49 protein-coding genes, 1 tRNA gene, 2 rRNA genes and 4 pseudogenes (2 of these 56 cut by a window edge) are annotated in these 56,475 nt (G+C 65.1%); 19 read left to right on the plus strand and 37 right to left on the minus strand.

The features are described 5' to 3' along the window. The 4 genes from LZ585_RS01395 to LZ585_RS01410 form a co-directional block, all read left to right on the plus strand. Positions 1–1,998, plus strand: a 23S ribosomal RNA gene (locus LZ585_RS01395); it begins 840 nt to the left of the window's first position. Between the two features lie 129 nt (positions 1,999–2,127). Further along, positions 2,128–2,242, plus strand: a 5S ribosomal RNA gene (gene rrf / locus LZ585_RS01400). Between the two features lie 61 nt (positions 2,243–2,303). Next, positions 2,304–2,380: transfer RNA gene (locus tag LZ585_RS01405), tRNA-Met, on the plus strand. A 73-nt stretch (positions 2,381–2,453) separates the two neighbouring features. Further along, positions 2,454–2,960 (plus strand): hypothetical protein, encoded by a 507-nt coding sequence (locus tag LZ585_RS01410; RefSeq protein ID WP_234854693.1) that lies wholly within the window; start codon positions 2,454–2,456, stop codon positions 2,958–2,960. 48 nt (positions 2,961–3,008) lie between these two features. Here LZ585_RS01410 and LZ585_RS14920 read toward each other — a convergent pair. Continuing rightward, positions 3,009–3,098: pseudogene (locus LZ585_RS14920) on the minus strand (hypothetical protein); the annotation flags it as partial. A gap of 141 nt (positions 3,099–3,239) precedes the next feature. Here LZ585_RS14920 and LZ585_RS01415 point away from each other — a divergent pair. After that, positions 3,240–4,591, plus strand: a protein-coding gene (locus LZ585_RS01415; protein WP_234854694.1) for an IS3 family transposase whose coding sequence is annotated in 2 segments (ribosomal slippage) — positions 3,240–3,576 and positions 3,576–4,591 — 1,353 coding nt in all. Because the reading frame shifts where the segments join, the coding sequence is not laid out codon by codon here. A gap of 70 nt (positions 4,592–4,661) precedes the next feature. On the opposite strand, the pseudogene LZ585_RS01420 reads toward LZ585_RS01415, so the two are convergent. From LZ585_RS01420 to LZ585_RS01430, 3 genes and pseudogenes are all read right to left on the minus strand, one after another. Beyond that, positions 4,662–5,459 (minus strand): annotated as a pseudogene (locus LZ585_RS01420) (IS5 family transposase); the annotation flags it as partial. A gap of 346 nt (positions 5,460–5,805) precedes the next feature. After that, positions 5,806–6,931, minus strand: a pseudogene (locus LZ585_RS01425) (IS3 family transposase). A 450-nt stretch (positions 6,932–7,381) separates the two neighbouring features. Further along, the gene (locus tag LZ585_RS01430) at positions 7,382–8,443 is read right to left on the minus strand and encodes an IS630 family transposase (RefSeq protein WP_234853247.1); all 1,062 of its coding nucleotides are present in this window, start codon (positions 8,441–8,443) and stop codon (positions 7,382–7,384) included. A gap of 524 nt (positions 8,444–8,967) precedes the next feature. Between LZ585_RS01430 and ggt the strand changes: the two genes are divergently transcribed. Beyond that, positions 8,968–10,770, plus strand: coding sequence for a gamma-glutamyltransferase (gene ggt / locus LZ585_RS01435; RefSeq protein WP_234854695.1), 1,803 nt, complete (start codon positions 8,968–8,970; stop codon positions 10,768–10,770). A 16-nt stretch (positions 10,771–10,786) separates the two neighbouring features. Here ggt and LZ585_RS01440 read toward each other — a convergent pair whose 3' ends face one another. Continuing rightward, complete coding sequence (locus tag LZ585_RS01440; RefSeq protein WP_234854696.1) at positions 10,787–11,641, minus strand: SDR family oxidoreductase; 855 nt, start codon at positions 11,639–11,641, stop codon at positions 10,787–10,789. A gap of 293 nt (positions 11,642–11,934) precedes the next feature. Then, positions 11,935–12,489 (minus strand): PRC-barrel domain-containing protein, encoded by a 555-nt coding sequence (locus LZ585_RS01445; protein WP_234854697.1) that lies wholly within the window; start codon positions 12,487–12,489, stop codon positions 11,935–11,937. Positions 12,490–12,729: 240 nt separating this feature from the next. On the opposite strand from LZ585_RS01445, the gene LZ585_RS01450 reads away from it, so the two are divergent. The 3 genes from LZ585_RS01450 to LZ585_RS01460 are packed head-to-tail and all read left to right on the plus strand — an operon-like array spanning position 12,730 to position 14,838. Continuing rightward, positions 12,730–14,055: a hypothetical protein gene (locus tag LZ585_RS01450; RefSeq protein WP_234854698.1), complete on the plus strand. Its 1,326-nt coding sequence runs from the start codon at positions 12,730–12,732 to the stop codon at positions 14,053–14,055. Then, positions 14,027–14,545 carry a DUF2249 domain-containing protein gene (locus LZ585_RS01455; protein WP_234854699.1) on the plus strand — a complete coding sequence of 173 codons (519 nt, stop codon included), beginning with the start codon at positions 14,027–14,029 and terminating at the stop codon, positions 14,543–14,545. Before LZ585_RS01450 ends, LZ585_RS01455 begins: the two co-directional genes overlap by 29 nt. Before the next feature lie 11 nt (positions 14,546–14,556). After that, on the plus strand, positions 14,557–14,838 hold the full coding sequence (locus tag LZ585_RS01460; RefSeq protein ID WP_234854700.1) for a metal-sulfur cluster assembly factor: 282 nt from the start codon (positions 14,557–14,559) through the stop codon (positions 14,836–14,838). A gap of 13 nt (positions 14,839–14,851) precedes the next feature. Here the strand turns inward: LZ585_RS01460 and LZ585_RS01465 are convergent, their stop codons facing one another. Further along, a complete protein-coding gene (locus tag LZ585_RS01465) occupies positions 14,852–16,066 on the minus strand; it encodes an NnrS family protein (RefSeq protein WP_234854701.1) in 1,215 nt (404 codons plus the stop codon). A gap of 199 nt (positions 16,067–16,265) precedes the next feature. On the opposite strand from LZ585_RS01465, the gene nirK reads away from it, so the two are divergent. The 5 genes from nirK to LZ585_RS01490 all read left to right on the plus strand — a co-directional run bounded on the left by nirK (position 16,266) and on the right by LZ585_RS01490 (position 20,383). Beyond that, entirely contained in the window at positions 16,266–17,399 is a 1,134-nt protein-coding gene (nirK, locus tag LZ585_RS01470; RefSeq protein ID WP_234854702.1) for a copper-containing nitrite reductase, read from the plus strand. A gap of 72 nt (positions 17,400–17,471) precedes the next feature. Continuing rightward, the gene (locus LZ585_RS01475; protein ID WP_234854703.1) at positions 17,472–18,284 is read left to right on the plus strand and encodes an SUMF1/EgtB/PvdO family nonheme iron enzyme; all 813 of its coding nucleotides are present in this window, start codon (positions 17,472–17,474) and stop codon (positions 18,282–18,284) included. Between the two features lie 85 nt (positions 18,285–18,369). After that, positions 18,370–19,062, plus strand: a complete 693-nt coding sequence (locus tag LZ585_RS01480; protein ID WP_234854704.1) for a Crp/Fnr family transcriptional regulator — start codon at positions 18,370–18,372, stop codon at positions 19,060–19,062. 99 nt (positions 19,063–19,161) lie between these two features. Beyond that, complete coding sequence (locus tag LZ585_RS01485; RefSeq protein ID WP_234854705.1) at positions 19,162–19,599, plus strand: pseudoazurin; 438 nt, start codon at positions 19,162–19,164, stop codon at positions 19,597–19,599. 67 nt (positions 19,600–19,666) lie between these two features. Continuing rightward, a complete protein-coding gene (locus tag LZ585_RS01490; protein ID WP_234854706.1) occupies positions 19,667–20,383 on the plus strand; it encodes a Crp/Fnr family transcriptional regulator in 717 nt (238 codons plus the stop codon). Here LZ585_RS01490 and LZ585_RS01495 read toward each other — a convergent pair. Genes LZ585_RS01495 through LZ585_RS01520 form a run of 6 tightly spaced genes read right to left on the minus strand, consistent with a single transcriptional unit; the run spans position 20,376 to position 25,755 of the window. Next, complete coding sequence (locus LZ585_RS01495) at positions 20,376–20,615, minus strand: cytochrome C oxidase subunit IV family protein (protein ID WP_234854707.1); 240 nt, start codon at positions 20,613–20,615, stop codon at positions 20,376–20,378. The genes LZ585_RS01490 and LZ585_RS01495 overlap by 8 nt on opposite strands. A 5-nt stretch (positions 20,616–20,620) precedes the next feature. Then, positions 20,621–21,157: a cytochrome c oxidase subunit 3 gene (locus LZ585_RS01500; RefSeq protein ID WP_234854708.1), complete on the minus strand. Its 537-nt coding sequence runs from the start codon at positions 21,155–21,157 to the stop codon at positions 20,621–20,623. Continuing rightward, positions 21,157–23,079, minus strand: coding sequence for a nitric oxide reductase activation protein NorD (locus tag LZ585_RS01505; protein ID WP_234854709.1), 1,923 nt, complete (start codon positions 23,077–23,079; stop codon positions 21,157–21,159). Before LZ585_RS01505 ends, LZ585_RS01500 begins: the two co-directional genes overlap by 1 nt. Before the next feature lie 4 nt (positions 23,080–23,083). Then, entirely contained in the window at positions 23,084–23,887 is an 804-nt protein-coding gene (locus LZ585_RS01510) for a CbbQ/NirQ/NorQ/GpvN family protein (protein ID WP_234855710.1), read from the minus strand. A 5-nt stretch (positions 23,888–23,892) separates the two neighbouring features. Further along, positions 23,893–25,290 (minus strand): cbb3-type cytochrome c oxidase subunit I, encoded by a 1,398-nt coding sequence (locus LZ585_RS01515; protein ID WP_234854710.1) that lies wholly within the window; start codon positions 25,288–25,290, stop codon positions 23,893–23,895. A gap of 12 nt (positions 25,291–25,302) precedes the next feature. Further along, on the minus strand, positions 25,303–25,755 hold the full coding sequence (locus LZ585_RS01520) for a c-type cytochrome (RefSeq protein ID WP_234854711.1): 453 nt from the start codon (positions 25,753–25,755) through the stop codon (positions 25,303–25,305). Between the two features lie 142 nt (positions 25,756–25,897). Between LZ585_RS01520 and LZ585_RS01525 the strand changes: the two genes are divergently transcribed. Then, a complete protein-coding gene (locus LZ585_RS01525) occupies positions 25,898–26,119 on the plus strand; it encodes a hypothetical protein (RefSeq protein WP_234854712.1) in 222 nt (73 codons plus the stop codon). Positions 26,120–26,125: 6 nt separating this feature from the next. Here the strand turns inward: LZ585_RS01525 and LZ585_RS01530 are convergent, their stop codons facing one another. The 20 genes from LZ585_RS01530 to LZ585_RS01625 form a co-directional block, all read right to left on the minus strand. Then, complete coding sequence (locus LZ585_RS01530) at positions 26,126–27,283, minus strand: MBL fold metallo-hydrolase (protein WP_234854713.1); 1,158 nt, start codon at positions 27,281–27,283, stop codon at positions 26,126–26,128. Next, positions 27,280–28,224: a patatin-like phospholipase family protein gene (locus LZ585_RS01535; RefSeq protein WP_234854714.1), complete on the minus strand. Its 945-nt coding sequence runs from the start codon at positions 28,222–28,224 to the stop codon at positions 27,280–27,282. Before LZ585_RS01535 ends, LZ585_RS01530 begins: the two co-directional genes overlap by 4 nt. Positions 28,225–28,228: 4 nt before the next feature. Continuing rightward, a complete protein-coding gene (locus LZ585_RS01540) occupies positions 28,229–28,714 on the minus strand; it encodes a DUF4142 domain-containing protein (protein ID WP_234854715.1) in 486 nt (161 codons plus the stop codon). 79 nt (positions 28,715–28,793) lie between these two features. After that, a complete protein-coding gene (locus tag LZ585_RS01545; protein ID WP_234854716.1) occupies positions 28,794–29,549 on the minus strand; it encodes an SDR family NAD(P)-dependent oxidoreductase in 756 nt (251 codons plus the stop codon). A gap of 23 nt (positions 29,550–29,572) precedes the next feature. Then, complete coding sequence (locus tag LZ585_RS01550) at positions 29,573–30,319, minus strand: DUF2243 domain-containing protein (RefSeq protein ID WP_234854717.1); 747 nt, start codon at positions 30,317–30,319, stop codon at positions 29,573–29,575. Between the two features lie 190 nt (positions 30,320–30,509). Next, positions 30,510–31,319: a 5-deoxy-glucuronate isomerase gene (iolB, locus tag LZ585_RS01555; RefSeq protein WP_234854718.1), complete on the minus strand. Its 810-nt coding sequence runs from the start codon at positions 31,317–31,319 to the stop codon at positions 30,510–30,512. Between the two features lie 73 nt (positions 31,320–31,392). Then, positions 31,393–32,301: a myo-inosose-2 dehydratase gene (iolE, locus tag LZ585_RS01560; protein ID WP_234854719.1), complete on the minus strand. Its 909-nt coding sequence runs from the start codon at positions 32,299–32,301 to the stop codon at positions 31,393–31,395. Positions 32,302–32,312: 11 nt separating this feature from the next. Further along, a complete protein-coding gene (gene iolD / locus LZ585_RS01565; protein WP_234854720.1) occupies positions 32,313–34,142 on the minus strand; it encodes a 3D-(3,5/4)-trihydroxycyclohexane-1,2-dione acylhydrolase (decyclizing) in 1,830 nt (609 codons plus the stop codon). A gap of 62 nt (positions 34,143–34,204) precedes the next feature. Continuing rightward, entirely contained in the window at positions 34,205–36,127 is a 1,923-nt protein-coding gene (locus LZ585_RS01570) for a bifunctional 5-dehydro-2-deoxygluconokinase/5-dehydro-2-deoxyphosphogluconate aldolase (RefSeq protein WP_234854721.1), read from the minus strand. A 22-nt stretch (positions 36,128–36,149) separates the two neighbouring features. Beyond that, positions 36,150–36,935 (minus strand): TIM barrel protein, encoded by a 786-nt coding sequence (locus LZ585_RS01575; RefSeq protein ID WP_234854722.1) that lies wholly within the window; start codon positions 36,933–36,935, stop codon positions 36,150–36,152. Between the two features lie 3 nt (positions 36,936–36,938). Beyond that, positions 36,939–37,955, minus strand: coding sequence for a Gfo/Idh/MocA family protein (locus LZ585_RS01580; RefSeq protein ID WP_234854723.1), 1,017 nt, complete (start codon positions 37,953–37,955; stop codon positions 36,939–36,941). Between the two features lie 8 nt (positions 37,956–37,963). Continuing rightward, the gene (locus LZ585_RS01585; protein ID WP_234854724.1) at positions 37,964–38,860 is read right to left on the minus strand and encodes a sugar phosphate isomerase/epimerase family protein; all 897 of its coding nucleotides are present in this window, start codon (positions 38,858–38,860) and stop codon (positions 37,964–37,966) included. Between the two features lie 72 nt (positions 38,861–38,932). Next, positions 38,933–39,874 carry a substrate-binding domain-containing protein gene (locus LZ585_RS01590; protein WP_234854725.1) on the minus strand — a complete coding sequence of 314 codons (942 nt, stop codon included), beginning with the start codon at positions 39,872–39,874 and terminating at the stop codon, positions 38,933–38,935. Between the two features lie 83 nt (positions 39,875–39,957). Then, entirely contained in the window at positions 39,958–40,977 is a 1,020-nt protein-coding gene (locus LZ585_RS01595; RefSeq protein ID WP_234854726.1) for an ABC transporter permease, read from the minus strand. A 13-nt stretch (positions 40,978–40,990) separates the two neighbouring features. Continuing rightward, complete coding sequence (locus LZ585_RS01600; protein ID WP_234854727.1) at positions 40,991–42,529, minus strand: sugar ABC transporter ATP-binding protein; 1,539 nt, start codon at positions 42,527–42,529, stop codon at positions 40,991–40,993. A 55-nt stretch (positions 42,530–42,584) separates the two neighbouring features. Beyond that, positions 42,585–43,526, minus strand: coding sequence for a sugar ABC transporter substrate-binding protein (locus LZ585_RS01605; protein WP_234854728.1), 942 nt, complete (start codon positions 43,524–43,526; stop codon positions 42,585–42,587). Between the two features lie 254 nt (positions 43,527–43,780). Further along, positions 43,781–44,809, minus strand: coding sequence for a LacI family DNA-binding transcriptional regulator (locus LZ585_RS01610; protein ID WP_234854729.1), 1,029 nt, complete (start codon positions 44,807–44,809; stop codon positions 43,781–43,783). 68 nt (positions 44,810–44,877) lie between these two features. Further along, positions 44,878–45,873 (minus strand): Gfo/Idh/MocA family protein, encoded by a 996-nt coding sequence (locus LZ585_RS01615; RefSeq protein WP_234854730.1) that lies wholly within the window; start codon positions 45,871–45,873, stop codon positions 44,878–44,880. Further along, positions 45,873–47,015 (minus strand): Gfo/Idh/MocA family protein, encoded by a 1,143-nt coding sequence (locus tag LZ585_RS01620; protein WP_234854731.1) that lies wholly within the window; start codon positions 47,013–47,015, stop codon positions 45,873–45,875. The genes LZ585_RS01615 and LZ585_RS01620 overlap by 1 nt, the downstream gene beginning before the upstream one ends. A gap of 71 nt (positions 47,016–47,086) precedes the next feature. Then, complete coding sequence (locus LZ585_RS01625) at positions 47,087–48,094, minus strand: LacI family DNA-binding transcriptional regulator (RefSeq protein WP_234854732.1); 1,008 nt, start codon at positions 48,092–48,094, stop codon at positions 47,087–47,089. Positions 48,095–48,202: 108 nt separating this feature from the next. On the opposite strand from LZ585_RS01625, the gene LZ585_RS01630 reads away from it, so the two are divergent. Further along, the gene (locus LZ585_RS01630; protein WP_234854733.1) at positions 48,203–49,150 is read left to right on the plus strand and encodes a TIM barrel protein; all 948 of its coding nucleotides are present in this window, start codon (positions 48,203–48,205) and stop codon (positions 49,148–49,150) included. Further along, positions 49,147–50,319 (plus strand): Gfo/Idh/MocA family protein, encoded by a 1,173-nt coding sequence (locus tag LZ585_RS01635; protein ID WP_234854734.1) that lies wholly within the window; start codon positions 49,147–49,149, stop codon positions 50,317–50,319. Before LZ585_RS01630 ends, LZ585_RS01635 begins: the two co-directional genes overlap by 4 nt. A 35-nt stretch (positions 50,320–50,354) precedes the next feature. On the opposite strand, the gene LZ585_RS01640 is transcribed toward LZ585_RS01635, so the two are convergent. The 3 genes and pseudogenes from LZ585_RS01640 to LZ585_RS14925 form a co-directional block, all read right to left on the minus strand. Beyond that, a complete protein-coding gene (locus LZ585_RS01640) occupies positions 50,355–51,401 on the minus strand; it encodes an NAD(P)-dependent alcohol dehydrogenase (protein WP_234854735.1) in 1,047 nt (348 codons plus the stop codon). 43 nt (positions 51,402–51,444) lie between these two features. Beyond that, a complete protein-coding gene (locus LZ585_RS01645) occupies positions 51,445–52,146 on the minus strand; it encodes an alpha-amylase family glycosyl hydrolase (protein ID WP_234854736.1) in 702 nt (233 codons plus the stop codon). Between the two features lie 61 nt (positions 52,147–52,207). Next, positions 52,208–52,456: pseudogene (locus LZ585_RS14925) on the minus strand (alpha-amylase family glycosyl hydrolase); the annotation flags it as partial. Positions 52,457–52,611: 155 nt separating this feature from the next. Between LZ585_RS14925 and LZ585_RS01655 the strand changes: the two are divergent. Continuing rightward, positions 52,612–53,562, plus strand: a complete 951-nt coding sequence (locus tag LZ585_RS01655; RefSeq protein ID WP_234854738.1) for a TIGR03885 family FMN-dependent LLM class oxidoreductase — start codon at positions 52,612–52,614, stop codon at positions 53,560–53,562. 21 nt (positions 53,563–53,583) lie between these two features. Here LZ585_RS01655 and LZ585_RS01660 read toward each other — a convergent pair whose 3' ends face one another. Next, positions 53,584–55,242: an NAD+ synthase gene (locus tag LZ585_RS01660; protein ID WP_234855711.1), complete on the minus strand. Its 1,659-nt coding sequence runs from the start codon at positions 55,240–55,242 to the stop codon at positions 53,584–53,586. A gap of 125 nt (positions 55,243–55,367) precedes the next feature. On the opposite strand from LZ585_RS01660, the gene LZ585_RS01665 reads away from it, so the two are divergent. After that, positions 55,368–56,475: the 5' portion of an MORN repeat-containing protein gene (locus LZ585_RS01665; protein WP_234854739.1), read on the plus strand. Its footprint extends 341 nt past the window's final position; 1,108 of the gene's 1,449 nt are visible here — the first part of the coding sequence; its start codon is at positions 55,368–55,370; the stop codon falls past the right edge of the window.

Genomic DNA, 56,475 nt, shown 5'->3' on the forward strand with positions numbered 1-56,475 from the left:
TCCGCGAAAGCTATTTAGGTAGCGCCTCGGACGTATCCCTCGGGGGGTAGAGCACTGCATGGATGATGGGGGCCCACAGCCTTACTGAGTCTAAGCAAACTCCGAATACCCGAGAGGACTATCCGGGAGACACACGGCGGGTGCTAACGTCCGTCGTGGAGAGGGAAACAACCCTGACCAACAGCTAAGGCCCCCAATTCGTGGCTAAGTGGGAAAGCATGTGAGACTTCCAAAACAACCAGGAGGTTGGCTTAGAAGCAGCCATCCTTTAAAGATAGCGTAACAGCTCACTGGTCTAATCAAGAGGTCTTGCGGCGAAGATGTAACGGGGCTCAAGCCACGAGCCGAAGCTTTGGATGTGCATTTATGCACGTGGTAGCGGAGCGTTCTGTGATATAGGACGCTGCCTCTTCTGACCCTTCGGGGGCAGCGGAGGCAATGTTCTGACTGTGAAGCTGGGCCGTGAGGCATCCGGTGGAGTGATCAGAAGTGAGAATGTTGACATGAGTAGCGACAAACAGGGTGAGAGACCCTGTCGCCGAAAGTCCAAGGGTTCCTGCTTAAAGCTAATCTGAGCAGGGTAAGCCGGCCCCTAAGGCGAGGCCGAAAGGCGTAGTCGATGGGAACCAGGTTAATATTCCTGGGCCAGGAGATGGTGACGGATCCCGAGGGTAGTTCGATCTTAACGGATTGATCGGGCTGCTTAGGGGTTCCTGGAAATAGCCCTCCACAAGACCGTACCCTAAACCGACACAGGTGGACTGGTAGAGAATACCAAGGCGCTTGAGAGAACCACATTTAAGGAACTCGGCAAAATACCTCCGTAAGTTCGCGAGAAGGAGGCCCGATTGGTGCGCAAGCATCGGTCGGGGGCACAAACCAGGGGGTGGCGACTGTTTACTAAAAACACAGGGCTCTGCGAAGCCGCAAGGCGACGTATAGGGTCTGACGCCTGCCCGGTGCCGGAAGGTTAAAAGGAGATGTGCAAGCATTGAATTGAAGCCCCGGTAAACGGCGGCCGTAACTATAACGGTCCTAAGGTAGCGAAATTCCTTGTCGGGTAAGTTCCGACCTGCACGAATGGCGTAACGACTTCCCCGCTGTCTCAAATGTGGACTCAGCGAAATTGAATTGTCTGTGAAGATGCAGACTTCCCGCGGTTAGACGGAAAGACCCCATGCACCTTTACTACAACTTCGCACTGGCATCAGGATTGCGATGTGCAGGATAGGCGGTAGACTTTGAAGCGGGGACGCTAGTCCTCGTGGAGTCATCCTTGAGATACCGCCCTTCGCACTCTTGATGTCTAACCGCGGCCCGTTATCCGGGTCCGGGACCCTGCGTGGTGGGTAGTTTGACTGGGGCGGTCGCCTCCCAAACAGTAACGGAGGCGCGCGAAGGTTGGCTCAGAGCGGTCGGAAATCGCTCGTTGAGTGCAATGGCAGAAGCCAGCCTGACTGCAAGACTGACAAGTCGAGCAGAGACGAAAGTCGGCCATAGTGATCCGGTGGTCCCGAGTGGAAGGGCCATCGCTCAACGGATAAAAGGTACGCTGGGGATAACAGGCTGATGATGCCCAAGAGTCCATATCGACGGCATCGTTTGGCACCTCGATGTCGGCTCATCTCATCCTGGGGCTGGAGCAGGTCCCAAGGGTATGGCTGTTCGCCATTTAAAGAGGTACGTGAGCTGGGTTTAGAACGTCGTGAGACAGTTCGGTCCCTATCTGCCGTGGGTGTTGGAGACTTGAGAGGAGTTGCCCCTAGTACGAGAGGACCGGGGTGAACGTTCCACTGGTGGACCTGTTGTCGTGCCAACGGCAGTGCAGGGTAGCTATGAACGGACAGGATAAACGCTGAAGGCATCTAAGCGTGAAGCCCCCCTCAAAACAAGGTCTCCCTTGAGAGCCGTGGAAGACCACCACGTCGATAGGCCGGAGATGTACGTGCAGCAATGCATTCAGTTGACCGGTACTAATGGCTCGATAGGCTTGATTTGATCCGGAAGAAGACAGACTTCCGTGTGCGCAGGCACACAGAACTGAAATCTTCCAACGCATCCTTGGACAACATCGTCCCGCAATCCCCCAAAAGGATCGCGGGACAACGCTGATCGCCTCTTTCCCGGTCTGGTGGCCCTAGCGCGAGCAAAACACCCGATCCCATCCTGAACTCGGCCGTTAAGTGCCGCTGCGCCGATGGTACTGCGTCTCAAGACGTGGGAGAGTAGGTCACCGCCAGACCTGGAAAGACGCGATAAAATCTCCCTGAAAACGATGAAAAAACCGACACCGACAACCCTGCCGCGGGGTAGAGCAGCCCGGTAGCTCGTCAGGCTCATAACCTGAAGGCCGCAGGTTCAAATCCTGCCCCCGCAACCAACACTAATTCAGAAACAAGAACAAAGCCTTCCAACCCCGCCTCGCGCGGGGATTTCTGCGTTCGGGTCATTGTATGCGCAGTCTGCCCAGTCGCCAGGCGCAACAAGCTCGCAAGGGATCCATACAGGTCGATCGCCAGACGCTTGCCGCCATCTTCGGTCTCGACGGGCATCAGAACGATCTTCTCCACCAAGGCCCGCAGCGCCTCCTTGACCTCTTCCTGCCCCTGGGCGTCGGAAAGACCTCGGATCAGCTGGCTGACCCGCTTGCGGTATGTCTTCGCCATTGTTGGGTGGAAACGCACCGGATCGGGAGCGGGGGCGGAAGACAGCACTCCTTCCAGCTCCCTCCGCCGGGCGTCCAGTTTGATCATCCGATCCTTCACCTGCCCTGCAGGCACGCCCGCAATGATCGCGTCAACCAGCTTCTTGTGATCGCCGGCGACCTGGTGGAGTTCCTTCTCCAGTCCCGCACGTCCGGCATAGGCACCCGCCTGCAGGCGGGTGCGCTCCGCGGTATATTCCTCGCAGAAGATCCGCACTGCCTCCTCGTCCATCAGGTGATGCTCGAGAGCCTCTAGCACTGACTGCTCCAGCACGTCGCGGCGGATCGTCGTCATGTTCGTGCAGACGGCTGCGCCCTTGTTTCGGGCAGCCGAGCAGCCGAAGGCGTCCTTTGTCACCTTGGAAAAGCCCGAGCCGCAGCAGCCACATTGCATCAGCCCCGAAAACAGGAACTTCGGCCGTCGCCGATCCCAGACCGGGATGCCGGTGTTGTCTGACGTCAGCGCCCATGGGACAGATTAGGCAGATTGCGTGACGGAGGGTTTTTGGCTCATCGTAGCCTTTATGGAGCGAAGATGAGCAAGAAGCCCATGACGACGAAAGCCGAGGCGGAGAAGGCGGTCAAAGATATCCGCCGGGCGACGCGTAAGATCCACAACGCCGAAGAGAAGATCAGGATTGTCTTGACCGGGCTTCGGGGCGAGGACAGCATTGCGGAGCTGTGCCGTCGCGAAGGGATCGCCCAGAGCCTGTATTACAGCTGGTCGAAGGAATTCCTCGAGGCCGGCAAGAAGCGCTTGGCCGGCGACACGGCGCGCCAGGCAACCAGTGGCGAGGTCAAGGACCTGCGCGCCGAGGCACTGGCGCTCAAGGAGGTTGTGGCCGACCTCACCCTTGAGAACCGGCTGCTCAAAAAAAACACGAGCGGGGCTGGGGGCGAGCACGCATGAGATATCCAGCGTCCGAGAAGCTCGAGATCATCCGCATCGTCGAGCAATCCCACCTGCCGGTCCGTCAGACTTTGGCGCAGATCGGGGTGCCGCCCACGACCTTTTACCGGTGGTATGATCGATACGTCGAGCACGGCCCGGAAGGGCTGGAAGACCGCCCCTCACGACCGTCCAGGGTCTGGAACCGCATTCCCGACGCTGTACGGGACCGGATTGTCGCTCTGGCGCTCGAAGAGCCGGACCTGTCGCCGCGGGAACTGGCCGTTCGCTTCACGGATACAGAAAAGTATTTCGTGTCAGAAGCGTCCGTGTATCGGCTGCTGAAGTCCTATGACCTGATCACCAGCCCGGCCTATGTGGTTGTCAAGGCCGGGAACGAGTTCAAGGACAAGACCACCCGGCCAAACCAGATGTGGCAAACCGACTTCACCTATCTCAAGGTGACAGGCTGGGGATGGTTCTACCTGTCTACCGTGCTGGATGACTTTTCTCGCTATATCGTTGGCTGGAAGCTGTGCACCAGCATGGCGGCGGACGATGTCAGCGCAACGCTTGATATCGCGCTCGCTGCATCCGGATGTGACAGCGCCGCCGTGCTGCACAAGCCGCGGCTGCTCAGCGACAATGGCCCGTGTTACATCGCCGGTGACCTGGCCGAATACCTCGAAGAAAATGGCATGAACCATGTCCGCGGCGCCCCCAATCACCCTCAGACGCAGGGCAAGATCGAGCGCTGGCACCAGACCCTCAAGAACCGCATTCTGCTGGAAAACTATTACCTGCAAGGCGAGCTTGAGGCAGCCATCGCCGCCTTTGTCGAGCATTACAACAACCACCGCTATCACGAGAGCCTCGGCAATCTCACACCCGCTGACGTCTACTTCGGGCGCGGGCCGGCCATTCTGGCAGAAAGGGAGAAGATCAAGAAACTGACCATCCAAAGCCGGCGCTTGAACCATCAGTGCCAGGCAGCATAACCTCAACCTACAGAGCCAGAGCCCTCCAGACCAAAATCAGGCTGCCTGTTCCAAATCATTCGACGACGGACACTCTCGCCTCGATCCGACTTCGCACGTGATACCCGGACCAGTGCTTCCAGGTGGCCCGACCGAAGCGTCTGGTTGCCTGGAGGATGTCGTTGCGGGCGCGAGCGGCCGGGCAGTCTTTCTTCCAGAGGCGTCCGTTCTTGCGGATCGGGATGACGGCCGTGCCGCCGCGATCCAGGATTGCGGTGTGGCATCGCCGGATGTCGAAGGCACCGTCGTCGGTCACGGTGCCGATCTGTTCGTCTGGTGGGATCTAATCCAGGAGGCCCGGCAGCACGGGGCTGTCACCCTCACGGCTCGAGGTGAACTCCACCGCCCGGATGTCACCGGTAGCTGTGTCCATCGCCAGATGGACCTTGCGGTATTGGCGCCTGCGGTGTGTGCCGTGCTTGCGCGCCAGCCACTCTCCGTCACCCCCGAACTTGACCCCCGTGCTGTCCACCAGCAGGTTCAGCGGTCCTTGCGCGCGGCGGCTGGATATCTGAACGGTAAGGGTCTTCTGCCTGCGGCTCAGCGTAGAGAAGTCCGGCACCGACCAGTCGAGCCCAGCCATCTTCAAGATGCTGGACACCATGCCCGTGCATTGCCGAAGTGGCTGACCAAAGAGCACCTTCACCATCAGGCAGAACTGGATCGCCGCATCGGAGAACACAGGCGGGCGGCCAGGCCGCCCCGCCTTGTTCGCCACCCACGCCATGTCCTTGTCCAACCAGATCAGCAGCGATCCCCGCCGCCTCAGAGCATCGTTGTAGGATTTCCAGTTCGTCGTGCGGTATCGGACAGTTTCAGGCTTCGTCATGCCAGAACGCTTAACCTACAGCAGCCCCAGCGTGAATCCTGGCTTGGACGAGTTCTGCAACAACGCCATCCTGACCTTCCCGGCGTCTCTTCGGTGGTAGATGCCCCTGCCGCGTGGCGCGGCTGCTACGAAGCGCTTGATCCTTGTCCCGTTGTTTGTGCCGGTGCCCTATTTTGTTCATAGGCGCGCGCCGCTTCAATCAGGTTCTGAAGGAAGCTTGTCCGGTCTTGGCTTCCCCTCTGCTGATCAATCCAACTCCAAGCATCACGCGGCAGGCCCATGCGCACCCAAGCTTGCCCACTGCCCTGGTAATCCTCCCCGTTTTAACGGGGCGCAGACGTAGAATTCACGCGGCCATTCTCAGCTTCATGGCAGGGGTGATCCCGCCGATGCCCATGTTGGGGCGTTCGTTGTTGTAGGTCCAGAGCCACTCGGTGGCGATGTTCTGCACCTCCTCGATGGTTTCAAAGATGTATAGGTCCAGCCATTCGTGCCGGACTGTCCGGTTGTAGCGCTCGACGTAAGCGTTCTGCTGCGGCTTTCCGGGCTGGATATAGGTCAGGGTAATGCCCTTGTCCTCGGCCCATTCCATCAGACGGCCACTGATATATTCCGGGCCGTTATCAACCCTGATCGCCTTTGGTGCTCCCCGCCATTCGATGATTTGGTTCAGGGTCCGGACGACGCGCTCGGCCGGCAGCGAGAAGTCCACCTCGATGCCCAGGCCCTCGCGGTTGAAGTCGTCCAGGACGTTCAGAAGACGGAAGGCTCGCCCGTCCCCAAGGCGATCTGCCATGAAGTCCATGGACCAGACCGCGTTGGGAGCTTCCGGCACAGCCAGTTCCTCGGACTTCTCCCGCTTCAGCCGCTTGCGAGGCGTTCGCCATGGTCACTCGGACCAGTGGCGTTCCATGGCTCACTCCTCAGGTTCAGTTCCAGCTCACGATAGATCCGGTAGACGCGTTTGTGGTTCCAACCATGGCCCTGGACGTTGCGCAGATACAGGAAACACAAGCCAAAGCCCCAAGTCTTCCTGGTCTTGGTTAGCCCAATGAGCAGGTCGGCGATCTGCTCGTTCTCGTTGTCGCGCTTCGGGCTGTAGCGGAAACAGGTCTCGCTGACGCCGAATGCCCGGCAAGCCAGCGCAATGCTGATCCCCTTCGTCGCCACAGCCTTTGCGGCCAGCTCGCGACGCTGAGCTGGCCGCGTCACTTTTTTCCAAGCGCCTCCCGGAGCAGATCGGCTTGCATGCTCAGATCGGCAAACATGCGCTTCAGCCGCCGGTTTTCGTCCTCCAGTAACTTCATCTGGCCCATCATGGATGCATCCATGCCGCCATACCTGGCACGCCATTTGTAAAACGTCGCGCTGCTGATCCCATGCTCGCGACACAGTTCAGGCACAGGCAAACCACCCTCGGCCTGACGCAGCACGCCCATGATCTGGGCCTCGGTGAAACGGGTTTTCTTCATCTGAATCTCCTCGTCCAACTTGCCGAGAAAATTCTACTTCCGCATCCCTTTAACCATAGGGAGGATTACCACAGGATCACCCTTGCCTTGCTTATTCAGAAAGGCTTCGCGCCAGCCAAACCGCGGCGGCGGCGCAATCCCAGACGGCGGGCCAGTGCGGAAACACTGACGTCCGGTTCCAAGCGGTGACTGCCTGTGCCTTGAAGGCATCTGACCAGCGGCGTCACTTGCCAACCGGCGCACCGTCGAGCCGCTCGACGACTGCCTTGACCAACTGAAAGCTACCAGTCGCAGGCATAGTCGTGGAACTAGGCGTAGGCATGGAACCTCAGCGATCAGACCAATGTCCAAACCCTCTTCGACCACGCACGCCATCAACCCACGGGTCTCCTTTCCGCTAAGGAGGTCTTTTCCATTCGCCTGCATCTCGCAAAAAATGCTATACCGCTTCTACTGCAAAACCCGAAAGTTCTCGTGGGTTATGACGCGGAAGTTGTCGGAGACCTTGTCGCGGAATTTTGTCCATTCCTGCGGGATGGTTTCACGCATGAATGCAAGGATGGCGTCGGCGAACTGCTTCTGACTTGGGTAGTAGCGGTTGTGGGTAACGTATTGATGCAAGACAGCCCAAAGCCGCTCAATCGGATTGAGATGAGGGCAATAGGGTGGCAGCTGGATCAGATGGATACGGCAAGCTGTCTTGGCGAGGAAGGCTCTGACATCGGGTCCTTTGTGGTAGGCAGCGTTGTCCCAGATGACATGAATGATGCGCTTGTCAGGGTTGCGCTCCTCGATCTTGGTGAGAAGCTGCACGGCACTGACCCCGTCGACGGTTGTGGGCTCGACAAAGGGTGCATCGAAAGTTTCGAGGTTTACAGCCCCATGAATGTTCACACGACCGCGCCCTGCTGTGCTGAGAACCGCTGGATTTGATCCCACCTTCACCCAGCCGAATGCAGGCTTGGTCTGGTATTCCGGATGCACCGCATCGGCGAAGTAGACGGCTTCATCTGCTGGTAACTCACGCATCAGGCGTTCGTAGAATGCGATGAAAGCTGTCTGCTTTTCCGCAGATGCCACGCGCGGCAGAGGCTTGGGCTTGCGGTATTCAAAGCCCAGTCGGGCGAGAAGTTTGATGCAGCCAGAATGGGAGTAGTTCAGACCGCACTCAGCCGCGAGGTGAGCCCTGATCTCGACCGTCGAGCGACAGAAGCGCACTTGCAGCCATGCGCACAGCGCAGTCTCCTGTGCCTGCGTCATACGGGACTGGCCGCCTTTCCAGCCGTCGTAGGCAAGCGCATCCCAACCATCTTGCAGGTAGGTTTTATGCCAGCCCCGAATGGTATCGTCGTCCAGATAGAGAAATTTTGCGATCCGGGCACAGCTTTCCCCGTCGTCGAGCAGCAGGATCGCATTTGCCCGGCGGGCAATGCCGTGGTCCTCGCGCTGACGACGCACGCACGCCTCAAGCTCGAGGCGGTCTGCTGAGGAAAGAAAGCCGGGGCGGATCATAGGCGTAGCTGAATCGTTCCAAACCCAGCCGTCAAGTCACCAAATTCGGCTGCCGCAGGACTCCGAGTATAATTTGGAAATTGATTAGATTACCAGTGCCTCTGGCATGAAGTTCATCACCTGTGCGCCCCTGAACTGAGCTGAGCAAAACGGATATTGCTTAGGCACTATATCGGCTTGCCAAGCCTCGGCAGAACGCCGTCCTCAAGGCTTTCAAAGGCAGTTTGCGTGACAGTTGCTGGAGGAGGACATTCGACATTCTTGACAACTCCCCTGGTTCCCTTGCTGACCTCATACCGGTGTGCTCGTGATCAACGACCTGCGCGACAGCCAATCTCATACCCCGCATTCTTGTTGTGAACGAGGGATCGCCGGAGGCAGGTCACATCCTTTCACCAGCAGTTGGACCCTATCGCTTGAACACCACCTGCATCTCGGGCCTCGGCTTGATATCTCCAACTGTCCTCCGCTTGCGCACGCGCCATCGGAAGCGCAGACTGACAGGGTCAAGGGCGGAGGCAGGGATGAGACATTCGGCATTTGCAATCGTCTTGCTGCTGGGCAGCGCCACCATGGGTCTGGCCCGGCAGGCCACTGATGACGTGGCGCCCGAGGCTGCGACCGGCAGCGTTGTCCTGGAGGATGGCTTTGGCACGCTGACAGATGCGGCGCGTGCTGCCTTGTCGGCCAAGGCGGATGGCAAGCCCGTCACCGGACAAGACTGGATGATCAGCGCGGCCCATCCCCTGGCAGTTGAGGCAGGGGCCAAGGTTCTGGCCGCAGGTGGCAGCGCCGCTGATGCTGTGGTTGCCGTTCAAGTCGTGCTGGGCCTTGTGGAACCGCAAAGCTCGGGCCTGGGGGGCGGGGCTTTCCTGGTCTGGTATGATGCCGCAACAGGCGCACTGACAACGCTCGACGGACGGGAAACCGCGCCATTGGCAGCGACTCCGAAGATGTTTCTGGACAAGGCCGGCCAGCCGAGGGAATTCATGGATGCGGTGGTGGGGGGCCTTTCGGTGGGCACGCCCGGCACGCCGGCGCTGTTGGAAGCCGCGCATCGCAAATGGGGGCGGGCCAATTGGTCCAGCCTTTTCGATGACGCGATCGGGTTGGCGGAACAGGGCTTTACCGTTTCGCCACGCCTTGCGGGGCAGGTGGCGGGCGAAGGCGAGGCGTTGCAGGCCGATCCGGCAACGGCCGCCTATTTCTTTCCCGACAACCGGTCGGTTGCGGCGGGCGCAACGCTGACCAACCCGGCCTATGCCGAAACCCTGCGCAAGCTGGCGGGCCAGGGCGCCAATGGATTCTATCAGGGCGAGGTCGCTGAAGGCATCGTTTCCGCCGTGCGGGGCGCGGACAATCCGGGCCTGTTGTCGATGGGGGATATGGCAGCCTATCGCGTGATCGAACGCCCGGCGGTCTGCGTGGAATACCGCGCCCATGATGTCTGCGGCATGGGACCGCCTTCGTCGGGCGGGCTGACGGTGGGGCAGATCCTGGGGATGCTGGGCGGCTACGACCTGGCGGCGCTTGGGGCGGACAGCCCGGAAAGCTGGCGGCTGATCGGCGACGCCTCGCGTCTGGCATTCGCCGACCGGGGGCGCTTCATGGCGGACAACGACCATGTGCCGATGCCGACCGAAGGGTTGATCGATCCCGCCTATCTGTCTGAACGGGCCAAGCTGCTGGCGGGCGATGACAGCCTGCCCGAGGTCGGCGCAGGTGCGCCCGGCTGGTCTCATGCGGCGCTGTGGGGCCAGGATATGTCGCTGGAATTGCCATCGACCACCCATATCTCGATCGTGGACAGCCATGGCAATGCCTTGTCGATGACCACGACGATCGAAAACGGCTTCGGCTCTCGGGTCATGGCGCATGGATTTCTTCTGAACAACGAGCTGACCGATTTCAGCTTCGAGACCCATGATGCGGAGGGCTGGCCCATCGCCAATGCCCTGGCCCCGGGCAAGCGGCCCCGGTCGTCCATGGCGCCGACCATCGTGCTTGAGGACGGCAAGCCGGTGATGGTGATCGGCTCGCCCGGGGGCAGCCGGATCATCGGCTATGTCGCGCGCGCCATCATTGCGCACCTGGACTGGGGCATGGACATTCAGGCGGCGGTGGCCGCGCCCAATATCGTGAACCGCTTTGGTCCCATGGATATCGAGGCGGGATTGCCCGCCGCCCTGACCGAGGGCCTGTCAGCCATCGGGTTCGAACTGAACGAAACCGAACTGACTTCGGGCCTGCAAGGCATCGTGATCGGCCCGGACGGGCTGTCGGGCGGCGCCGATCCCAGGCGAGAGGGCATCGCACTGGGCGGCTGACGTCGGACAGAGACTCTCAGCCGTGCCGGGGCACCGCCGGCTGCAGGCCAAAGGTCTGGATCACCTGCGCCTCGAAATCCTTGTCGGAAAGGCTGCGGCGCAGGGGAACGAAATGTTCGGCCTCGGCCCCCACCATCACGGCGATGTCGCTGTTCTCGTTTTCGATGATGGCCTTGACAGCCTGGGCGATCGGTTCGGGCGCCGGGCCTTCGTTGATGGCCTTGGCCACGGTAGGGACAAAATGGGCAACCAGGTCGCGATAAGGCGACGCCTCGGCCGTGGTCGCGGCATTGGCGACCAGGCCCTTCCTGACGAAGTTGGTCCCGAATAGACCCGCCAGGACGGAATGGACGCGGATGCCAAAGGGTCCGGCCTCGTAGCGCAGCGAATCCGTGATTCCCTCAACCGCGTATTTGCTGGCATTGTAATGGGCCAGCAACGGCAAGCCCATGCGACCCAGGAAGGACGAGATGTTGATGATGACGCCGCCTCCTGCCTTGCGCATATGCGGCAGCACCTCGCGCGTGGTGCGGATCAAGCCAAAGACATTGACATCGAACTGCTGGATCATCTCCTCGTCCGTGCCATCCTCGATTGTGGCGAGAAGACCGAAACCGGCATTGTTGACCAGCACGTCGATTTGGCTCGCATCGGATATGACCTGCGCCACGGCGCTGCGGACCGAAGCGGTGTCGCGAACGTCCAACTTCACGGTCGTGACCTGAAGCCCGCGTTCCTGGGCCTGGGCCATCAGCTCGGCGTCATTGTCGCGAACGCCTGCAAAGACACGGTATCCGGCCCCGGCCAGCAGCAGGGCCGTTGCCATCCCCATGCCCGATCCCGCGCCGGTGATCAAAACTGTCCTGGTCATGATGTTGTCCTGTTGCCATCGCGGATCAGCCGCCGCGCCTCAAGGATGAGGGCACTGCCCGGAAGTCGTCAACAGAAAGGGTGCCGCAGGCAGGCAGGCAGCAGGTCGTTCAGGTGCGGGGATGCAGTCCAAACTTGGCAACAGGCATATCGGATGTTCGTGTCGGATATGTGTCGGACAAGACTTCACGGCCCTGACTGGGTGGGAGGGACAAGGCCCGTTCGTCAGGCCAAAGCCCTGCTAGGTCGCAGAAAAGGGCGCGCGTGATGCGCGCCCCTTGGCCATGAAGACTGTTATTCGTCCATCCATTCGAAGGCCGGGGCATTCTCCAGGGCGGCACGGTCGGCGGTAAAGACGATGAAGTATTCGTTTTCCGAATCGCCATCGCGGATCACGCGCAGCTGGTCCATGGACACGGCCACGGACCTTTCGCCCAGGCCCAGGAAGCCGCCGATATCGACCAGCACGGCCTTGACCTGGCCGTCCTGGCTCAGCACGAGGTCGCTGATCTCGCCGATGTCGTTCCACTCCTGATCGACCTCGGTCACGGTCGCGTTCACGTCCACTTCGGTTTCCGAGGTGTAGAGACGCTTGCCGATAAAGGTTTCCGCCGACATATCGCCCGCCATCGCGGTATAGCCGAAGCCGGCATCGGTCATGGCACCACCGGCCGGCATGGTGGTCGCGGCAGGTGCCGTGGCCGCGTCGCCGGTCATCGGTGCCTCGGTGGTGGCAGGGGCGGCGGTTGTCGCGGGGGCGGTCGTCGTCGTGGTATCGGTCGCCGTCTGCGCCATGGCAGGCGCGGCAAGCATTGCGACAAGGGCGGTGGAAGCAAGAAGCTTGGTCATGGTCGTTTCCTTCGGTCTGCGTAGGTCGTTCCGGCCATGGGCCGGCTATCCAACCAACAGGCGGAACGGGCAAGGGTTCCCACACGAGTTCGCCAGCAGGGCGTGGGCGTGCCTTTTCAGGGGTCGTAAAACCGTGGTTCTCTTTGCGTTTGATCAACGACGCCATGGCCGGGCCAGGGGATGTTGTCCGTCAAGGTTTGGGGGTCGGACATGCTGGGCAAGGCGCTTTCCAGATGGACATTGGCGTGGTTCGCATCGGCCTTGGCCTTTCTGCTGGCGGCCCTGGTGCTGGGTGCCTGGGGCCTTGCGGGGCCGGGTCGCTGGTCGGGGGCAGGGGCCTTGGCGGTCGTGCATCTGTTCGCGATCGGCTGGCTGTCCCAGATGATGCTGGGATCGCTGATCCAGTTCGTTCCGGTCCTGACCGCCCGCGTGTTGATCCTGCCCCGGCTGGCATTGCCGGGGCTGATCCTGTGCAGCCTGGGCGCCCTGGCCCTGGCCGCGGGCTTTCTGGCGCTCGAGGGCTGGCCCACGGGCATCCTGCTGATGGCCGGGCCGGTGCTGCTGGGGCTGGGTTTCGCGCTGACGGCTGCAATGCTTGGCGGGACGCTGATCGCCGCGCAGGCCTGGCGCACGCAGGACGGCGCCATGCTGTCCTTGGCGCTCTTGGCGCTGCCGGTGCTGTGGGGGACCGGGGCAGGCATGGCCTGGGCGTTCGAAGGGGCGACCTGGGGCGCCGCGTTGCTGCCTGACGGGTTGCCCTTGCACATCCTGCTGGGTGCAGGCTTCTGGCTGACGCTGGCGGCGATGGGGGTCAGCTATCGCCTGTTTCCGATGTTCCTGATCGCGCCGGACGGGGGCAGCCCCTTGCGCCGGGCGGCCCTGATTCTGGCGGGGATTGCGCTAGCCCTGTTGATGGCCGGACTTGGCACGCTGTTGGCAGGCGGAAATCCCTGGCCCCTGGCCTGGGCTTGCGCGCTTGCCTGCACGCTTGCCACGGCCTTGTATCTGGCCGAAATCCGCCGCATCTGGCGCAGCCGCCGCGCGCCCCGCCCCGAAGTCAACATGGCGTGGAGCCGCGTGGCCTTGGCCTTTCTGGCCCTGGCCGCCGCCCTGGCCATTCCCGCCCTGACCTGGGGCGGTCCCTGGGCCGAGGCCGCGGTGTTCCTGGCCCTGGTCGGGTGGCTTTCCACGCTGACGCTGGCGCAGATGGTCAAGATCACCAGTTTCCTGACCTGGATCCAGGTCTTCGCACCCCTGATCGGGCGCGCCCCGGTGCCGATGGTCCATGACCTGACGGACGCACGCGCCGCCCGGCGCGCCTTGGCGCTGTGGGTCGGGGGCGTTGCGACCGGCACCCTTGCCCTGGCCGTGCAAAGCCCGGCGTTGTTCGAAACTGCGACCTTGGCGCTTTTGCTGGCAGCCCTGCTGCATGGGCGCGAACTGATCGCGATCCGCCGCCTGCGTCATCTTTCCGACAAGATGCGCCCCGCCAAGATGCCGCCGATGATCCTTCCCCAATCCGACCGGAGTTTCGACCATGACATCCCCCGCCCCGCATCAGCTTGACGTCCGACCCTCGCTTGCGCAGGGCCAGGATCCCTTTGCCCTGATCATGCAGGCCGTGGACGGCTTGCAGCCGGGCCAGCCCCTGGTGCTGATCGCGCCGTTCCGTCCCGTACCCTTGTTCAACGTGATGGCGAACCGCGGCTTTTCGGCGCGTGACCGGCAACTGCCCGATGGCGGCTGGCAGGTCGAGTTCACCCCCGTCGCGGGCGAGAGGGTCGAGGAAGGGCTTGCCCCCGGATCGGCCCCCGGTGCGGCGCTGTGGCCCGATCCGGCCCGCACGCTGGATTTGTCGGGGCTGATGCCGCCCGAACCGATGGTGCGGATTCTGGAAACCATCGACCGCATGGCCCCGGGCGAGGTGCTGTTCGCGACCCTGGACCGAGAGCCGATGTTCCTGTTCCCGGAACTGGCGATGCGCCATCACGAATGGGCGGGGAATTTCGCGGCCGACGGGGCCACCTATCGGTTGCTGGTGCGGCGCGGGATCTGAAGGGGATGATCATGGCCGACTTGCAGGATCGTGTCCGCGACAGGCTGCGGACCGTGCTGGACCCGGAAACCGGCCGCGATCTGCTGGCCATGGGCATGATCTATGGCATCCAGGTCGATGAGGGCGGTCATGTCGCGGTCCAGATGACGACCACCACGCGCGGCTGCCCCCTGGCGGATTTCCTGCGCCTGGGGGTGGAAGCGGCGCTGCAATCCTTGGACGGCGTCATGTCGGTTGATGTGCAACTGATCTGGGAACCCGCCTGGTCCCCAGACCGGATGGAGCCGCTGTGACGCGGCCCTCCCCTCAGGCGCGGGCCGCCTGAACCCCGCCCGCCTGGCGGCGGCGGAACATCAGCATCCCATAATGTTCCGCCACGAATATCCCGAAGGCCAGGATCCACAGGATGCCCGCAGCCTCCATCAATCCTGCCGATCCCGTCAGGTCGGCCAGGGGCCGCGCCAGGGCCGCCGCGAACAGGCACAGATAGGACAGCGCCGTCACCCGCGAGGCCGTCAGTGCCCGTCCCGTATGGCCCCGCGTGGCCCGCGACATCACCGCCAGCATCATCGCCCCGATCACCCCAACGGTCAGCACGTGCAGCGCGGACACGGGCTGAACGATGCCCAGACCCGCTGCCGAAATGGTCCCGAACCCCAGCGGCACAAAGGCATAGGCCAGGTGCAGCACCCACAGCAGCGGTTCCGGCCGGGTGGCCCATCCGCGCCAGCGGGCCAGCCGGGCGGCGTTCATCAGGCCCGCAACGGCGCAGGCCAGCGCCGACAGGGGCGCTTCGGGCGCCAATGTCCAGGCGGCAAGCGCCAGGGCCGATACCGCGATCGCTCCCATATCGAAGCGGTTATACGGAACGGGCATCGTTCCCGCCCCCTGCCGGTTCAGCCAGTTGCGGGTAAAGCTGGGGATGATGCGCCCGCCGATGATCAGCACCAGCATGACATAGCCCGCCACCGCCGCGCGCAGCCATGCCGCCGGATCCCCCTCCAGCAGCACCGCGCCGTGAAAGCCCAGATTGCCCGCCATGATCGCCGCAACCCCGGCCAGCACCTTGAGGTCGTTCCATTTGCGCCCCGCGACGATCTCTCGCGCGGCAATGGCCAGCAGCAAGGGCAGGAAGGCGGCGTCGATCAGCGCAGCGACCCCCGTCCCGGTCAGTGCGGCCCCCGCCATTGCCGCCCGTCCTGCCGCCCAGACGGAAAACAGCCCGATCAGCGCGCGTCCCGATACCGGCAGGCTGCCGGTCCAGTTCGGGATGGCGGTCAGCAAGAACCCCGCCAGCACTGCCGGGGCGAAACCGAAGACCATTTCATGCGCGTGCCACAGGACGGGACCGTAATCGCCGCCGAGCGGCAGCCCGTGAATCAGCGCCGCGATCCACAGCGCCATGGCCATCGCCGCCCAGACGGCGCCGCCCAGAAAGAAGGGCCGGAACCCGTATGACCACAGCGCGGCGCCGTCGGGCCGCAGGCCACGGGGGATTCGGGGGCGTTTCGTGTCAGTCATGGCGCATTCCCTTTCATCGTCGTTTCCCCGACCGATAGACCGGAAAAGCACCCGCTCTTTGCGTTGACGCAAGCAAGGGGGCGAAAGGGGGCGACTTGGTTGTTCCAGCACAACGTTTCGCGCGGCCCTTCGTGGCATTGTTCACTCAACCGGAATGAACCGGAACCGTCCTTGTCATCGAGTGTGAAGGAAACCAGCCATGACCAACCTGTCCGTCAGCCGCCGCACGATCCTTGCAGGCGCAGCCATTGCCGGCGCGCTGAGCCAGGTGCGCGTCGCCGCAGCCGAAACCGCCAGTGCCGCCAAGGTGCTGACCCCCGCGACCGCCGTGGACGTGGACAGCCTGCCGCGCGTCAAGATCGACCTGGTCGATCCGCCCTTTGTCCACGCCCATGAACAGGTCGCGACCGGTGGCCCGAAAGTGGTCGAATTCACGATGAACATCATGGAGAAGAAGATCGCCCTTGACGACAACGGCGCGGAATACTGGGCATCCACCTTCAACGGCACCGTGCCGGGACCGCTGATGGTGGTGCACGAAGGCGATTATGTCGAACTGACGCTGGTCAACCCGCCCGCAAACGAATTGATGCACAACATCGACTTCCACAGCGCGACCGGCGCGCTGGGCGGGGGCGCGCTGACCCAGGTGAACCCCGGCGAACGCTGCATCCTGCGCTTCAAGGCGACGAAGCCCGGCGTCTTCGTTTATCACTGCGCCCCTCCGGGGATGGTCGCCTGGCACGTCGTGTCCGGCATGAACGGCGCCATCATGGTGCTGCCGCGCGACGGGCTGAAGGACCGCGACGGCAAGCTGGTCAGCTATGACAAGGTCTACTATGTCGGCGAGCAAGACTTCTATGTGCCGCGCGACGAGGCGGGCAACTGGAAGACCTATGACAGCCCCGGCGAAAGCTATGAGGATGTCGTGGCTGTGATGAAGACCCTGACGCCGACCCATGTGGTCTTCAACGGCGGCGTGGGCGCCCTGACGGGCGACAACGCGATGACCGCGAATGTCGGGGAAACGGTGGCCTTTGTCCACAGCCAGGCCAACCGCGACACGCGGCCCCACCTGATCGGCGGGCACGGCGATTACGTCTGGGCCACGGGCAAGTTCAACAATCCTCCCGAAACCGGGCTGGAAACCTGGTTCATCCCGGGCGGGACTGCCGGCCTGATGATCTATACCTTCGAACAGCCCGGCGTTTACGCCTATGTGAACCACAACCTGATCGAGGCTTTCGAGCTTGGCGCCGCAGCCCATGTCGTCGTCAAGGGCGACTGGAACGACGACCTGATGAAGCTGGTCGAGGGCCCCGCCGCCGTCTGACCCGATCATCCGCAGCCGTCCCCGCGAACCTGCGGGGGCGGCCCGCCCGTTTCCCTGACCGGAGCGAAGGATATGCACGCAACCGCCGTTCTGCTTGCCGGCGCCGCCGCCGGGGCGCTTGGCCTGTCCCTTTGGCCCCAGGACCGACCCGTCGTCCGGGATCTGCCCCGGATGATGCTGCTGGAACCCCAGCCCTTCGAACACCGGCTGGACGGCGACTGGCGGCAAGCCGGGCGGTCCACCGATGCCCCAGTCCGGACCACCCGGATCCCGGCGCCCATCGAGATCATGGAAACCCCGATCAGCACCGGACAATGGCTGGACTGCGTGGCCGCGGGCGCCTGCCTTGCACCGGGCGGTCCGACCGACCGGCCCGACCTGCCGGTGACGGGGGTCAGTTGGCTGGACGCGGCCGCCTATGCCGAATGGTTGTCGGGGGAAACCGGCCAGACCTGGCGCCTGCCTGCCGATGTCGAATGGGCCTTTGCCGCGGCCGAGATGTTTCGCGACGATGCCTTGGGCGTGGACGGCGATCCCGACAATCCGGCCGTCCTGTGGCTGGCCGAATATGCAGCCGATGCGGCGCGCAGCCGCGAACTGGACCGCGAGGTGCGCCCCGTGGGCAGCCTGAACGTCAATTCGCGGGGCTTGCGCGATATCGGCGGGGCCGTCTGGGAATGGACCTCGACTTGCCTGCGGCGCGTCGATCAGGATCCGCTGGGCAGGATCCTGTCCCAGGACGAAACCTGCGGCATCTATATCGTCGAAGGGCTGCACCGCGCCGCCGTGTCCGATTTCGTGCGCGATCCCAAATCGGGCGGCTGCTCGGTCGGCGTGCCCCCCGCCAACCTGGGCTTTCGCCTGGTCCGAGAGGTCGGGGGCTGACAAACATCCCCGATCCCGTCGAAGCCTTTGCGTCCCTTCCCGTTTTGCGGCACTAACAGAAAGACCCATCGTGAAGGCGCAAGACGTGGCTATCGACGTATCCCAGGTTCGCAACCTGCCCCTGTTCCAGCAAATGGAACCGGCCGCCCTGGCGCGCCTGATGGCCCGCGCCACGCCGCGCCGGGTTCCGCAGGCGGGCCTGGTCTTTGAACAAGGGGCCGAGGCGGTGGCATTCTATCTGCTGCTGCACGGGCGGCTGAAGGTGACGCAGGTCACGCCCGACGGGCAGCAGGTGATGGTCCGCGTCGTCCATCCGGGCGACCTGTTCGGCTTTGCCCGCGCGCTGGCCCGGCCCGACTATCCCGGCACCGCGCGCGCTGCTGTCGAATCCATCGTGGTGGGCTGGCCCATGGCCGACTGGGACGCGGTGGTCGAAAACAACCCGCGCCTGGCCATCAATGCCATGCAGACCATCGGCCAGCGCCTGGACGAGGCTCATACCCGCCTGCGCGAGATGTCCACCCAAGAGGTCGAGCGCCGCGTGGCCCATGCCGTCCTGCGCCTGGCCGAAAAGGCCGGCCGGATCGAGGCTGCGGGCACCCGCATTGACTTTCCCATTACCCGCCAGGACATTGCCGAAATGACGGGAACCACGCTGCATACCGTATCGCGGGTGCTGTCGGCCTGGGAAGCGCAGGGCTTGGTCGAAGGTGGACGGCAAAAGCTGACGGTGGTCGATATCGAGGGCCTGGCCCTGATCGCCGACCCCGAAACCTAACCGTCCCCTTGTTTGCGTTTTCGCAAAGTGCGGGTGGCCGCCAAGGCCTAAAGTCCTGATCAACGGGCCAGGATCGGCCCGCCTATTCAGGAGATGACCATGAAACGCGCTTTCTTCCTTGCCGCCCCCGCCCTGATGCTGGCCCTGGGGGGCACGGCCTTTGCCGCCGAACACGAAGTGCATATGCTCAACAAGGGCGAGGCCGGGATGATGGTGTTCGAACCCGCCTTCGTGAAGGCCGAGCCCGGCGACGTGATCCATTTCATTCCCACCGACAAAAGCCACAACGTCGAAGCCATCAAGGACATCCTGCCCGAGGGCGTGGAAACCTTCAAAAGCAAGATCAACGAGGAGTTTTCGCTGACCGTGACCGAGCCGGGATTGTACGGCGTCAAGTGCACGCCGCATTTCGCGATGGGCATGGTGGGCCTGATCCAGGTGGGCGACGCGCCCGCGAACCTCGAGGCGGCCAAGACCGTGAAGCTGTCCAAGAAGGCGCGCGAGCGCATGGACGCGGAAATCGCCCAGGTCCAGTGACGCCGATGACCGGCGGGGCGGGTGACAGCCGCCCCTGCCTTCTTTCTTCCAGAAAAGGCCGCATCCGATGAGCATGAAACTGTCTGCCGCGCACCGCCAGGTGGCCTGCCAGGCGCGGCTTTTCGCGACCCTGCCGGCCGGACTGCGCGACACCTTGCTGGATGCGGCCCATGTCGTCCATCTGCGGCGCGGGCAGGTTCTGTTCCAGCATGGCGATGACGCCCAGGCGATCCATATCGTCGCCGATGGCTGGATCAAGCTGTATCGCATCGCGCCCAACGGGGCCGAAGCCGTGGTGGGCGTGATGACACGGGGTCAAAGCTTTGGCGAACCCATCGCCCTGCGCCAGGCGGCCTATCCCGTGTCGGCCGAGGCGGTGACGGCCTGCGACCTGATCGCCGTGCCAGCGCGGGCTTTCCTGGATATGCTGCAAACCCGGCCCGAGGCCGCGATCTCCATTCTGTCGGCGACCTTCCTGCACCTGCAAGGTCTGGTCGAACAGATCGAGCAGCTGAAGGCCCGGTCGGGCGCGCAGCGGGTGGCCGAATTCCTGCTGGAACTGTGTCCCGAGGGCACCGAAAGCGCCACGGTCGTGCTGCCCTATGACAAGGCGCTGATCGCGGGTAGGCTGGGGATGAAGCCCGAAAGCCTGTCCCGCGCCTTTGCGAAGCTGCGGGAACTGGGCGTGCGGGTGAACCAATCAAGCGCCGCCATATCATCCGTTTCGCGCCTTCACGACCTGGCCCATGCCGAAGCGTTCGGCGCGATCAGCCGCGTCATCTGACCGCAGCCAACCCCCAGACCACGCAAAGCCACAAGGCCAGCGGCACCAGGAAGGCCGGCAGCCATCCCGGTGCGCGGTCTAGATGCAGGAAGCCGCCCAGGATCGCCCGCGCCTTGGCCCAGGCCAGGACCAGCAGCCCGGCTGCGGCAATACGTCCGTCCTGCGTCGCCACGGCCACGGTCGCCAGGATCAAGGCGATCAGCATCAGCCAGTTGCGGGTCAATCGGTCCATCGTCATCACATCAGCAAATAGATCGGCGGCAGGATCAGCACCCAGACCAGATCGACCATGTGCCAGAACATCGCGCCCGCCTGCACAGGCTCGGGACGGGCGCGAATGGCCACCAGGGCCAGGACCGCCACGCCCGCGATCACATGGGCCGCATGAAATCCCGTCAGCAGGAAATAGAAGGTGAAAAAGGGATGCGTGTCGATCCCGATCCCCAGGGACAGGTCATGCGCATATTCCATGCCCTTCACGACCAGGAAGATCACCCCGCCCAGGGCCGCCAGCATCAGCCCCAGCCGTGCGCCGCGCTTGTCGCCCCCGGCCGCCGCCCGTTCGGCGCGGGCGGCGAACAGGCCAGAGGTGACCAGCACGACCGTGTTCAGCGCGGCCATGCGCCCGTCCAGCATCGCCTGCGCGTCTGCGAAACCGCCGGGGTCGGTCAGGCGCATCGCCGACATCGCGGTGATGCCTGCCGCAAAGACAAGGATCTCGGATCCGATCAGGATCCACATGATCAACTCGCCCGGCAGGTCGTCCAGATCCATCACAGGACCAGTTGGCGATAGATCTGGGGCAGGGTATTCGTCAGCCGGTCCGGGTCGCGGATCACCGAAAATCCGCCTTGTCCGAAGATGCGCGGGAACCAGCTTTGCGCGCCCTTGTCGATGGTGATGCCAAAGACCGAATGGCCTGCGCGGCGCGCCTCGCGGACGGCCATGGCGCTGTCCTCGATCCCGTGGCGGCCTTCGTAATGGTCCAGGTCGTTGGGCTTGCCGTCGGTGATGACGATCATCAGCCGCCGCGACCGGCCTTCGTCCGCCAGCCCGGCAGATGCATGGCGGATCGCCGCGCCCAGCCGGGTATAGAAGCCCGGGCGCAGCGCGTGGATGCGCGCCTCGGTGGTGCGGGACATGGGTTCGTCGAAGGTCTTGCATTCATGCAGCCAGACCCGGTCGCGCTTCAGCGAGGAAAAGCCCTGGATGGCAAAGCGGTCGCCGCAGGCATCCAGTCCCCAGGCAAGCGCGGTCAGCGCCTCGCGCGCGATGTCGATGACGGGGCGGCCGGTCACGGCGCTTTCCGTGGACCGCGACACGTCCAGCAGGATGGACACCGCAAGGTCGCGGTTTTCCGGGCGGGCCTGGCGCCAGATGCGGTCGCTGCCGCGACCCGATGCGCGCAGGTCGGTGACCGACCGCAGCGTGGCGTCCAGATCCAGGTCGTCGCCGTCGGGCTGGGCATGGCGGATCAGCCGGGCCGGGCGCAGGGCCTGGAACTGGCGGCGGACCGCGTCGATTCGGCGGCGGGCTGCGGGGTCGGCGATGCCCGCGTAATCGGGTGCGGGCTCGACCGGGGCTGCCAGCACGCGGCAATGATCCGGCATCCAGACGCCGCCACGTGCGTCCCATTCGGGATAGGTGAACTTGCCCGCAATGCGTTCGCGGTCCACATCCTCGGGCGCCAGATCCAGGTGCAGCTTCAGCTTGGTGGCAGGAGCCTTGGAGATCTGGCCCAGCACGATTTCCTCGTGGTCGTCGGTGGCCTTCTTGGCATTGTCCAGGTCGTCGTCTTCAACCCGGCGGTTGATGTTCAGCATCTCGGCCCAGGTCAGCATGGCCTCGAACTTGTAAAGGATCAGGCTGTCCTTGCGCTCGGCCTGGTCGGCCTTCATCCGCCGCGTCTTGCGGGCGGTGCCGTCCCCCGATTCCTCGGGCGTGCCGTCGGTGGGCAGGCTTGCCACGTCGGATGCGATGCCGCTGGTCAGCCCGCGCAGGTCGGGCCACATGGGCACGGGCAGCATGGGCCGGTATTTGCGCGGGGCGCGCCAATGGGCAGGGGGGCTGTCCAACCCCGCCAGCAACCCGGAAGGGACCGGGGCCGGATCGCCCAGCAGATGCCGGATCAGCCCTTCGATGCCCGCCTCGGCCCCCGACAGGTTCGGGCGGATGCGGTCGGCCAGATGGGCGGCGCAAAGCCGGGTCCAGACGGCGCGCAGGCCGGGCGCGGCGTCCAGCGTGGCTTGCGTCATGGCTTGGCCCGCGCGGATCGCGGCCAGGTCGGCCAGGAAGGGGTCGGTTTCGGCGACAAAGTCGGTTGCATGGGCCGATGCGGCGGCCAGCCACAGATAGAGCGCCTTGTTGTCGTCGCGTTCCGGGAAAACCGCCAGTTCCATCGGCAGGCGCAGTGACCCGCCGTCAAAGCTGGCGCGGGCCAGGTGTTCGGTCTCGAACGCCAGCTTGCGGCGCAGGGATATGCGATGCCGGCTGGCCTGGTCGGCCACCGGCTTCAGTTCCACATCGGCCGCCCCGCCAAGCCCGCGAAACAGCACGGCGATCCGGCCGCGCATATCGTCGAACCGCACGGCCGCATCGGGATAGCGGCGTGGTGGGTCCATGCGCGAGGCCAGGAAGTGCCACAGCTTGCCGACGCTTTCCTCGGGTTCCCAGGGGGCGATCTCGATATGGCCCATGGCGTCAGCCCATCACCGCGACGACCAGATCCATCAGGCCCGCACGGATGTCGGCATCATCGGTCAGAGGCTCGATCATCGCGGCACGAATGGCGCGGTCCATGGACATCCCCCCGGCGATCAGCGTGGCCGCATAGACGACCAGCCGTGTGGACACGCCTTCCTCCAGATCCTGACCCTTCAACCCGCGCAGCTTGCCTGCCAGCCGCACCAGCAAGGACACGCGGTCGGCATCCAGGCCGCTTTCGCGCACCACCACCGGGATTTCGTGTTCGGGTTTGGGAAAGGTGAATTCGACCGACAGGAACCGCTGACGGGTCGAAGGCTTCAGCGTCTTCATGATGTTCTGGTAGCCGGGGTTGTAGGATGCCACCAGCATGAAGCCGGGGGCGGCCTGCAACTCTTCTCCGGTGCGGTCGATGGGCAGGATGCGGCGGTCGTCGGTCAGGGGGTGCAGGACCACAGCTACGTCCTTGCGGGCCTCGACCACCTCGTCCAGATAGCAGATCGCGCCCTCGCGCACTGCGCGGGTCAGGGGGCCATCGACCCAGACGGTTTCGCCGCCCTTCAGCAGATAGCGCCCGATCAGGTCGGCCGCCGACAGGTCGTCATGGCAGGCGACCGTGTAAAGTGGGCGTCCCAGCCTTGCCGCCATATGCGCGACAAAGCGGGTCTTGCCGCAGCCGGTCGGGCCTTTCAGCAGCAAGGGCAGGTTCTTGGCATATGCCGCGGCGAAGATGTCGCATTCGTCCGCCTGGGGCAGGTAGAAGGGGGCATCCGCCCCCCTCAGGTTGAAGGTTCCATCCATGGTCATCACTCCGCGGCAATGTGGTCGGGGTTGTGGGCCAGGCGATCACGTTCCACCGGGCCGGGGCGCACCACCTCGCGGCGCGGGAAGGCCACGGCATAGATGAACAGCAGGGCGCCCAGGACCACGGCGATGCCCGACCCGAACCGCATCCAGTAGAACAGCGCCAGCTGGTCCTGCACTTCCATATAGCCCATGCCCATCACGCGTTGCAGATGGGTCTGGACCGTGCCCGCAAAGGTCAGCGTAAAGGTCATGAACAGCATCCCGCCCGACATCAGCCAGAACGAGGCCATGTTCAGCACCTGGTTATAAGGATCGCGACGCCGCAGGATCGGCATGGCATAGCTGAACAGCGCCAGGTTGAGGCAGACATAGGCGCCATAAAAGGCCAGGTGCCCATGGGCGGCGGTGACCTGCGTGCCGTGGGTGTAATAGTTCACCCCGTGCAGCGTGTGCAAAAAGCCCCAGACGCCCGCGCCGAAGAAGGCCAGCACGGCGCAGCCCAGCGACCACAGCAGCGCGGCCTTGTTCGGGTGATCGCGGCGGCCCTTCCAGACCATGACAAAGGCGAATGCCATCATCGCGAAGAACGGCACCACCTCGAAGGACGAGAAGATCGAGCCGATCCACTGCCAGTATGCGGGCATCCCGATCCAGAAGTAATGGTGCCCGGTCCCCAGGATGCCCGAGAACAGCGCGGTGGCGACGATGACGTAAAGCCATTTTTCCACCACCTCGCGGTCGACACCGGTCAGCTTCAGCATCAGGAAGCCCAGGATCGACGCCATGATCAGCTCCCAGACGCCCTCGACCCACAGGTGGATCACGAACCACCAGTATTGCTTGTCCAAGCCTAGGTTCGCGGGGTTGTAGAAGGCGAACAGGAACAGCAGCGCCAGCCCCCACAGCCCGATCAGCAGGATGGTACTGATCGCGGTCTTGCGGCCTTTCAGCACCGTCATGGACACGTTGTAGAGGAAGATCAGCGCAGCCACGACGATGCCGACCTTGACCCAGGTAGGCTGTTCCAGGAACTCGCGCCCCTGCGTGCCCACGAAATAGTTGCCGGCCCAGGGGTTCCACAGATAGGTGGCGACCGCCCCCAATGTGCCCACGGTCAGGATGAACAGTTGCAGATAGGCCAGGAAGGGCGAGTGGATTTCGCGTTCCGCTTCCTCGGGGATCAGGAAATAGGCGGCGCCGAAAAAGCCGGTCAGCAGCCAGACAACCAGGGCGTTGGTATGAACCATCCGGCCCACGCTGAAGGGCAGGATTTCGGACAGGAAATTCGGCTGGACATAGATATAGCCGATGATCAGCCCCATCGTCACCTGGATGGCGAACAAGGCCAGGGCCACGGTGATATAAACCAGGGCGATTTGTTGTGATTGATATTTCATGGTGTTTTCCAATCAACCGGCGTCGTTGGGGGGCCATCCCTGGGTGCGGATCTTGTTGGTCCACAGCAGGAAGTCGGTGATTTCGCGGATTTCATCGTCCGACAGGTTGAATTGCGGCATCTGGCGGCGCCCCTCGATCCCCGACGGCTGCGCCTCCATCCAGGCCTTCATCACCTCGAAAGCGGCTTCGGGGTCGTCTTGGACGCCCCAGCGGGTCATGACATTGCCCAGTTCGGGCGCGAAATAGGCGCCTTCGCCCAGGATCGAGTGGCAGTTGACGCAGGCGTGCTTTTCCCAGACGTGCTTGCCGCCGACGACGCTTTCGGTCAGCGGCGCGTCGTTGGTGGACACGTTCACGATATACCAGTGGCTGTGCACCGACAGGCCGACAAAGATGAGGATAAAGAACAGTGACCCGCCATAGAAGATATTCCGGGCCATGCTCTTTGTCAGGACTTCGCGCATGGCGAGGATCTCCCGATATTGTTACGGTGACTGCTACATCAACTGTAAGACGACGGGGATCCTTGTCCTAAGTCAAGGAAAGGGAATTAAATCTGCGCAAGATCGCGCAAGATGCGGATGGGGCATGAAAGGGAAACAGACCATGGACGATCGCTGGCCTGTCTGGAAACTGGCGCTGATGCTCTATGTCTTTGCGGCGGGTGCGGTTGCGATCAACCTGTTCATGCTGGGACTGCTGGGCCAGGCCATCGGCCTGCCCGCGCTGTCGCCCGTGGCGACGGTCCTGGTGTCGATCCCGCTGGGCATCCCCGCCGCCTGGGCGTCGGGGATGTGGGCGCGTCACCTGATGGACGAGGCAAGTTGACCGGCGTCAGGCCGTTTCGGAAATAGCCTGGGCATAGCGGCTGCGGGCGGGCAGCCCGCGCGTCCCGAAATCCTGCGCCAGCCGGTCAAGCGCGGCCTGGAAATCCGGTCCCGCCAAGGCCAGGCCATGGCCCGAGATCATCCGTTCGGGCCGCAGCGCCGCCAGCCTGCGCACCGAACGCCCGGCGGCGTCCCAATCGGTCGTGAAATAAGCGGGCGGTCCCTGCAGATGCGGGATCTGCAACACGGCGTTCGACAGCGATTCCTGGCGCGTCGCGCTGATCGCGTCGCCCGCGATCAGCGAAGATGTGGCCGCGTTCCAGAAGGACACATGGCCCGGCGCATGGCCGGGCGTATGGATCCACTGCCAGCCGTCCAGTCCGGGGATCGTCCCGTCGCGCGGAAGATCGCGCAGCCGGTCCGACACGTTTATCGGCTTGCGCGGGAACAAGGGCGACAGTTCGGCCATGCTGCCGCCGCCGACCTCGGGCGCGGGGGGCGGATAGGACCGGGTGCCGTCGAGGAAGGGGCGTTCGGATCGGTGGGCAAGGATCGGCACGTCCCAGTCGCGGGCCAGGTCGGCCAGGGCACCGACATGATCGAAATGGCCATGCGTCAAAAGGATCGCGGCAGGGCGTGCATCGCCAAAGCGTTCCCTGGCCGCCGCCCTGATAGCGGGGCCGGAACCGGCAATCCCCGCATCGACCAGATACCAGCCTCGATCCCCTGCGCCACGCGGCCCGATAAAGGCCACGTTCACGATGCCGCAGCGCAGCCGGGCCAGGTCGGGACCAAGATTGTCCGCCACGGCTCCCCGGGGCAACAGCACCCCTTTCGGTCCCGGCGGCTGGGTCAGTGCGGCGGCGGCCAGGGAAAAGGCGCCATAGCCCGTCAGAAAGGCGCGGGGACCGGGGGCCTCTTCCGCAAGCCCCGCCGCCAGGCAGGCCGCCCCCTGCGCCGCATCCAGCATCCGGTGCTGGTCCAGGTCGATGCCACCGCCAGGCCCCGGGCGATAGCGCGTCGCCAGGGAATAGGCCGCCACCCCCAGCCCGGCCAGGGCCAGAGGCTGCGCCAGCCGGTCGGGCCACCGCAGCGCGCGGGGCAGCAGGATCAGCGCGGCGGCCGACAGGGCGTCAAGCCGGGCGTGAAGACGGGGCGGGATCATTTGGACACGTCCTCCAAATCGGTGGATTGCGGGGCGGGGGCGGGGATCATGACGTTCAGGTCGGTCAGGGCTTCGCTGGTCAGGGCCGCGCCCAGTCGCACCCGGCGTTCCAGGTTGGACTTGCCGAAATCAAAGGCCTTGCCCACGAAAACATCCTGGGGGTCGGTCAGGACGATATGGCGGAAATTGCGGCCTTGCAGATCGGCGCATTGGATCATGCGCACCGATTGCCCGGCAAAGAACAGTTCCTGCGCACGGGTGCCGATGCCGTCCATGGTTTCCTGCATCTTGCCCCGCTGCGTGAACAGATCGAGCGCGATGATGGCCGCGTCGCCCGGCCGATCCAGCAAGGGCCGCAAGGGCAGGTTCTCGCACAAGCCCGGGTCCAGAAAGGACCGCCCGTCGATATGGACGGGCCGGAACAGGACCGGCAGGGCGGTGCTGGCCATCAGGTGTTCCACCGTCAAGGCCATGCCCCGGTTGCGGAAATCCACCGCGTCTCCGGTTTCGGCGTCAAGCGCGGTGATCGTCACCTCGATTTCCGCGTCGTTCAGGCGGTCGAAGTCGATGGACCGTTCCAGCAGACGCCGCATCGGCCCGCGCCGGAACTGCGACCTGTCGGCGGGCATTCCGGGCAGGATTTCCCACAACCCCGGCCAGGACGGGACGAACAGTTTCGAATGGCCGCGCATCAGCATTCCCGTGACCGACGCCCGCCGCCCGCCCACGGGGCGGTCGTGGCGGACCTGCGCCAGAAATCCGTGCAGCGCCTCGGTCCGCCGGTTGGGGGGATTGCCTGCGATGATGGCGGCAACCACCGCGCCGATAGAGGCGCCCGCCATGCGCGAAACGCGCAGGCCGGACTGTTCGATTGCCTGCCAGGCGCCGACGTGGAACGCGCCAAGCGCGTTCCCGCCGGCAAAGCAAAGCCAGGCCTCCATCAGGTCAACCCAGTCGGTTGCTGATCGCGCGCAGCATGGACATATGGGAATCAATCGCCGGGACGCCGACAATGGACGCGCCGCGCGCCATCGGGTTGGCGCCGTTTTCCGCATAGGCCGCGTGAAGCGCGCGCAACTGTTCATGACCCTGCATCTGCGCCGCCAAGTACTGCTGGTCGAATTCGGCCCCGGCAGGCATGGCGCCCATCTGTTCCAGCATCGCCGCATGGTCCGGCGCGACCTGGTCGGAGGGGGCGGCGCCAAAGGCACGGGCCACGGCTTCCTGCTCGGAAACCTCCAGCATGGCAAAGGCCTTCACGGCGGGATCGGTGGCCTTGTCGGCCGCGACCCGGCTGCTGAGCAGGGAAAAGTTGCCGCCCATCAGGATCGCCTGCATCTCTGCATCGGGCGCGGCCTGGGCAAACGACATCCGGGCGACCGGCATGACGGCGGCCATGGCACCGGCGGCGAAAAGGGTTCTGCGCTTCATCGTGGTGTCTCCTGCTGGGTGGTCCGGGATTGCCGGACCCTGTGATCCGCCTGACCGAAGGGCCTGGCAGGGATTGGGTTCATTCGTCCTGCGGCTTGGCCATCTGCCGATGCGCCTTGGCCACCATCCCGGCGGGCAGGATTTCGGCCATGGCGGCCTGAGCCTTGTTCTTCAGGCCCGGCGTCATCTGCGCGCGACCCGCCAGCATCGCGTCGTAACCGGCGCGGGCGACCATTTCGGGATCGTCCTTGTTCTTCATCTGGCCCAGGGCTGTGTCCAGCAGCCCCGCGCGCTCGAAGAAAGCCGTGTCGGTGATCCCCGGCATCAGGCAGGTCACGGAAACCCCCGTGTCCTTCAGTTCCTCGTTCAGGGCGAGGGCGAAGTTGTTCAGGAACGCCTTCGAGGCGTTGTAGATCGCCTGGAACGTCCCGGGCATGAAGCCCGCGATGGATCCGGTGATCAGGATATGGCCTTCGCCCCGCGCGCGCATGCGGCGGCCAATGGGATGGGCAAGCCGCAGCACGCCCAGGACATTGGTCAGCACCACATGGTCGATGCCCGCCGGATCCTGGTCCAGAAAGGAATGGCCCATGCCGGTGCCCGCGTTCAGCATCAACAGATCGACATCGCGTCCCCCCAGATGGGTCAGAACGGCCGCGATCCCTTCGGGCGTCGCCAGGTCGGCCTCGACCACTTCTGCGCCAAGGTCTGCCGCCGCCGTGTGGATGGCGGGTTCATTGGCGACCACGATGGTCTGATGTCCGTCAGCGCGGGCAATGCGGGCCAGTTCCAGCCCGATGCCGCTGGACGCGCCGGTGATAAGGGCAAGGGTCATTGTCGTCTCCTGTTTAGGGCGCGTCAGACGCGCGCCCAGTTGAAACATCCGGCCGGCACGCCCGAACCACTGACCAGAAGCGCCCCGGCCAGGTAAAGGCGCCAGGGATCGCCCCCGTTCAGCCGCGCGACCGCGACCTGCGACAAGGGGTCGGACCAGATCAGGTCCGCCTGCGCGAAACCTGCGCGGTCCAGGGCGGTTTCGGGATCAACGCCCGGCGCCAGGACAATGGTGGTGAAAGGCTGATCCGCCGGGGGCTGTGCCGCCCAGATACCCGCCCCCAGGCCGACCGCCGCCAGCAGGGCCACGGTGACGGCAGGCGGCGGACCGCCCTGGCCCGGCCTGCGCGCGATCATCCACCCCAGCAGGATCGGCCCCAGCCCAAGCGCCGCGAACCATCCCAGATCCCAGGCAAGCGGCGCGGCGCTGTCCAGCTTGATCCGGTGGATGCCCAGCAGCCAATGCGACAGGATCGCATCCGCCACGTGCCAGCCGCCAAAGCCCGCCAGCAGCGCGCCAAGGGTGGGGTTCGTCCCCGCCGCGCTGCCCCGCCCGCGCCACAGCCCGATCAGCGCCAGGGCCGCAAGCGCATACATCAGCGCGTGAAACCAGCCATCCCACAGGATTTGCAGGCGCAGATCCTCCATCCCCGGCACCAGGCTGAGAAGATGGTGCCATTGCAGGATCTGGTGCAGCAGGATGCCGTCAAAGAACCCGCCCAGGGCAAATCCCAGCAGGGCGGTCCACCGGATCCAGGAGGAATGTCTCATTGCGGGGTGTTTTCGACGGGGAACATCGGAAATCCTTGGCCGGTCGTGGACTGAAGGCCCGCCAACCGGACCGCGCATCACACGCCCGCATATGGCAGGCGCCCGACCTCCAACCGTTCGCCCGTCCAGATGTTCCCGACGATCTGCCCGCTATACCTTTATCAACCGGCCCTCTGGGCCGCGCCTGGCCTCAGCCCGCATCCCGCGCGATGACGCTTTCCACCTCGGGCGCGGCGACAAAGCGCCAGTTCCTTCGCGGTCCGGCCATGACGTTGAGGTAATACATCTCGAACCCATGGGGCGCGCCGCAGGGGTGGTGCCCCCGGGGGACGAGGACCACGTCGCCGTCGCACACGGCCATGCATTCGTCCAGCGATCCGTCGTCGGTATAAACCCGCTGGATGCCCCAGCCGTCGCCTGGGTTCAGGCGGTGGTAATAGGTTTCCTCAAGATAGGTGATGCGGGGAAAGTCGTCCTCGTCATGGCGGTGGCTGGGATAAGAGGACCAGTTGCCCGCGGGGGTAAAGACCTCGGTCACCAGAAGGCTGTCGCACCAGTCCTCGGCTTCCATGGCGATGTTGTTGATCCAGCGGGTGTTGCTGCCCTTGCCGCGCTGGGTCAGGGCGATCCCCTCGGGCCCGATCCGGCGGGCGGGATGTCCCCCGCGCCCCGGCGCGGTGCAGACGGCGATGGTGCAATCCGTCACGGCCACGGCCTGCCAGTCCTGGGCATTCGGGACATACAGGCAATGGGGCGGGGTCTTTTCGAAGACATTCATCCGGTCCCCCATCTCGCCCCAATCCTGGCCTGCGCCCACAAGGCGGGCGCGCCCCTCGACCATCACCAGGATCGCTTCATGGTCTCCGGTCGCCTCGGACGCCGTTTCGCCCGCCCGCAGGCGATAAAGGGAAAAGCCCACGTACCGCCAGCCCGCTGCCTGCGGCGTGATCTGGTGCACCTTTCCATGAGTGCCGAAGGGTTTGCAAAGAAGGTCAGGCATGGCGGCCTCTTTCACTTTGGCTCAAATATCCCGGGGGTCCGGGGGCTGGCCCCCGTCTAGCGCAGCAAGCAAATCAGGCCGCCGCGCGATCCAGTCCTGCCTTGCGGGCCGCCTCTTTCAGCGACTTCAGCCCCAGCGACTGGTATTCCAGCGGATTGCGCTTCCGGGGATCCTGCTCGGCCTCGATCACCAGCCAGCCGTCATAGCCGGCCTCGGCCAGGATGCGCAAAAGCGGCACGAAGTCGATGGCGCCTTCGGGATCGCCCGGCACGGTAAAGGCCCCGGCCAGCACGCCCTGGATGAAGGACAGGTTTTCCGCCCGCACCTGCCGGGTGACGTCCCGGCGGATGTTCTTGGCGTGGAAATGCGCCACGCGGCCCGCATGACGGCGCAGCACGGCCATTGGGTCGCCGCCGCCGAAGGTGCAATGGCCCGCGTCGAACAGCAGATGCGTGGCGGGGCCGGTGGCAGCCATGAAGGCGTCGATCTCCTCGGGCGATTCCACGACCGTGCCCATATGGTGGTGATAGGCGAGGGTGATCCCCTGAGCCGCCAGATAGGCTGCAAATTCCTCGATCTTGCCGCCGAAGGCCGCCATCTCCTCAGCAGTCAGGCGTGGGCGTTCATTGACGGGCATATCGGGATTGCCATGCACGGTGTTCGAGCATTCGCAGACAATGCAGACGCGGCAGTCGTTCACCTTCAGCTTGGCCAGGTGCGGCTGCACGGCGGCGATCTCGTCGGCGACGCTGCCCACCAGCAGGTTGGTCGAATACCAGCCAGAGATGAACTTCAACCCATAGCGCCCCAGCAGATCCTTCAGCGCCTGGGGATCGTCGGGCCAGCGGTGGCCGTTCTCGATCCCGTCGAAGCCGATGATGCGGCCTGCCTCGTTCAGGATCTGCTCGGTCGGGATATGGGCGCCGATGGTCTGGTCGTCGTCATTGGCCCAGGCGATGGGGTTGGTGCCATAGCGGATCATGCGTTCTTTCCTCAGTTCACCAGCCGCGCGCGGGCGGCGTTTTCCAGATAGGTCTTGTAGGCGTCGCGCAGCTTGGCCGTGTCGCCGACCTCGGGGACCGCCACGTCCCACCAGTGGCCGGCATCGCCAAAGCCCGGCCCGTCCTTGGCCGTGGTGTCGATCACGATCACCGTGGGGATGTCGCGCCCTCGCGCGGCCGCGATCTGGGCTTCCAGATCGGCGATGCCGCTGGCCTTGACCGCATGCGCGCCCATGGACCCGGCATGGGCCACATAGTCGATGCGGGGCTGGTCCTCTACATTGCAGTCCACATACAGGTTGTTGAACGGAACGCCGCCCGATACCTGCTGCAGCCGGTTGATGCAGCCATAGCCCCGGTTGTCGGTCAGCACGACGGTAAAGGGCACGCGCCGCATCACCGCCGTGGCCAGTTCGCTGTTGGCCATCATGTAGCTGCCGTCGCCGACGAAGCAGATCACCTCGCGGCCGGGGGCGGCAAGCTTGATACCCAAGGCGCCCGCGACCTCGTAGCCCATGCAGCTGTAACCGTATTCCATGTGGTATCCGCCCTGCGCGGGCTGCCACAACAGCTTCAGCGCGCCGGGCATGGTGCCGGCGGCGCACATGGCGATGGCATCCGGGGCGGCGCGCTGGACCGCGCCGATTACCTGCGCGTCGTTGGGCAGGTCGTTGCCGGGCGCGGGCGCCGTGCAATGGGCATCGACGGCGGCCAGCCAGTCGGCGCGCGGCGCGGGATCGAAGGCCGCCTTGTGATCGCCCAGCAAGGCCGTCAGCCTTTCAAGCGCCACGCGCGCATCACCCACCAGCGACACCGCGCCATGCTTGGCTGCGTCATAGGGCTGCACGTTGATCGACACCAGCGTCGCATCGTGCGCGAACATCGTCCGCGATCCGGTCGTGAAATCCTGCAGCCGCGTGCCGACCCCGATCACCAGATCCGCGTCCCGCAGCACCGCATTGGCTGCCGCCGACCCGTCCACGCCGGATGCGCCGAAGTTCATCGGGTCGGATTGCGCCAGCGCCGACTTGCCCGCCTGCGTTTCCGCGACAGGGATGCCGTGGCGGGCGGCGAACGCAGACAGCGCGGCCTCGGCCCCCGAATAGATCACGCCGCCGCCCGCAACGATGGCGGGCCGTTTTGCGGCGCGGATCAGGCCCGTTACCTCGGCCAGTTCCTGCGCGTCGGGTTCCGGGCGGCGGATGCGCCAGACGCGGGGTTCGAAAAAGGCCTCGGGCCAATCGTATGCTTCCGCCTGTGTGTCCTGGCAGAAGGCCAGGCAGACCGGGCCGCAATTCGCCGGATCGGTCATCACCCGCAGTGCGCGGGGCAGGGCGGTCAGAAGCTGTTCGGGCCGCTGGATGCGGTCGAAGTAACGCACCACCGGGCGGAAACAGTCGTTGGCGCTGACCGTGCCGTCGTCGAAATCCTCGACCTGCTGCAACACGGGGTCGGGGCGGCGGCTGGCAAAGACATCGCCCGCGATCAGCAGCACGGGCAGGCGGTTCACATGGGCCAGCGCCGCCGCTGTGACCATGTTGGTGGCCCCCGGCCCGATGGAACTGGTGACCGCATGGGCGCGCCGCCGCCCCTTGGCCTTGGCATAGGCGATGGCCGCATGGGCCATGGTCTGTTCATTCTGGCCGCGCCAGGTCGGGAAGGCGTCGCCGTTGCCGTGCAGCGCCTCGCCGATGCCCGCCACATTGCCATGGCCGAAGATCGCCCAGCAGCCTTCGATGAAACGCTCGTTATCCTCGGTCATCTGCACCGACAGCCACCGCATCATGGCCTGCGCGGCCGTCAGCCTGATTGTTCCGCTCATCTTAGCACCTCTTGCGTGATCTGCCGGGACAGGCTGTCCATCCCCCTTGTCCAGATGCCGGTTCATGCCGCCACCTTCGCGCTTGCCCGCGCCTTGTCCCAGATGCCGCAGAGCCGACTGTAACGCCGGGCCATCTCCTCGACCGCCTCTGCGTCGGTCAGGTCGCCGTCCAGCCAGGCGCGTGCGACCGCGCCAAAGATCGTGCGTCCGACCGCGAAACCTCTGACCAGCGGGAAGGCTGCGGCAACGGCAAAACTGTCGGCCAGTTCCGCCTCGGGCGCGTCGAGGCCAAGGACCACGATGCCGCGGGTGTTGGGGTCGTTCTCCTCGATCGCGGCGATGGCCTTGCGCCAGGCCACGGACGAGGTCATGGGTTCCAGCTTCCACCAGTCGGGATAGACCCCTGCCGCATAGAATTGCCGGATCAGGGTGGCGGTTGTTTCATTGTCCACGGGGCCGACCTTGGACGGGATGATTTCCAGAAGGAATTCCAGGTCGTTGCGGCGCGCGGTCTGGAACAGGCGCTTGACGGTTTGCTCTTGCCCTGCCCGCGTCGCCGCGTCGTCGGTTGGATGGCAGAAGCACAGCACCTTGACCACGTTCTCGCGCGCCCAAGCCTCCAGCCCGCCGCAGTCGAGGCCCAGTTCCGGTTCCAGTTCCAAGGGCCGCGATCCCGGCCATTCGGCAGGCCGCCCGATCCACAGCCCGGTGCCCGAGGCCGCGTGCAGCGCGTCGCGCCCGATGCGGTTGTCGCACAGGATGCCATAACCCGGCTTGCCGCCCTGGACCTGCAACGCGGCCCGCAGGCACAATTCCTTGAAGGCGCCGCCCTTGTCCGGCGTGTATCCGGGCATCTGTTCCAGCTGCATCCGGTGGTCGAAGGCAAAGACCCGCATCGTGGACCAGTCGCCGCCCGTGCGCCGTTGCCGGTTGGTGGCCCAGTGGACCTGTTCCAGTTCGGGGTCGTTCCTCAGGTCGGGCCGGATCACGCCGCGTTTCAGGAAGAACTCCAACTCGGCCAACGACGGATAGGCGGGCGTGCAGCCGTGACGGCTGACGGCAAGGGCCCCGCAGGCGTTGGCGTATTCCAGGGCCTTGGGCCAAGGCTCGCTGTCCAGCCAGCCCTTCATCAGGCCGGAGAAGAAGCCGTCGCCCGCGCCCAGGACGTTGAAGACCTCGATCGGAAAGCCCGGTCCCGCCTCGCCCTGGTCCAGGCTGTCGGGGATGGCGGCGGTAAAGGCCACCGCGCCCGCAGCCCCGCGCTTGCAGACCAGCGTGGCCGGGGTGATCGCCCGCACCGCCCGCAATGCGGCGACGGTGTCGGTGGACCCGCCCGCGATGTGAAACTCTTCCTCGGTCCCCACGATCAGGTCGAACAAGGGCAGCGTCGATTGCAGCCGCGCCGTCACCGCGGCGCTTTCGACAAAGCGGCTTTCTCCCGCGTCGTGGCCCGCCAGACCCCAAAGGTTCGGGCGATAGTCGATGTCGAGTGCCGTGCGCGCGCCATGCTTGCGAGCCAGCCGCAACGCCTTGATCACCGCCGCCTCGGTGCGCGGGTGGGACAGATGCGTGCCGGTCGCCAGCACCGCGCGGGCGTCCGCGATCAGCCCTTCGTCTATGTCGTCCTCGCACAGCGCCATGTCGGCGCAGTCGCTGCGATAGAATATCAGCGGGAACTGTTCCTGGTCGCGGATGCCCAGAATCACCAGGGCGGTCAGCCGGTCGGGATCGGTCCTGACGCCGCGCACGTCCACGCCCTCGCGCACAAGCTGTTCGCGGATGAAGCGGCCCATGTGTTCGTCGCCGACCCGCGTGATCAGGCCGGACCGCAACCCCAGCCGTGCCGTCCCGCAGGCGATGTTCGTGGGACTGCCCCCGATATACTTGCGGAACGACCCCATGTCCTCCAGCCGCCCGCCCACCTGCGCGCCGTACAGATCAACGCCCGCGCGGCCGATGGTGATCAGGTCAAGGGATTTGGTCATGGGATCGGTCCTTGTCTTGGGATCAAAGCTGCGCGGAAACAAAGGCCATGCTGGTCTTCAGCGCGTCCTTGGGATCGGCGGCCCGGTGGACTTCGGGGGCGAAGGGTTCAAAGCTGAAGGCGCCGTCATAGCCCGCGTCCAGCAGGGCGCGGATCTGGGGCAGGTTTTCCAGCCGGTCCCGGCCGTCCACCAATACCCGGTGCGCGTCCAGCATATCCGCCACGGACACATCGGGGTCGGTCACGCCCGAGATGTGGACAAGGCCGGTCCATTCCGGGAAGAACTCGGTTTCGTCTGCCAGATGGTGGTGGAAGGTGTCGTGCATCAGCTTGTAGGTGCCCGTTCCCCCGGCAGCCTCGATGGCGCGGATCGCCTCGGCCTTGGTCCGCAGCGAGGAAATCGGAAAGCCCAGCGGTTCCACCAGCCCGGTCAGACCGCGCGTATCCAGGATCGTCTTCATCGCGGTCAGCGCGCCGACAAGACTGTCGAAATCCACCGGCGTGCCGTCGTTCAGCGGGCACATGACCAGAGCCTTGGCTCCGCAGGCGGCGGCGTAATCGGCCATCGCCTCGGCCCGCGCGGGCAGGTCGCCCCCCCAGACGTTGAAGGGATAAAGCGCGTTGATGGAAACGATGGTCACGCCTGCTTTCTGGGCCTCGGCCTTCACGTCCTCGGGACGCCATTGGGACAGGACATCGGGCAGGTCGTTGCGGATTTCCACCTCGGTCACGCCAAGGTCGCGGGCGGTGGCGAAGAAGTCGGACAGCGATAGGGTCGGGGCGGCGATGTGGTTCAGGGCAAAGCGCATGGGTCAGCCTTGGGCGTAAAGGGCGGGACGGTCGGGATAGGTGATGGCGATCATCTCGCCCTCGGCCTCCTGCGCCTGGACGCAAGCGTCAGACGCAACGGCGGCCATGTAGCCGTCCCAGGATGTCGGGCCGGATGCCGTTCCCTGCGCCGCAGCCTTCAGGAAGTCCTGCAGTTCAACGTCATAGGAGGCGACGAAGCGGTCCTTCCAGTCGGTCAGGATCGGGTTCTGCAGGCTGGCGTTCAGGCGTGTCTGGATCGCCATGGGTTCGGGCAGGCGGGCCACGCCATCCTCGCCCACGACCTCGCACTGGATGTCATAGCCGTAATGGCAGTTCACGAAGATTTCCGTGTCGATGACCGTGCCCTTGGCCGTCACCAGCGTCACGATCTGCGGGTCGCGGAGTTTCGCATGGGTGCGGGCGCAGGACCGGGGGAAGGTCACGCGGGCCGAGACATAATCGTCGGCCAGCAGCCAGCGGAACACGTCGATCTCGTGGATCAGCGTGTCGTGGATCGCCATGGGGGTGGTATAGGCTTCCGGCACGGTGGGGTTCCTGTGCGCGGCATGAACCATGATCGGCGCACCGATCTGGCCGTCCACCACCTTTTTCAGCGCAGCGTAGCCTTCGTCATAGCGACGCATGAAGCCGACCTGCACCAGCCGCTTGCCGTGCGCGACCTCGGCATCGACGATGCGCTTGGCGCCTTCGGCGGTCGTGGCCAGCGGCTTTTCGCAGAAACAGGGCTTGCCCGCGGCGATGGCGGCCAGCACGTATTGTTCATGCGTCGCGCCCCAGGACGTGACCAGCACGGCATCCACTTGGTCGCTGGAAATCAGTTCCTCGCCCGTGTCGAAGACGGTGGCGTCCGGAGCGAGGTCGGCCTTCACGGCTTCGGCGGATGCGCGGTTCACGTCCGACAGCGCGGTGATGGTGCCGCCCGACAGCACCTGGTTGATGCGCCGCGCGTGGTCGCGGCCGATGGCTCCGGTGCCGATGACACCAATCCTGACGGTCATGTTGGATCTCACTTCCAGTATTGTTCGACGTATCGTTTGGTTTCCGACAGCATGAAGCGGGCGCTGTCCTCGGCCCGGTCCTCCCAGGCGAAGACGCAGTTCGACAGCACGCCATCGAACTTCATCTCGGCAAGGGTGGCGAAGAAGATGTCCCAGTCGATCTCGCCCTGGCCGAAATCGGTGTGCTGGTGGACGCGCACCTTCGATCCCGGCGGGTTGACGATGTAACGCAGCTGCGACGACCTGGTGTGGTCATAGGTATCGGCCAGCCGGACGTGTTCCAGATACCCTTCGGTCGCGCGCAGGTTCGCCACCATGTCGGGACCGTAGAAGAAGGTATGCGGCGCGATAAAGGAGGCGCGCACCATGGGCGAGTTGATGGTCTTGATGATATCGACAGCCGGGGCGATCTCCTCCAGCCAGTCCTCGGGGTGCGCCTCCAGCGACAGCTTGATCCCCTCGCGTTCCAGGATCGGGACAAGCACGTCCATGGCACGGAAGAACGCGGCCTCGCAGGTTTCGGGGCGGTGCAGGCCGGACCGGTCGTTGAGGCTGCGGTCGGGGCTGCCGCCGCGTCCGAATTCGCTGACGAACAGCGGGCATTCCAGTTCCACGGCCCATTCGATGGCACGCTTCCAGTTGTCGATCGCCGCGTCCCATTCGTCGGGATAGGGACTGGCCCAGCGATACATCGGCTGGATCGAGGCGAGGCCCACGTTATTGTCGCGCAGCGCACGTTTGAAGCTGGCGATCCGCTCTGGGTAAAGCTTCGGGCGGGTCCACCACGAGAAGAAGTCGGGCCGGGGCGACATTTCCACATGGTCATAGCCAAGCTCGGCGACCTTGCGGACGGTATCCTCCAGCGACAGGTGGCGGATCATGTGCGGGTCAAGCGTGTGTTTCATCGGGCGTCTCGGACAGGGGGTTGGGGCCGGGCGAGGCGGGGAGGAGGAGACGCCCCGCCCGGCAAAGGCCGGTTACTTCTGGTAATCGGCCATGTTCTGGGGCGTGACCGGCTCGAACGGGATCCAGTGTTTGGGTTCGATCTTCTCGCCCCCTGCTGCGGCGACGGCGGCGCGGACCGCCTGTTCGCCCTGGCCGGTGGCGTTCTGATAGACGGTCACGTCCATCTGCCCGGCCTCCATCGCGGCAAGCCCGTCTGCGGTGGCGTCGATGCCGGCGATGACGATATCGCCCTTGCCGGTGGTCGCCGCCAGGGCCTGCGCCGCGCCAATCGCCATTTCGTCGTTGTTGGCGACGATGGCATCGAATTCCAGGCCCGCCGTCAGCCAGGACGTGACCAGATCCTGCGCCTGCACGCGGTTCCAGTTGGCGACCTGCTTTTCGATGATCTCGACAGGGCAGTCGGGCTGGGCAAAGGCTTCCTCGACCATCTGGGTGCGCACATGGGCGGCGTGGTTTTCCAGCGGGCCCATCAGGATCACGGCCTTGGCATCCTCGCGGCCCTTCAGCGCCTCGCAGACGGCGGCGGCTTCCAGGCGGCCCGCGTCGGTTTCCTGCGATCCGACATAGCCGGTGCCTTCGGGCATCCCGGTTTCCAATTCCGCAGGCGGGTGGTTCACATAGATCAGCGGAATGCCCGCCCCCGTCGCCGTGGCGGTGATGGCTGCCGTGCTGTCGCCATCGACCGCGTTCACGATGATCGCATCGACGCCGTTGGCGACGAAGATCTGGACCTGGTTCAGCTGCTTGGCCACGTCCAGTTGCGCATCCTCGATCGACAGGGTGACGCCTTCGGTGCGCTCGGCCTCGGCGCGGATGCCGTTCAGCAGGATCGTCAGGAAGGGGTTGTCGAATGATGTCATGGTGACGCCGATCCGGGTTTCGGCAAGCGCCGGGGCGGCAAGCGACAGGCAAAGGGCGGTGGTGACGGCAATCTTTCTGGGCAGTCTGGTCATGGGATGCATCCTGTCGTTTGGGGTGTGCAGGGGGAACCGGCCGGCGCCGGGGGCGGCCCGATGGCCGGGCCGCGCGGGGTGTTTCAGCTGGTCTTGCGGCGCTTGCGCTGGCGGTGGACATCGGCCACCACGGCAGCCACGACGATCGCGCCCTTGATCATCTCCTGGTAGTAGGCATCCAGCCGCAGGAAGGTGAAGCCCGAGATGATGACACCGAAGATCACCATGCCGATAGCCGTGCCCAGGATGGATCCCCGCCCGCCGTTCAGCGACACGCCCCCGATCACCGCCATGGCGATGGCGTCCAGTTCATAGGCGAGGCCCATGCCCGCCTGCGCGGTCTGGCCTCGGGCCGCGACCACCATCCCGGCCAGGGCCGCCAGCATCGCGGCGATGACATAGACCTTGACCAGGTGGCGTTCCACGTCGATGCCCGACACGCGCGCGGCCTGGGCATTGGCGCCGATAGCATAGGTGAACTTGCCGTAGCGGGTGTATTTCATCGCGATATGGAAGATCGCCGCGACGATGATGAAGATCACCACCGGCATCATGCCCGACCCGATCCAGGCAAAGCCCTCGGTCGGGAAGCTGACCGGCTGGCCCTTGGTGTACCACTTGGCGAACCCGCGCACCGTGACCATGGTGCCCAGCGTGGCGATGAAGGGCGGGATCTTGGTATAGGCGATCAGCCAGCCGTTGATGAGGCCGACGATGGCCCCGCAACCAAGCCCGATCAGCAGCGGCACGATCATCGGCAGGTCGGTCAGCGCGGGATAGACCGCGCGGGCATAGGTGGACACCTGGGCGAAGGACATCGCCACCATGGCGACCGCCCCCACCACGGACCCCGACGACAGGTCGATCCCGCCCGAGATGATGACCTGCGTCACGCCCACGGCGATGATGCCGATCACAGACACTTGCAGGATCATGATCTTCAGCCGGTTCCAGGAAAACAGGAAGGACTGGCCCTGGAAGATCCAGCCCAGGATCTCGAAGACCAGGGCGATGCCGATCAGGACCAGCAGGATGTTGACCTCGGTCGGCAGGCGGCGCTGCGTGCGAGGCGCGGCGCGGGCGGTGATGTCTTGGCTGCTCATGCGAATGGTTCCCTTACTTCGCCGCAAGCGACATGATCTTGACCTGATCCGCATCGGCGCGGTCCAGGAAGCCGGACACATGGCCTTCGTGCATGACCATGATGCGGTCGGACATGCCCAGCACCTCGGGCAGTTCCGAGGAGATCATCAGCACGGCCACGCCCTGGGCTGCCAGTTCCGTGATCAGGCGGTGGATTTCGGATTTCGCGCCCACGTCGATGCCGCGGGTCGGTTCGTCCAGGATCAGGATCCGGGGTTTCGTCAGAAGCCAGCGGGCGATCAGCAGCTTCTGCTGGTTGCCGCCCGACAGGTTTTCCACCGTTTCCTGAAGGTTCGGGGTCTTGACGCGCAGGGTGCGGGCCATGTCCTCGGCCAGGCGGTTCACTTCGCGCTGCTGGACGAAGCCGTTCCTGACATGGCTGCGGGTGATCAGCGCGGACTGGATGTTTTCCAGGCAGTCCAGCGTCAGGAAGCAGCCGGTTTCCTTGCGATCCTCGGTCAGGAAGGCCATGCCATGCGCCATGGCCTGCGCGGGCGTGGCGATGGTCACGGGCTTGCCGTCGATCAGGATTTCGCCGGACTCGGCCGGGTGGACGCCGAACAGCGCCTCGGCCACATTGGACCGCTTGGACCCGACCAGACCGGCCAAGCCCAGGATCTCGCCCCGGCGCAGGGAAAAGGACACGTCGTGGAAGACGCCGGGCAGGGTCAGGTTGCGAACCTCGAGGATCGTGTCGCCGATGGGGCAGTCCACCTTGGGGAACATGTTGGTGATCTCTCGGCCCACCATCATGCGGATGATGTCGTCGCGCGTCACGTCGGATGCGTTATGGGTGCCGACATACTTGCCGTCGCGGAAGACGGTGAATTCGTCGGCGATCTCGAACAGTTCGTTCATCTTGTGGGTGATATAGACGATGCCGATGCCGCGGGCGCGCAGGTCGCGGATGATGGCGAACAGGTGGTCCACCTCGCGTTCCGTCAGCGCGGATGTCGGTTCGTCCATGATCAGCACGTCGGAATTGTGGCTGACCGCCTTGGCGATCTCGACCATCTGCTTTTGTGCCACGGTCAGGTCGCTGACCTGCGCGCGGGGGTCCAGCCTGATGTTGAGCCGCGCGAACAGATCGGCCGTCATGCGGGTCATCTCGGCATGGTCGATCAGGCCGAAGCGGTTCTTCGGTTCGCGCCGGATCCAGATGTTTTCCGCCACCGTCATCCAGTTCATCAGCGCCAGTTCCTGGTGGATCATCGAGATCCCCTGTTCAAGCGCATCCAGCGGCGATTTCAGCGCGACCACCTGTCCCCGCAGACGGATCTCGCCCGCGTCGGGCTGATAGACGCCGGCGATGATCTTCATCAGCGTGGACTTGCCCGCACCGTTTTCCCCCATCAGGGCATGGACGGTGCCGGGCCGGACGCGCAACTGCACGTCGTCCAGCGCAAGAACGCCCGGGAATTCCTTGCGGATGCCGCTGATCGACAAGACACCCTCGCGCTGGGTTGCCGCGTGAACGCGGTCGATGGCGGCTGCGGTTCTTGGGCTGACCATCCTCTGTCCTCCGGTTGGGGAAGGGCGCCGGGCGCGGACCGCCCGGCGTCAAGGCTCAGTTCCGGGCCTGGTATTCGGCCAGGTTCGCGGGCGTCACCAGTTCGAAGGGCACATAGACCTTGTTCTCGACCTCTTCCCCGCGCGCCAGCTTCAGGGCCGCATCCACCGCGCCCTCACCCTGGCCCGCCGCGTTCTGGAACACGGTCACGTCCAGGTCGCCCGCCTCCATTGCGGCAAGCGCGTCCTGCGTCGCATCAACACCACCGACGATCACGTCATCCATCGACACGCCCGCCGATTTCATGGCCTGGATCGCGCCGATGGCCATTTCGTCGTTGTTGGAGATCACCGCGTCGAATTCCAGCCCCGAGGTGATCCAGTTCGTCATCAGGTCTGCGGCCTGGGTGCGCGACCAGTTCGCGGTCTGCTCCTCGACGATCTGGATGAAGCTGCATTCGGGCGTGGCGATCACGTCCTTGATGTCCTGGGTGCGCATCCGCGCGGCCTGGTTCGACAACTCGCCCATCAGGACGACGGCCTTGGCCTCGGTCTTGCCGGCCTCTTTCAGAAGGCGGCAGATTTCCTGGGTTTCCAGGGTGCCGGATTCCTTTTCGTCGGATGCCACGAAGGCCTGGTTTTCCGGCAGGTCGTCGACGTTCACCGGTTCGCGGTTCACATAGACCAGCGGGATCCCGGCGTCGGCCGCGGCTTGCGACATGGCGACGGTGGCATCTGTATCGACAGGGTTCACGATGATCGCGTCCACGCCCGAGGCCACGAAGTTCTGGATCTGGTTCAGCTGCTTGCCCACGTCGTTCTGCGCGTCCTCGATCTGCAGGGTCACGCCGTCCAGACTGGCGGCGTGGTCCCCCATCCCGTTGCGCAGGACAGTCAGGAAGTTGTCGTCGAACAGGGCCATGGACACCCCGATGTTCTCGGCCTGGGCAGCCGTTCCCAGCAGCCCGCAGATCGCGGTCGCCGTCAGCAGTCGCTTCATGGTCTTCCTCCACTGATGGTGCGCTTGGGCACCTTGTTCGTTGCTCTGTGCCAGACGACGGGCCGCAAGGGGCCAGCCCTGCGGATGCAGGGTTGCGCGGCTTTGGGTCTTTGGCAGGCGGCGACGATTCTCCTCAGGTCGTCGCAGGGGAAAGATCACGGAATGGCGTGCGTGGGTCAATCATGCTGTGGCGGCGGAAACCATCATTCGTGATGGAAAATGACGGGTGCAATGATGGCTTTGCATCACGCGCCTTACAGGCTTTCCGGTGTCCAGATCTGGAAGGGCAGGAACCGCTGCCCCGGATTGTCGGTCAGCCCGTGGTCGCGCGCCTGGATCATCAGGGCCAGGGTTTCCTCGCAGACCTGGCGCAGGGGGGTGCTAATGACCACGGACAGGGTGCGGTCCTGCAAGGCCTCGCGCGAATCCGGCGTCAGTTCATTGACGATCAGCACCACGTCGCCCGGCTTTCGCGACTCGCGCAGCGCGGCGATGGCGCCTTCCATCCCGCCGCCCGCGCAATAGATGCCGACGATGTCGTTGTGCCGTTCCAGAAGTTCGGTCACCGCCTCATGGGTCAGTTGCCGTGTTTCCAGGTTGACCTGGGGGTTCAGCAGTTCGAAATCCGGGGCGTATTCCCGGAAGTAGCTGCGAAATCCGGTTTCGCGCAATTCATGGCCATGAAACCGGTGCCCGCCGATGAAGACCGCGACCTTGCCGGGCTTGGGCGCGATCCTGGAAATCAGCCAGCCCGCCGAACGGCCGACCTTGATGTTGTTGGTGCCGACATAGCTTTCCCGCACCCCTTGGGCGAAATCCGACAGCAGCGAAAAGGTGGGGATGCCGCGCGCGCGCAGGTCGCTGACCGCCGCCGTGACCTTGTGGTGATCCAGCCCGGTGGCCGCCACCGCATCGACCTTGCCGGCGAGTGACGCCAGCAGTTGTTCCAGTTCCCCCGGCAGGGTCGATTGCGCGAACCGCACCGTCACCCGCACCCGGTGCGAGGTGATCTGCGCCGCCTGATCCTGGAACTCACGCGCGAAGTCCTGATAGAAAGGATGCCGTTCCTTTTGCAGGATCAGTGCGACGTGCAGTTCGGGCAGTTCCGCCATCAGCCGCGCCCGGATGGCGTTTGCCCCGTGATAGCCGATGCGCTGCGCGGCGTCCTGCACGCGCCGCGCGGTTTCCTCGCGCACCTTCAGGCGGCCGTTCAGAACCCGGTCGGCCGTGGCAAGGCTGACGCCCGCCTCGCGCGCAAGGTCGGCAATGGTCGGGCGGCGCATCGGCTGTCTTTCCGGCTGGTGATGGGATCCGTCAGGGTCTTGACGGTTTCACATCATCGCCCCGCCCGTCAAGGCTGCCAGCCGCCCCGCAGATCGACCGGCTGGCCCGTCGCAATCGAGGCGATCGCGGCCTCGGCCAGGCGCTGCGCCTCGTATCCGTCGCGGATCCCCGCCAGCGGTGCAGGGCCGCCCTGCAGCCATGCGGCAAAGGCTTCCATCTCGGCGCGATACGCGGCCTCGAACCGGGCGATGAAGTAATCCATCGGGGGCGCGGTCAGCTGGCCCGATGGCCCGGCAATGCGGACATCCGTCTGGGGGCAGTTGTCGATGAACAGGACCTCGGCCGCGCAATGCGCCTCGAGCCGCTGATCATAGCCCAGGGGGCCGCGGCGGTTGTTGGTCATCGTGACCATGCGCCCGGACTCGGTCAGCATCGTCACCGCCAGCGTGTCGATATCGCCCGCCTTGCCAATGGCGGGATCGATCTGGCAATTGCCGACGGCATAGACGGTCGCGATCTCCTCGCCGCACATGAACCGCGCCTGGTCGAAATCGTGGATCGCCTGGTCCCGCAGCATCCCGCCGGATCGGCGGACATAGTCGATGGGCGGCGGACCGGGGTCGCGGGTGTGCATCACCAGTTGTTCCAGCCGCCCCGACTGGCCCGATGCGATGCGGTCCCGCACCGCGCGGAAGTTCGGATCGTAACGGCGCTGAAAGCCCAGCATGCAGCGGATGCCCGAGGCCTCGACGGCCTCGGTCACGCGCGCGACCGTCGGCCAGTCGAGCGAGATCGGCTTTTCGCAGAACACCGCCAGCCCGCGTTCGGCCGCCGCCAGCAGCAACTCCGCATGGCTGTCGGTGGACGAACAGATGACGATGCCGTCCAGGTCGTCGGACAGCGCGTCATGGGCGTCCGACCGCCGTGCCCCGATCCGGGCGGCAAGTGCGTCGCAGTCGGCGACCGGATCGACAAGATGGACGACCTCGACACCGGGAATGGCGGTGGCGTTCATCGCATGGACGGCGCCGATGCGGCCCGCCCCGAAAACAGCAAGACGCATCAGGCCCAGGCCTCCGATTCGATTGTGTTGACGTCGATCCAGCCGCCCGTGCCGCAGGATGCCAGCACCGCATCGACCACGGCGGCGGTATGGACGGCGGCGGCAAAGTCCGGCCAGGCCGGGGTGCCTTGCACGATGGCGCGGATGAATTCGGCCATTTCGACCACGATCATGTCGTTATAGCCGAAGCCATGGCCCGCGCCGATGCAGAAGCGGCCATAATCGCCATGACCCGGCGCGGCCAGGATCGTGCGGAACCCTTGCCGCCCCTTGCGGTCGCGGGCGTCATAGAATTGCAGTTCCGCCATCCGTTCCTGATCGAACCGCACCGTCCCCTTGGTGCCCACGACCTCGTAAGTCAGGCCCATCTTGCGTCCCGCATGGATGCGGCTGGCCGTGATGCTGCCCGGCACGCCGGATGCAAAGCGCATCAGGAACTGGGCCTGGTCGTCGTTTTCGACGGCGGCCATCCCGTCCCCCGCCGGGCGCTGCGCGTGGACCGTCTGGCGCATGCCCACGACCTCGGCCACCGGGCCGACAAGGAAATCCGCCAGGTTGATCGCATGGCTGGCGATGTCGCCAAGCGCACCGGCCCGCCCGACATTGACCGCGACCTGCCGCCAGTCATGGGGCAGCGTCGGGTCCATCAGGTAATCCTCGACATGGGTGGCGCCGAAATGGATGACCTCGCCGATCTCTCCAGTCTCGATGATCTCTCGGGCAAGCTGGGTGGCGGGGTTCTTGACATAGTTGAAGCCGGTCATGGTGACGCGACCGCTGGCCTGCGCGACCCTGGCCATCTGCGCGGCTTCGCGCGCGGTGCGGCCCAGGGGCTTTTCGCAGATCACGTGCTTGCCCGCCTGCAGGGCCGCCATGGCCATGTCCGCGTGCAGGAAGGTGGGCGAGGCGATGGCAACCGCCTGCACGTCTTCCGCCGCCAGCAGATCGCGCCAGTCGCCTGTGCCGCGTTCAAAACCGAAATCCCGCGCGCGGCGCTGTGCGCCCGCCGCCTTCGATGTCGCGATGACACGCCTGATCGCGCGATCCGGCATCTCGTAGACCGTCGAGACCTGCGACAGCGCGATGGCATAGGCCTTGCCCATGTAGCCCGCGCCGATGACCCCAAAGCCGATGTCAGCCATGTTTCCTCCATCCTTGGCGCCACGCTAGCCACGGCGGGGCAGGGGACAAGCGGGGGGTTGAGGGGAAACCCTCAGACGCTTTCGGGCATGAGGATCTGGATTTCGGTCGCGATGGACCTGGCCTCGCCTTCAAGCCGGCCGATCAGCCGGGCCATGGTTTCGACGGCCAACCGGGCCTCCAGCACAGGACGCTGGTCGATGATCACCTGCACCTTGCGGGCCTTCAGCATCAGGTGGCGTTCGGGGGTTTGTTCGTGGGTGACGATGGAAAATGGACGGGTCTGACGGATGGGCGCCAGCGCCGCGACCAGTTCCGAACAGCCGGTGGTGCACAGATAGATGCCGCGCAGGTCGGGGTTCGTGCGTGCCGCGCGCAGCGCCATGGCGGCTGCGGTGGCCTTGTCCTCGTGCGTTTCCAGGATATCGGCGACCCGCAGGGCGGGATGGCGTTCTGCCAGGACGTCCGTGAAGCCGCCGCTGCGGGCCCCATGGCCGGGCATGTCGAAGCGGCCGATCAGCACCAGCGTGTCGCCGCCCTGACCAACCAGATATCCCATCAGGTCGCCCGCGACCCGGCCCGACTGGCGGTCGTCGGGCCCGACAAAGGCCGCGCGGCCACGGGCGGGCACGTCGTCGGCCAGGGTCACGACCGGGATGCGCGGGGGCAGCGCCTCGATCGCCGCGACGATCTGGGGGGCGGCGGGAACGGTCAGGATCATCCCGTCCGCCCAGGCGGCGGCACGGGCGATCTGGGCGGCGATGCGGTCGGGCTGCGCCGGGTCGATCCGCTCGATCTGGAACAGCAGGTTCAGGTCGCGATGAATGGCGCGGGCCTGTTCGATGCCCTGGCGCAACTGGGCATGGAACGGATTGGACGGCGGCTGGATCAGCACCGCGATGCGCTTGGCGGCCGTGGGCGTGACCCGCAGGCTGCGATCCAAGCCTAGGCGGCGGGCGGCCGACAGGATCGCCGCCTCCTTGTCCGCGGACACCCCGCCGCGGCGGTTCACCACCCGGTCCACGGTGGCCAGCGATACCCCTGCCGCCTGCGCCACGTCTTCCAGCGTCACTTTTCCCATGGTTCTTCCCTTTTCGGCAGGACGATGGGCGATTGAGGGGATCCCCTCAAGGCCGATCTTCGTCCTGCGTCACTTGCCGGTTAATCCTGCCTGGACCGGAGGAAGCCCATGACCATCACCATCACGACGGCGCCCTGTTGCTGGGGCGTGGACGATGTCTCGAACCCGAACCTGCCCGATTGGCGGCTGGTTCTGAAGGAGATTGCGGCGGCGGGTTACGGCGGGCTGGAACTGGGGCCATACGGATACATGCCGCTGGACGCGCCGATGGTATCGGATGCCTTGCGCCAGCATGGGCTGTATGTCGTGGCGGGCACCATCTTCGACAACCTTGTGGATCCCGCGAACCGCGAGGCGCTGGAACGACAGGCGCACCAGATCTGTGCGGTGATCACGGCGCTTCCAAAACCGCCCACAGCGCCGGGCCAGCGGTTCGCCGCACCCTATCTGACGGTAATGGACTGGGGGCACGATGCGCGAGATTACGCCGCGGGCCATTCGGACCGCGCGGTGCGGCTGGACGACGCCGCCTGGGCGGGCATGGTCGCCAACATCCGCGCCATTGCCCGGATCGCGCGGGACGAATACGGCGTCCGCGCCGTGATCCACCCCCATGCGGGCGGCCATGTCGAATTCGCGGACGAGATCGCGCGGGTCTGCGCCGACATCCCCGCGCCCGTGGCGGGGCTGTGCCTGGACACCGGCCACATCGCCTATGCCGGGATGGATCCCGTGGCGGTGCTGGACCGGTACTGGGACCGGCTGGACTACATTCACTTCAAGGACATCGATGCCACGAAATTTGCGGATGTGATGACCCGCCGCATCCGCTTTTTCAACGCCTGCGCCGAAGGCGTGATGTGTCCCATCGGCGACGGCTGCATCGACTATCCCGCGATCCGGTCGCTGCTGGAACGGCGCGGCTATGCCGGTTTCATCACCGTCGAGCAGGAACGCGATCCCCGCAATGCCGGGGGATCGCTGGCCGATGTCGCGAAATCCCGCCGCTATCTGGAAACCAGAGGCTTTGCCGCCACCAAGGAGACGACCCGATGATCGACGGCACGCGCCTGACGAAGAACGCAATCCGATGGGGCATGGTCGGCGGCGGCAGGGGCAGCCAGATCGGCTATGTCCACCGGTCCGCCGCGATGCGCGACGGCTATTTCGATCTGGTAGCCGGGGCCTTTGACCTGGATCCCGGCCGGGGCCGGGCCTTCGGGGCCGACCTGGGGCTGGATCCGGATCGCTGCTATCCCGATTGCCAGGCGATGTTCGCGGCCGAATCCGCCCGCCCCGACGGCATCCGCTGCGTGACCATCGCCACGCCGAACAACACCCATTACCCGATCACCCGCGCCGCCTTGCTGGCAGGCATCCATGTCATCTGCGAAAAGCCCCTGACCTTCACCACGGCCGAGGCGCTGGACCTGCAGGCCCTCGCCGCCGAACGCGGTCTGGTCGTGGGCGTCACCTATGGCTATTCCGGCCACCAGATGATCGAGGAGGCGGCGCGGTTGGTCGCGGATGGCACCTTGGGCGAGATCCGCATTGTTAACCTGCAATTCGCCCACGGCTTTCACAGCGCACCGGTGGAACAGGACAGCCCCGCCACCCGCTGGCGCGTCGATCCGGCCTTTGCTGGCCCCAGCTATGTCCTGGGGGATCTGGCCACCCATCCGCTGTATATTGCGCAGGTGATCTGCCCCGATCTGCGCATCAGGCGGCTTCTCTGCACCCGGCAAAGCTTCGTCGCCTCGCGCGCGCCGCTGGAGGATAACGCGACGGTTCTGATGGAATATGACGGGGGCGCGGTGGGGACGCTGTGGACATCGGCCGTGAATGCCGGGGCGATGCACAGCCAGAAGGTGCGGATCACCGGATCCAGGGGATCGGTCGAATGGTGGGACGAACACCCCAACCAGTTGCGGCTGGAAATCCAGGGCGAGCCCGCGCGCCTTCTGGACCGGGGGATGCCTTATCTGCACCCGCAGGCGCTGGGCGATGACCGTATCGGTGCAGGCCATCCCGAAGGGCTGTTCGAGGCATGGGCCAACCTGCATTCGCGCTTTGCCCAAGCCATCGAGGCGCATGAGGAGGGCGATCCGTCCCGCGTGGCCCATCTGCGCTATCCCGGCGTCGCGGCGGGGGTCGAGGGCGTCCGCTGGGTGGAACATTGCGTCCGGTCCGCGGATGGGGGCGGCGTCTGGGTGGATTATGCCTGACAGCCGGGGTTGTCCCCGGCCGTCAGGGCTGTGGTTCACGCCATCGTGGCGATGTCCATGACAAAGCGGTATTTCACGTCGCCCTTCAGCATCCGTTCGTAAGCCTGCTCGATCTCATCGGCGCGGATCATCTCGATATCGGCGGTGATGCCGTGCTGGGCGCAGAAATCCAGCATTTCCTGGGTTTCCGGGATGCCGCCGATCAGGGATCCGGCAAGGCTGCGGCGGCGCATGATCAGGTTGAAGACATTGGGCGAGGGATGGGGCGTCGCGGGCGCGCCCACCAGCGTCATGGTGCCGTCGCGCTTCAGCAACGCCAGGAACGCGTCCAGGTCATGGGGCGCGGCGACCGTGTTCAGGATGAAATCGAAGCTTTGGGCATGGGCCGCCATCTCCTCGGCATTCCTGGACACGATCACTTCGTCCGCGCCCAGGGCCTTGGCGGCCTCGCGCTTGTCGGGCGAGGTTGTGAAGGCCACCACATGGGCGCCCATCGCGTGCGCCAGCTTTACGCCCATATGGCCCAAGCCCCCGATGCCGACGATGCCGACCTTCTTGCCCGGTCCCGCGCCCCAGTGACGCAGCGGCGAATAGGTGGTGATGCCCGCGCACAGCAGCGGGGCCACGGCGGCCAGCTGATCCTCTGGGTGGGTGATGCGCAGGACGAAGCGTTCATGGACCACGATCGCCTGGGAATAGCCGCCCAGCGTATGGCCCGGCGCGTCGGCGGTCGGACCGTTATAGGTGCCGACCATGCCGTCGCAGTAATTCTCCAGCCCTTCGGCGCAGTCGGGGCAACCCTGGCAGCTGTCCACGATGCAGCCGACGCCGACCAGATCGCCCGGCTTGTGGCTGGTGACGTGGGTGCCGACCTCGGTCACGCGGCCCACGATCTCGTGGCCCGGGACGCAGGGATACAGCGTGCCTGCCCATTCGCTGCGCACCTGGTGCAGGTCGGAATGGCAGATGCCGCAAAAGACGATCTGGATCGCCACGTCATGGGCACCCACGTCGCGGCGGGTGATCTCCATCGGGCCAAGGGGCTGGTCGGCGGCATGGGTTCCAACGGCATGAACGGTCATGACAATATCCTTTCGGGGATTTTGCGAAGGGGATGACAGTGCCTTATCGCGGCCATTTGGACCAGCGAAAATCATAAGCGGGCAGGGTGGCTTTCAGATGTCCGTCATCGGTGGACAACGGATCGCCCAGAAGAACCGAGCCCTCGCCCCGGCACGATGCCCCCAGATCCAGATCCAGGGGCGCGGGCTTGGCCGACAGGTTGTGGATCACGACAAGGTCATGGTCGGCGGCGGCATATCGCAGGGCGATCACGCTGTCCGGCGCATCGCCGATGGGGCGGCATTCGCGGCGGCCGATGCCGGGATGGGCCAGGCGGATCGCTGCCAAGCGCGCGACCAGGTTCAGCAGCGATCCATCATCCGCCCATTGGGCTTCGGCATTGACGGCGCCGGGACCGAAATCGCCCGTCACCAGGGCTTGGGTCAATTGCGCCTTGGGGGCGGTGGAAAAGCCGCCGTTGCGGCCCTTGGTCCACTGCATCGGGCTGCGCACGGCGTTGCGGCCCTTTTGCGACAGATCCTCGCCCATCCCGATCTCGTCGCCATAGCAGATCAGGGGGGCGCCAGGCATGGCGAACAGCAGGCTGAAGGCAAGGCGCAACCTTGGCCCATCGCCCCCCAGCATCGCCGCCAGGCGGCGCAGGCCGCGCCCGAAGATGCGCATGGCGTCGTCCGCGCCAAGGGCATCCATGGTGTCGCGGAAGGCGTCCGGGTCCAGCCGTTCCAGGTTGGCCTCGTCGGGCATCGTGGCGGGCCGACAGGAACCACGGATGCCGGTCCGAGGTGTGCTGCGCCACCAGATCCAGGATCACGCGGATGCCGCGCGCCCCGGCGCCGGTCACAAAGGCCAGGAAGTCGTCGAAGGTGCCGTATCGCGGATTGACCTGCAGGTAATCGGTGATGTCATAGCCGTTGTCGCGGTTGGTCGCGGGATGGAAGGGCCGCAGCCAGATGCAGGTCACGCCCAACCGGGCGAGGTGGTCCAGCCTGTCCGTCAGCCCCGCGAAATCGCCGATCCCGTCGCCGTTGCCGTCGCAAAAGCGTTCCACGTCCACGCCATAGATGACCGCGTTCTTCCATCACTCGCCCGTCTCGGCCATGCCCGTCCCTTTTCGTGCCACAGCGCAAGCCGCCAGATGCGGGAATTGTTCCGCGCGGGAACTTCCCGCCGGGTCGGGGGCTTGCACTGGGACGGATGACGGGATCTGCCATGACGCGCATCGGATACCACGCTTCTCACGAACAGTTCGACCCGCGCACCTTGCGCGACCTTGCGGTCCGGGCCGAGGCGGCGGGCTTTGCCGCGATCAAGTGTTCAGACCATATCCAGCCCTGGAGCGCGCGTCAGGGCCAGTCCGGCCATGCCTGGGTCTGGCTGGGGGCGGCGATGGCGGCAACCACGGTTCCCTTCGGCAACATTTCCGCGCCGGGATACCGCTATCACCCGGCCGTGATGGCCCAGGCGGTAGCAACGCTGGGGCAGATGTTCCCGGGCCGGTTCTGGGTGGCCCTGGGCACGGGCGAGGCGCTGAACGAGGCGATGACGGGCATGGCCTGGCCTGATAAGCCCGAACGCAATGCCCGCCTGCGGGAATGCTTTGACGTGATGCACGCCCTGCTGCGGGGCGAAACCGTGACCCATCGCGGCCGCATCACCGTGGTCGAGGGGCGGTTGTGGTCGTTGCCCGATGCGCCGCCGCCCCTGTTCGGCGCCGCCGCGACGCCCGAGACGGCGCGTTACCTGGGCGGCTGGGCCGAAGGGCTGCTGACCCTGGGCGGCGATCCCGACAAGGTGGCCAAGGTGATCGCCGCGTTCCGCGACGGCGGCGGAGAGGGCAAGCCCGTCCATATCCAGCACACCATGTCCTGGGCCGAAACGCCCGATCAGGCCATGGCCAACGCCCTGGACCAGTGGGCGCCGGTCGCGATCGGAGGCGAGATCAACTGGGACATCCGCCGCCCGTCCGATTTCGACCTTCTGGGGCAGTTCGTCGGCCCCGACCGGATCGGCCGGTCAGTGCGCGTCTCGGCCGATCCGGGGCTGCACCGCGCCGACCTGCAGGCGCTTTCCGGCCTGGGCGCGGATACGGTCTTTCTTCATAATGTCGGGCGCAACCAGGAAGCCTTTATCGACATGGCCGCGCGCGAATTGCTGGGGTGACGCCTGCCGCGGGACACGCCCCTACAGCTTGTCCCGCCAGCGGTTCACCAAGGGATAACGGCGGTCCAGCCAGAAGGCGCGGGTCGAAATCCTCGGCCCCGGCGCGGCCTGATACCGCTTCCATTCGCTGCCATACAGCAGACGTTCCACGTTGCGCACCGTATCCGCGTCAAAGCCCTGATCGACCAGATCGGCCAGCGACAGATCCTTTTCGACAAGCCCTTCCAGGATCGCGTCCAGGATTTCATAAGGGGGCAGGGAATCCTGGTCCACCTGATCGGGACGCAGTTCCGCCGAAGGCGGCTTCGTGATGATCCGGGGCGGGATCACTTCGCCCGCCGGTCCCATCATCCAGTCGCGATGGTTGGCGTTGCGCCAGCGGCAGGTCTGGAACACGCGGGTCTTGTACAGATCCTTGATCGGATTGTATCCGCCCGCCATGTCGCCATAGATCGTTGCATAGCCCACGCCCACCTCGGACTTGTTGCCGGTGGTCAGCAGCATTCCCCCGAACTTGTTGGAAATGGCCATCAGCATCACCCCGCGCAGGCGGGACTGGATGTTTTCCTCGGTAATGTCAGGTTGCGTGCCTTCCATCAGATGGGCCAGGGCGTCGGACACCGCGTCGCGGGCACCGTCGATGCGGACCGTGTCCAGCCGGGTTCCAAGACGGGCCGCGCAATCGGCCGCGTCGTCCAGGCTGGTCTGGGACGTATATTCGCTGGGCAGCATCACGCAATGGACGTTTTCCGGCCCGACGGCGTCGGCGGCGATGGTCGCCACAAGCGCGGAATCGATCCCCCCGGACAGGCCCAGCACCACCCTGGAAAAGCCCGACTTGCGCATGTATTCGCGCAGGCCCAGCATCATCGCCATGTAATCCTGTTCCCATTCGTCGGGCTGGGGGGCCATTTCGCCCGGTTCGGCCCGCCAGCCGTCGCCCGTCAGGGTGAAATCGACATGGGCCAGCATCTCTTGGAAGGGGGGAAGCTGCACGACCTTGTGGCCGCCGGGATTCAGCACGAAGCTTGCGCCGTCATACAACTGGTCGTCCTGTCCGCCGACCATGTTGACGTAAACCAGCGGCAGCCCGGTTTCGACGACGCGGGCGACCATATGGCCCATGCGCAGGTCCAGCTTGTTCCTGTGATAGGGCGAGCCGTTGGGCACCACCAGGATCTCGGCCCCCGTCTCGGCCAGGGTTTCCGCCACGTCGGGGGCCCAGCCGTCCTCGCAGATGGGCGATCCGATGCGCGCGCCCGCCACCGGATAAGGACCGCTGATCGGTCCGCTGTCGAACAGGCGCAACTCGTCGAACAACTGCTTGTGGGGCAGGCGGTGCTTCAGCACGCGGGCCACCAGTTCGCCGTCCTTGAAGACCCAATAGGCGTTGTAGAGCATGTCGCGGTCGGCCCAGGGTCCGCCGATGCCGATGGCGGGACCGCCGGTGCAGGCCGCGCCCAGGGTTCGGATCGCGTCCTCGGCCTGGCGGGTGAAGGCGGGCTTCAGCACCAGATCCTGGGTCTGGTATCCGGTGATGAACATCTCGGGCAGGGCCAGCATGTCGGCCCCTGCCTCCTTCGCGGCGGCCCAGGCCTCGCGGGCCTTGGCGGCGTTGCCCGGCAGGTCGCCCACGGTGGGGTTCAGCTGGCCGATGGTCAGGCGGAAACGGTTCGTCATGGTGCTTTGCCCCTGGTCCTTGTGGGAATCGTGATAGGCGATGGTGCGCATAAGGAAAAGTCGGGCTTTGCGCCGGGGGTTCCACTGCGCTAGACCATGGGCAAAAGACAAAGGGCATTGTGGCGATGAAGGCGGCAAGTTGGGCGGCGGTCGTGGCGCTGTTGGCGGGGTCTGCGGCAGCGGACGCGCAGGTCGTCACCAAGCAATACGACGACGGCGGCGTTTATGAAGGCACCTTCCGCAACGGCCGCCAGCACGGCCAGGGCAGCTATCAGTTGCCCAACGGCTATCGCTATGAAGGCGACTGGGTCGAGGGCGAGATCCTGGGCCAGGGCCGTGCCACCTTTCCCAACGGTTCGGTCTATGAAGGCCAGTTCGCCGAAGGCAAGCCCAACGGCACGGGCACCATCACCTATGCCGATGGCGGCACCTATCAGGGCGACTGGGTCGCCGGAGAGATCACCGGCAAGGGCGAGGCGCGCTATGCCAACGGGTCGGTCTATGTCGGTGATTTCGTCAAGGGCCTGCACCAGGGCCGCGGCGTGCTGACCCAGTCCAACGGCTATCGCTATGAAGGCGACTGGAATGCGGGCGTCAAGGAAGGTCAGGGCAAGATCACCTATCCCGACGGCGCGGTCTATGAAGGCGGGATGCTGGCCGGGCAGCGGGCGGGCAAGGGCCGGCTGACCATGGCCGACGGGCTGGTGTATGACGGCATCTGGTCGGCCGGGCAGATGTCCGGCACCGGCGTCCTGGTCCAGGGATCGGGCGACCGCTACGAGGGCCAGATGCTGAACGGCAGGCGGGAAGGCCAGGGGGTTGCCACCTATGCCAATGGCGATGTTTATGACGGCGCCTTCAAATCCGACCGGCGCCACGGGCAGGGCACCTTTACCGGCATCGACGGCTATGTTTATGCCGGCCAGTGGGTGGAAGGCCGGATGGAGGGGCAGGGCCGGATCACCTATCCCGATGGTTCGATCTACCAGGGGCAGATGAAGGCCGACCGCCCCGATGGCCGGGGCAAGATCACCTATCCCGACGGCGCGACCTATGAAGGCCAGTGGTCCCAAGGCGTGATCGAGGGCGAGGGCAAGGCCACCTATGCCAATGGCATGGTCTATGAGGGTGGTTTCAGGAACGCCCGCAACCATGGCCAAGGGCGCATGACCTATCCCGATGGTTATGTTTACACCGGCGCTTGGGCAGACGGCCAGCGCCACGGCGAAGGCC

Source organism: Paracoccus everestensis (assembly GCF_021491915.1).
GTDB lineage: Bacteria > Pseudomonadota > Alphaproteobacteria > Rhodobacterales > Rhodobacteraceae > Paracoccus > Paracoccus everestensis.

Coding starts and splice junctions, on each gene's coding strand:
- LZ585_RS01410 (WP_234854693.1), top strand. CDS start 2,454: ATGCGCAGTCTGCCCAGTCGCCAGGCGCAACAAGCTCGCAAGGGATCC.
- LZ585_RS01430 (WP_234853247.1), bottom strand. CDS start 8,443: ATGATCCGCCCCGGCTTTCTTTCCTCAGCAGACCGCCTCGAGCTTGAG.
- ggt (WP_234854695.1), top strand. CDS start 8,968: ATGAGACATTCGGCATTTGCAATCGTCTTGCTGCTGGGCAGCGCCACC.
- LZ585_RS01440 (WP_234854696.1), bottom strand. CDS start 11,641: ATGACCAGGACAGTTTTGATCACCGGCGCGGGATCGGGCATGGGGATG.
- LZ585_RS01445 (WP_234854697.1), bottom strand. CDS start 12,489: ATGACCAAGCTTCTTGCTTCCACCGCCCTTGTCGCAATGCTTGCCGCG.
- LZ585_RS01455 (WP_234854699.1), top strand. CDS start 14,027: ATGACATCCCCCGCCCCGCATCAGCTTGACGTCCGACCCTCGCTTGCG.
- LZ585_RS01460 (WP_234854700.1), top strand. CDS start 14,557: ATGGCCGACTTGCAGGATCGTGTCCGCGACAGGCTGCGGACCGTGCTG.
- LZ585_RS01465 (WP_234854701.1), bottom strand. CDS start 16,066: ATGACTGACACGAAACGCCCCCGAATCCCCCGTGGCCTGCGGCCCGAC.
- nirK (WP_234854702.1), top strand. CDS start 16,266: ATGACCAACCTGTCCGTCAGCCGCCGCACGATCCTTGCAGGCGCAGCC.
- LZ585_RS01475 (WP_234854703.1), top strand. CDS start 17,472: ATGCACGCAACCGCCGTTCTGCTTGCCGGCGCCGCCGCCGGGGCGCTT.
- LZ585_RS01485 (WP_234854705.1), top strand. CDS start 19,162: ATGAAACGCGCTTTCTTCCTTGCCGCCCCCGCCCTGATGCTGGCCCTG.
- LZ585_RS01490 (WP_234854706.1), top strand. CDS start 19,667: ATGAGCATGAAACTGTCTGCCGCGCACCGCCAGGTGGCCTGCCAGGCG.
- LZ585_RS01495 (WP_234854707.1), bottom strand. CDS start 20,615: ATGGACCGATTGACCCGCAACTGGCTGATGCTGATCGCCTTGATCCTG.
- LZ585_RS01500 (WP_234854708.1), bottom strand. CDS start 21,157: ATGGATCTGGACGACCTGCCGGGCGAGTTGATCATGTGGATCCTGATC.
- LZ585_RS01505 (WP_234854709.1), bottom strand. CDS start 23,079: ATGGGCCATATCGAGATCGCCCCCTGGGAACCCGAGGAAAGCGTCGGC.
- LZ585_RS01510 (WP_234855710.1), bottom strand. CDS start 23,887: ATGGATGGAACCTTCAACCTGAGGGGGGCGGATGCCCCCTTCTACCTG.
- LZ585_RS01515 (WP_234854710.1), bottom strand. CDS start 25,290: ATGAAATATCAATCACAACAAATCGCCCTGGTTTATATCACCGTGGCC.
- LZ585_RS01520 (WP_234854711.1), bottom strand. CDS start 25,755: ATGCGCGAAGTCCTGACAAAGAGCATGGCCCGGAATATCTTCTATGGC.
- LZ585_RS01525 (WP_234854712.1), top strand. CDS start 25,898: ATGGACGATCGCTGGCCTGTCTGGAAACTGGCGCTGATGCTCTATGTC.
- LZ585_RS01530 (WP_234854713.1), bottom strand. CDS start 27,283: ATGATCCCGCCCCGTCTTCACGCCCGGCTTGACGCCCTGTCGGCCGCC.
- LZ585_RS01535 (WP_234854714.1), bottom strand. CDS start 28,224: ATGGAGGCCTGGCTTTGCTTTGCCGGCGGGAACGCGCTTGGCGCGTTC.
- LZ585_RS01540 (WP_234854715.1), bottom strand. CDS start 28,714: ATGAAGCGCAGAACCCTTTTCGCCGCCGGTGCCATGGCCGCCGTCATG.
- LZ585_RS01545 (WP_234854716.1), bottom strand. CDS start 29,549: ATGACCCTTGCCCTTATCACCGGCGCGTCCAGCGGCATCGGGCTGGAA.
- LZ585_RS01550 (WP_234854717.1), bottom strand. CDS start 30,319: ATGAGACATTCCTCCTGGATCCGGTGGACCGCCCTGCTGGGATTTGCC.
- iolB (WP_234854718.1), bottom strand. CDS start 31,319: ATGCCTGACCTTCTTTGCAAACCCTTCGGCACTCATGGAAAGGTGCAC.
- iolE (WP_234854719.1), bottom strand. CDS start 32,301: ATGATCCGCTATGGCACCAACCCCATCGCCTGGGCCAATGACGACGAC.
- iolD (WP_234854720.1), bottom strand. CDS start 34,142: ATGAGCGGAACAATCAGGCTGACGGCCGCGCAGGCCATGATGCGGTGG.
- LZ585_RS01570 (WP_234854721.1), bottom strand. CDS start 36,127: ATGACCAAATCCCTTGACCTGATCACCATCGGCCGCGCGGGCGTTGAT.
- LZ585_RS01575 (WP_234854722.1), bottom strand. CDS start 36,935: ATGCGCTTTGCCCTGAACCACATCGCCGCCCCGACCCTATCGCTGTCC.
- LZ585_RS01580 (WP_234854723.1), bottom strand. CDS start 37,955: ATGACCGTCAGGATTGGTGTCATCGGCACCGGAGCCATCGGCCGCGAC.
- LZ585_RS01585 (WP_234854724.1), bottom strand. CDS start 38,860: ATGAAACACACGCTTGACCCGCACATGATCCGCCACCTGTCGCTGGAG.
- LZ585_RS01590 (WP_234854725.1), bottom strand. CDS start 39,874: ATGACCAGACTGCCCAGAAAGATTGCCGTCACCACCGCCCTTTGCCTG.
- LZ585_RS01595 (WP_234854726.1), bottom strand. CDS start 40,977: ATGAGCAGCCAAGACATCACCGCCCGCGCCGCGCCTCGCACGCAGCGC.
- LZ585_RS01600 (WP_234854727.1), bottom strand. CDS start 42,529: ATGGTCAGCCCAAGAACCGCAGCCGCCATCGACCGCGTTCACGCGGCA.
- LZ585_RS01605 (WP_234854728.1), bottom strand. CDS start 43,526: ATGAAGCGACTGCTGACGGCGACCGCGATCTGCGGGCTGCTGGGAACG.
- LZ585_RS01610 (WP_234854729.1), bottom strand. CDS start 44,809: ATGCGCCGCCCGACCATTGCCGACCTTGCGCGCGAGGCGGGCGTCAGC.
- LZ585_RS01615 (WP_234854730.1), bottom strand. CDS start 45,873: ATGCGTCTTGCTGTTTTCGGGGCGGGCCGCATCGGCGCCGTCCATGCG.
- LZ585_RS01620 (WP_234854731.1), bottom strand. CDS start 47,015: ATGGCTGACATCGGCTTTGGGGTCATCGGCGCGGGCTACATGGGCAAG.
- LZ585_RS01625 (WP_234854732.1), bottom strand. CDS start 48,094: ATGGGAAAAGTGACGCTGGAAGACGTGGCGCAGGCGGCAGGGGTATCG.
- LZ585_RS01630 (WP_234854733.1), top strand. CDS start 48,203: ATGACCATCACCATCACGACGGCGCCCTGTTGCTGGGGCGTGGACGAT.
- LZ585_RS01635 (WP_234854734.1), top strand. CDS start 49,147: ATGATCGACGGCACGCGCCTGACGAAGAACGCAATCCGATGGGGCATG.
- LZ585_RS01640 (WP_234854735.1), bottom strand. CDS start 51,401: ATGACCGTTCATGCCGTTGGAACCCATGCCGCCGACCAGCCCCTTGGC.
- LZ585_RS01645 (WP_234854736.1), bottom strand. CDS start 52,146: ATGCCCGACGAGGCCAACCTGGAACGGCTGGACCCGGACGCCTTCCGC.
- LZ585_RS01655 (WP_234854738.1), top strand. CDS start 52,612: ATGACGCGCATCGGATACCACGCTTCTCACGAACAGTTCGACCCGCGC.
- LZ585_RS01660 (WP_234855711.1), bottom strand. CDS start 55,242: ATGACGAACCGTTTCCGCCTGACCATCGGCCAGCTGAACCCCACCGTG.